Below are 57,163 nucleotides of genomic sequence, written 5' to 3' on the forward strand. Positions count from 1 at the left end.
ACCGCCTGCGCCTGGTCGTGGGCGCTGCCAACCGAAATCCGCCAGGACTGGTTCGGCTATCTGACCCAGCTGCCGGCTTACACAGCGGCCGGCCTCCTCCTCCTGTGCGCCCTGCCCTGGACCGCGCGGGCAGTAGCCCGGGCCGAGGCGCGGCTGGCGTTGGGCCTGCTCGGGCCCAGCCAGGCGCAGCGGCTCCAGGAGCGGGTCGATCAGCTGGCCGTGAGCCGGACCGACTTGATCGAAGCCGTCGACGCGGAGCGCCGCCGGATCGAGCGCGACCTGCACGACGGCACCCAGCAGCGGTTGGTGTCTCTCGCGGTCAATCTGGGTCTGGCCATTGCCACCCGCCCGGACCTGCCGAGTGATGCCCGCGAGGTGATCGAGGGAGCGCACCTGGAGGCGAAGGAGGCGATCGCCGAACTCAATGACCTGGTGCGGGGGCTGCACCCGGCCGTGCTCGAGGACCGAGGTCTGGACGCGGCGTTGTCCGGGCTGGCTGCCCGGACGCCCCTGCCGGTGCGGCTGCGGGTCGATCTGGAGGAGCGGGTGGCGCCCAACGTGGAGTCGGTCGCGTACTTCGTGATCTCCGAGGCGCTGACCAATGCGACGAAACACGCCCACGCGATGCAGGCGGAGGTGATAGTCCGCCAGGTCGGCGAGGTGCTGCGAGTGCGCGTCACCGACGACGGGCTGGGCGGTGCCGACGCCGCCTCCGGCACGGGGCTGACCGGGCTGGCCAAGCGGGTCGGCTCCCTCGACGGGGCCTTCCACGTCAGCAGCCCCGTCGGCGGGCCCACCACCATCACCGCGGAGCTGCCGTGCGCGCGGTGATCGCCGAGGACTCGGTGCTGTTGCGGGTCGGCCTGATCAAGGTGCTGGAGATCGGCGGGTTCCAGGTGACCGCCGAAGCCGGCGATGCGGAAGGGCTGTTGGCGGCGGTGGCGGAGCACCGGCCCGAACTCGCCCTGATCGACGTCCGGATGCCGCCGGACTTCACCGACGAGGGGGTGCGAGCGGCGATGGAGATCCGCCGGCGCTGGCCGGGGACGGCGGTGGTGCTGCTTTCGCAGTACGTGGAGGAGCGGTACGCGGCTGACCTGCTGTCTGCGAACACCAGCGGTGTGGGCTACCTGCTCAAGCAGCGGGTTGCCGATGTCGCCGACTTCGTGGCGGCGGTCCGGCGGGTGGCGGACGGGGGCACGGCCCTGGACCCGCAGGTCGTCGCCCAGTTGCTGCTGCGGCGCGACAGCAACCCGCTCGCGCGGCTGACCCCCCGCGAACGGGAGGTGCTCGGTCTGATGGCCGAGGGGCGTTCCAATGCCGGCATCGCGCAGGCGCTGGTGGTCAGCGAGAGCGCCGTGGCGAAGCACATCAACAACATCTTCGCCAAGCTCGACCTGCCCGTGGTCGACGCGGACCACCGCCGCGTCCTGGCCGTGCTGCGGTTCCTCGGAACGTCCCGGGCCTGACCTTCCCGTCCGTGATCACGGTCTACGGCTGGAGTACTGGAGGATCTTCGGGTCAACGATGTGTGCCGAATGTGTGCCGCAACGCCGGAGGCCCTCCCGCCGGGTGGGCGGAAGGGCCTCTGAACTGCAACTTCTGAGTGGGCGCAGACGGTTTCGAACCGCCGACATCCGCCTTGTAAGGGCGGCGCTCTACCGCTGAGCTATGCGCCCGCGCCGAAGTGGACCGGTGGGCCGGTCGCACGACGAGTGGACAGACTACCTGGTCCCGGGAGTGGTTCGCCGCCCCCTGGGGAGAGGGGGTGTCGTCGGGGGGTGCCGTGCGGGGTGGGTGATCGGGAAGAATGGCGAGTGGAGTGGTGGGACGGGACGGAGCAGGGAGCACGTGGTGAGGGTGGCCGGCGGCGGTGGCGGGGGGCGGGGCGGCTGGTGGGGCGGCGGCCGGCGGGACGGCGCGCGCGCGGATGCCAGGGCGGCCCGGGAGGCGGCGCAGGAGTCGTTCTACGAGCTGGATTCGGCGCAGCGGGACGCGCTGCTCGCGGTGGAGACGGTGAAGTCGGCGGGTGAGCCGTCGACCGCGCGCCGGGTGGAGCGGGAGTACGCCGAGTTGGTGGCCCGGATCGACCAGGTGACGGTGGCGTATCTGGGGGCGCTGGACGCGGTCGATCTGGAGGCGGCCGAGCTGGACCCGTCGGCGGCGTTCCGGGCCAAGCAGCAGTTGGAGCAGGCCAAGCGCGAGCTGGACTCCAAGCGTGCGGAACTGGGTACTTTCGTCAGCCGGTTGCAGCCGCTGGTGGAGCATGCCGAGGCGCAGCTGATCCGGGTGACACCGGCGGTGGAGCGGGCCAGGCAGGCGTTGCTGGCGGCGAGTGTCGCGTTGGATCAGGCGCGGGGCGCGGGGTTGCGGGCGGACGACCTGGCGGCGCGGCTGGCCGAGCTCGCGCCGGAGCTGACCAGGCTGAACCAGGGCGTCTCGCAGCACGGTGTGCCGGCCACGCTGCAGCGCGCGGAGGACGTGGTGCGGCGGGCGGAGGAGGTCCGGGCGGAGGCGGCGAAGCTGCCTGAGCGGGCCGGCGAGATCGACCGCCGGGTGGGCACCCTGCGGACCAGGATCGACGCGCTGGAGAACCGGGCCGGCACGGTGGAGCCCGCGCTGAGCGAGTTGCGGCGGCGGTTCTCGGCGGCCTGCTGGCAGGACCTGCAGCACGTGTCGGCGCAGACCGCGGACGCGGTGCGGACGGCCAGGTCGCGGCTGACGGACGCGGTGCGGGCCCGGGGCGAGCAGCGGTGGGCGGACGCCACGACGGCGATCGGCACCGTGCGGGCGCTGCTGGACACCGCCGAGGGGTCGGTGACGGCCGTCAACGAGCGGCTGCGGCAGCTGAACGAGGTGCAGCACGATCCGCAGCGCGAGATCGAGCGGGCCAGGTTCGCGCTGCGCGACGCCCAGCGGTTGGCGATGGCCGGCCGGCAGGCGCCGGACCCGCGGCACGCCGGCCCGCTGGACGCGGCGGTGGGCCGCCTGGACCGTGCGGTCGCCTCGCTGGAGCAGGCCGGCCGGCACCCCGACTACTGGCAGTTCCTGACCGAACTGGCGGCGGTGCGGGAGACGGCGGCCGAGGTGGTCTCGATGATCCGCGGCCACTGAACGGCCGACACCGGCTGGGCGCCCCGCCGTCCCCGACCGGCCACTGAGCGGACCGACCGGGCACCGACCCGGTCACCCCTCGGTACCCTGCTGACCATGCCTCGCTACGACTTCCGCTGCCGCTCCTGCGGCGCCACGTTCGAACTCAGCCGCCCGATGGCCCAGGCCAACGACCCGGCCGTCTGCCCGGAGGGCCACCCCGACACCGTGAAGCTGCTGTCGACCGTCGCCGTGACCGGCGGCGCGTCCGGCGCTGCCGCCCCGGCCCCGAGCGGCGGGGGCGGCGGCTGCTGCGGGGGCGGCTGCTGCGGCTGACCGGCACCCACCGGCCACGGGTCACGCGTCACGGCCCACGGGCCACGGGCCACGGGTCAGCTCACGACCGCAACCTCCCCCGCGCGGACCCGGGCCAGCATCTGCCGGATGATCTCCTCGCCCGCCGCGACGCCGATCTCGGTGAGCGCGGTGACGCCCTCGGCGCTCCACCCGGTCTCGGCGAGTTCGCCGTGGCCGGGTCGCCAGCCGTGGTCGGCGGTGAGCAGCAGGTCCGCGTCGAGCAGTGAGTCTCCGGCGGCGAGGACGGTCCGCGCGCCGGTGCGGCGGCGGACCTCGGCCAGTGCGGCGCTCTTGGAGAGCGGTGCGGGCACCGCGTAGACCTTGCGGCCCTGGAGGGAGACCGTCCAGCCGCGGTCGGCGCACCAGGCGGTGAGTTCGTCGATCCAGCCGGCGGGGAGTTCGGCGCGTTCGACCACCAGGTAGGCGAACAGGTCGTCGGCGACCCGCCGCTTATGCGTCCACTCGGGGTCGGCGGCGATGGCGAGGTGTTCGACGACCTCGGGCAGCGGGGCGCTGGCGGCGTCCAGCCGGGTGCGGATCTCGTGCTGCCAGTCGGGGTCGGGCACGCCGTCGACCAGTAGGTGGCCGCCGTTGGCACAGACCGCGTACGGGGGGATCCAGCCGGGGGTGGGGCCGGGGAGGTTGATCCGCTCGTACTGGGTACGGGTGCGGGTGGTGATCGGGACGACGGGGGTCTGCTCGGCGAGTTCGGCGAGCAGTTCGGCGGCCGTCTCGGTCATGAAGGAGAGCGCCTTGCCGTCGTGCACCTCCACCGAGAGCAGTCGCGGGGCGAGCCGGTCGGGCACGTCCAGAGCGAGCGCGCGGTTGGAGTAGACGAGGGTGCGGTCGAGGTCGCTGGCGACCAGGAACTGCGGCACGGGCGGGGTCTCCTTCGGTCGGGGGCAGGGTCAGGTGTGGACGGCGGTGCCGTCCGCGCCGGTGGCGCCACGGGTGTAGCGCGGGTGGATGAGACCGACGCAGCTGTACGGCAGGTGGTCGATCTCCTCGACGGGGACGCCGCGTTGGGCGGCGAGCAGCCGGACGTGGTCGAGGTCGGCGCCGGTGCCGCGGCGGGCGAGGATCCGCCAGGGGACGCGGCGCAGCAGCACCCGGGTGGTCTCGCCGACGCCGGGCTTGACCAGGTTGACGCTGTCGATGCCGTACTCGGCGCTTATTCGTTCGACGGCGGCCCAGCCCTCCCAGGTGGGGGTGCGGTCGGCGGTGGCGAGCAGGGCGGTTTCGGCGGCGACGGCGGCGGCGACGGCCGGGAACTCGGCGGCGACGGTGTCGACGAACCGGGCGGAGACGTCGGCCTCGGCCAGGTGCCGGTAGTACTTGGCGCCGTGGAACTCGCCGGGACCGGTCAGGTCGGCGCGCAGCACCGTGCGGGAGACCAGGCCGGAGACGGTGGAGTTGAGGCAGGCGGAGGGGATCAGGAAGTCGTCGCGGGTGCCGTAGGTGCGCACGCAGCTGCCGGGGTCGGCGAGGACGGCGAGGCCGGGGTCGAAGCCGGTGCCGGCCAGTGCCTGGTCGAGTTCGCGGGTGATGGCGCCCTTGCCCGTCCAGCCGTCGACGAAGACCACGTCGGCGGCGCGGTGGTGAGCGGCGAGGTGCTTCAGCGCGACCTGGTCGATGCCGCGGCCGCGGACGATGGAGACGGTGTAGTGCGGCACGTCGAGGCCGTGGGCGTGGGCGAGCCAGCGGCGGATCAGGATGCCGACGGGGGTGCCGGCCCGGGCCAGCGAGGCGAGCACCAGGTGCGGTCCGCGTTCGCGCAGCAGGGTTTCGGCGACGGCGCCGACGGCGGTGGCCAGCCGGGTCGCGGAGGCGGCCAGCGCGGTGTGGAACAGCTGCTGGTACTCGGGGCTGGGCTGGTACTCGACCGGCAGCGACTCAGCGTAGTGGGCGCCGCCGGACTGCACGGCCTCCTCGCGTTCCTCGACGGGTGCTTCGAGGTGGACGTCGGAGAGGTCCTTGAGCAGCCAGGTGACGTCGGTGGCCGGGTAGCTGGAGAAGGCCGGTCCGTGCAGTGGGCGGGCGGTGGGCGGGGAGGGGGCGGTGTGTGCGGTCATGCCGGGCCTTCGGTGGGGTGCGCAGGGGTGATGCTCTGGCAGCGGGTGGTCGGCGGGGCGTCAGGCGTGTGGCGCTGGGCGGTACGACGGGAGAACGGCGAGCACCACGTGGTCGGTGGCGGTGCGCAGGCGGGGCAGCAGGGCGTCGGGGCCGTGGTGCAGGGCGGGGGTGTCGGCGGGGTCGTCGACGACCAGGACGACGGTGTCGAAGCGACGGGCCGGGTCGCTGCCCGGGGCGACGTTGTAGGCGTAGCGCTCGGTGGCGTCGTCGCCGGCCGGGTCGTCGTGGGCGGTGAAGGCGAGCCGGGTGCGGATCGCGTAGCCGGGGTGGTCGTGGGCGAACACCGGGGAGCGGGTGGTGGTGGAGAACCGCACCTCGGCGTCCGGGAGTTGGCGTTGCAGGGCGTCGGCGAGCCGCAGCGGGGCGTACATCAGCTCTTCGCAGCCGAGCACCAGGACCCGGCGGGGCCGGGGGCCGACGGCGGCGGCGAGGGCGGCGCCGAGCGCGGGGAGCGCGTCGTCCAGTCGGCGGCGGTGGGCGGGGGTGAAGCCGTGCCGGCCGCCGTCCGGCAGGCCGTCCGGCCAGGGCAGCCGGAGCTGCGTCAACTCGCCTGCGGGCTCCGCTGGTTGTGGCTGCTCGGGGCTGGCGTCGATGAGTTCCCGGGCGCGGTCCAGGACGCCCTCCGGCAGCTGGACGCCGCCGCCGGCGGTGGCCACCAGGTCGAGCCGGGCGCCGAGTTCGGCGGCGGCGACCTCCAGGCGGGCGCGGTCGGCGGGGGTGCGCAGGTCGACCAGGGCGACCACCACGTACCGCTCCCGGGGGTGGGCGGCGTGCAGGGCGCGGATGGTGTTGAGCACCGTGGTGCCGGTGGAGAACTCGTCGTCGACCAGCACCAGCGGCCCGTCCCCGGCGAGCAGCCCCGGATCCTCGGGCAGCAGCAGGTGGCTGGTGGCGTGCGAGTGCTCCTCCTCGAAGCCGCCGAGCGGGACGAGGCCGGGCACCGGGCGGCGGGTGGAGTGCAGGTAGGGCGCGTCGAGGCCGTCGGCAACGCTGTGGCCGAGGGCGGTGGCGGTCTCCGCGTAGCCGAGCACGACGGCCCGCGCCGCCTCCGCGGGCCCGAGCAACGCGGCCACCCGGCGGCCGAGTTCGAGCCCGGCGCCGTGCACCACCTCGGGCCGCTGCGGGACGTGCTTGCCCAGCACCTGGGAGACCAGCAGGTGCGCGCGCTTGGGGTTGCGGCGCAGCGCGAGGCCGATCAGCGCGGTGAGTTCCGGCCCGCCGGTCAGGCGCAGGCCCAGCCGGTCGGTGACCCACTGGCCGGTCCAGGGGTCGGCCCCGACCGGCCCGGGGGCGGTGGTGTCTACGGTCATCGGGGGCTCCTCTCATCACGACGACGGGTGGTGCGGGTGGTGCTGCTGGTGCCTGGAAGGACGCACGGCTGCACGTCCGGGTTCGAGCGTACGGGGAGCGCAACTGCCCGCGGATCGGCCGACCGGCCAACCTCCGCGCACCGATCGGCGCGAATCGGATGACCGTCCGGTGGACACCGGCATCGTCCGATCGGCTGACACCGGATCAGAAACCGGCCCAGGAACGGGCGCAGGAGGCAGGACGAAGGAGGCAGGGCGCAGGAAGCAGGGCCCGGGACGCCCAGGACTCAGGACACACAGGCCGAGAGCAGTTCGGCGAACGACACGTCGGCCCGCGCGACGCCGAACACCCCGGCGCGCAGCAGCACCCGCTCGGCCCAGGCCCGGTGCGGCTTGGCCTCGTTCATCTTGTTGGTGTACGCGGAGCGGCTCACCCCGCCGCCGCCCCGGTGCTGCTGCAGGATGTCGCTGGCGTCGCACAGCTCCTCGTGGGTGACCACGGACAGCGCGTGCACGGCGGCGACATGGCTGGGGTGGATGCAGGTCTTGCCCAACAGGCCGTTGGCCCGGTCGAGTTCGATCTCCCGGATCAGCCCGTCCAGGTCGTGCTCGATCAGCCGCTGCCGGACCTGGTCGGCGGGCGGGGTGACCTCGGCGAACGGGGTGCGGCGCAGCTGCGGCTTGAACATCCGTTCCTGGAGCGGGAAGTACTCCCAGACCGGACCGGTGACGGTGAACCCGGTGCCGTCGGCGCGGCCGAGCACGTTGACCACGTCGCCGATCACCTGGGCGACCAGCGCCACGTCGTAGGCGGTCAGGTCGGGCGAGCGGCGCAGCCCGTACGCGGAGCACAGGTCGGTGACGCCGAGCCGGACCGCGAGGACCCGGTCGCGGTGCTTGTCGAGCAGCCGGGCGATGCCGAACAGCTGCTCGTGGCGGCTCTCCAGGTGGGCGAGTTCGGGCGACTCCAGCACCGGCATCACGAACAGCCGCTGCCCGCCGGTCTCTTCGGCGCGGGCCAGCGCCTCCAGGAAGGGCCGCCCGCTGTCCTCGGTGAACTTGGGCACCACGAAGCCGCTGAGCAGCCGCAGCGCGGGCCCGAGCCGCCGGGCCAGGTCGGTGATCTGCTCGGGAGCGCGGACCCGGACGAACAGCAGCGGCAGCTGCGAGGCGGCGTCATCAAGGGCAAGCCCGGTGAGTTGGGCGACCAGGTTGTGCTCGGCGTCGTCCACCTCGTGGTCGGCTATCGCGTCCTCCAGGCACAGCACCATGGAGATCACGCCGCGGGCGGCCTGCCGCCGGATGTCGCGGGCCAGGGTGGGACGGGTGGCGGGGCTGTAGAGCGTGGCGCCGAGCGCGGTGGCCAGGACGTCCGCCCCGCTGTCCCGGTCGAAGGCGACGGGCTGCTCGTGAAAGAGCCGGCTGCGGACGTCGTCCGCGAGATGCCCGAAGTGGCGCAAAGTGCTCTCCCGCTCTGATCTGTGGGGCCCGCTCGGGGCCGCGTACGGCTGACGCCTCGACTCATGGACGGTTGGCGTGGCCGGATAGTTCACCGCGGCGGCGGTCGCCGCGGTGGGGTCGGGAGCACCGGGCCGCCGGCCGCCCATCGTACGACCGGGCAACACCGGGGAAGCAGTTCGGAACCCCGAGCCCCACCGGCCGGCCGCCACCGCCCGGACTCGCCGATGCCGCGCCCGCGTTGTCCCGGGCCCCGGGCAGGCGGCAGGATGGTGCGTTATGACGCACGTGATGGCGAAGGGCGCCAACATCCCGCTGACGGCCAACGCCGTCCGTGCCGTCCTGCGTTGGACGGACACCCCGGGCATCCCGGACGTGGACGCCTCGGCCCTGCTGCTGGCCGAGGACGGCAGGGTCCGCGACGACCTGGACTTCGTGTTCTACAACCAGCCCCGGCACCCGTCCGGTCTGGTCCGCCACCTGCCCAAGCAGGCCGCGGACGGCTGGATCTGGGACGCGGTGGAGATCGACCTCGCGAAGCTGCCCGCCGGGGTGGACCGGGTGGTGCTGGCCGGTTCCGCCGAGGGCGGGGCGTTCCCCGCCGTGCCGGGCCTGCGGGTGCTGCTGTTCGACGCCGGCCTGCCCGAAGGGACGCCCGCGCTGGCCGAGTTCGCCGTCGACGAGTACGAGCAGGTGACGGCGCTGGTCGCCGCCGAGCTGTACCGCCGCTCCGGCGGCTGGAAGTTCCGCGCAGTCGGCCAGGGGTACGTGAACGGGCTGATCGCGCTGGCCACCGACTTCGGCATCACCGTCGAGGACTCCACGGGCGACGGCGGCACCCCGCTGTCCGCCGACCCCCGCCTGCCCGACCCGGCCACCGCACCCGCGGCCGCCACCGAGCCGCCGGTGTCCGCGCCCGCCCCGCTCCCGGTGGACGAGGACGACTGGACGATCGCCCCGGCCCTGCCCACCCAGGCCCAGGCCCCCGCCCCGGCACCGGTCGCCGCGCAGCCCGCCCCGATCGTCGCCCCGCCGCCGCCGGCGCTGCCGCCGACCGTCCACCACGCCGCGCAGCCCCCCGTCCCGCAGGCCGCCGGGTACGGCTACCCGCAGCCGCAGCAGCAGGGCTACGGCTACCCGCCGGCTCAGCCCCAGCCGCAGGCAGGCGGCTACGGCTACCCCCACCCGGCCGCCCCCGGCTACGGCCACCCGCAACCGCAGGCGGGCGGCTACGGCTACCCGCAGCAGCCGCCCGCGCCGCCCACCCACCAGCAGCCGGTGCAGCAGCAGCCCGCACCCGTACCGCAGCAGCCCGCCCAACAGCCCCCGGCGCCCCCGCAGCCGGGCGCGCCGTTCGCACTGCCGCCGCAGGGCCCGCAGTTCCAGCCGCGCTGACCGCACCGGCGCACCAAAGCGCCAAAGCACCGCGACGCCAAGCACCAAGGCGCCAAAGCACCGCAACGCCAAGCACCAAGGCGCCAAAGCACCGCAACGCCAAGCACCAGAGCGCCAAGCACCAGAGCGCCAAAGCGCCGCAACACCGCAACGTCACGGCGCCGAAGCGTCAACTCCCGGGCCGGTCGGGGGTCTTGTACCCCCGCTCCCACTGCATGCCGAAGCCGTACAGCCGGTCCAGGTCCGACTGGAAGCCGTGCACGTACTTCACCTCGCGGCGGATCGTCAGCTTGCCCTCGCCGTCGTTCTCGATCAGCACCACCGCGCACGAGCGGGCCGCCGCGGCCCGCTCGTCCAGCTTGATCTCGATCCGCGGGCCGCTCTGCGGAACGATGGTGACCACCGCCTGGGTGCGGTCGAACGCGGGGGTGTCGTCGTAGATGTAGACGAACACCAGCAGCCGCTTGAACTGGTCCTTCTTCTCCAGGTTGATGTGCATGGTCTCGCCTGACGAGGCGCCTGACACGTCGTCACCGGAGAGTTTGATGTACGGCGGCCGGTTCAGGTCGCCGAAGAGCCGGCCGAGCGGCTGCACCACGCCCCGGGTGCCGTCGGCGAGTTCGTACAGGCAGGCCAGGTCGAGGTCGACGTTCAGCGGGGCGGACCCGCCGGCGGTGGGCGCCAGCGGGCGCAGGATCCGCGGGTCGAAGAACCGGCGCAGCGCGTTGCCCGCGGTGGGCCGGTCAGCGCTGCGGGTCGACCAGTGCAGGTTGATGTACAGGTAACCGGTGGTGGCCGCCGAGCCCGTGATCGCGTGTTGTGGCTGCGACTTGGTCAGTGTGACCTTGAACTGCCCTCCGGTGTCGAAGCTGTTGCGGTCCCCTTTCAGGAACTCCCACACCGAGACCATCGTGTCCTCCCCCAGCGCCGGTTCTGTCCTAGCTCTCCAATACCCACCCACGGGGTCCTGAGTCAACGTCAACCCGCTGGTACGGACCGCTGGCAGAGGGTTCGTCACTCCCGTACGATGCCCGCCCCCAGGACGCGATATCGTCTCTCCGCACAGGTGTCCCGTGCGTTGTCCCGTGCGCCACGTCACCTCCAACTTCCCCTGCCCTGCGGAAAGCCGAGGCCCTCCCCGCGATGAACCTCTCCTCCATACAGCTGGTCTGGGCCGTGGTCGGCGGCGCAGCCCTGCTGTTCACCGCCATCCTGGTGGCCTTCCTGCGCTTCAAGAACAACAAGGCCGAGGGGTCCGACGACTCCTGGGAGCGCAGCGAGGAGCGCCGCCGCCGCAAGGAGGCCATCTACGGCGGCGCCTCGTACGTCCTGCTGTTCTGCTGTGCCGGTGTCGCTGCCGCGCTGTCCTTCCACGGTCTGGTCGGTTTCGGCCAGCAGAACCTGAACCTGTCCGGCGGCTGGGAGTACCTGGTTCCGTTCGGCCTGGACGGCGCGGCGATGTTCTGTTCGGTGCTCGCGGTGCGCGAGGCCAGCCACGGTGACGCGGCGCTCGGCTCCCGCATGCTGGTGTGGCTGTTCGCGATCGCCTCGGCCTGGTTCAACTGGGTGCACGCCCCGCGCGGCGGCTCGCACGACGGTGCGCCGCAGTTCTTCGCCGGCATGTCGATCTCGGCGGCCGTGCTGTTCGACCGGGCGCTGAAGCAGACCCGCCGGGCGGCGCTGCGCGAGCAGGGCCTGGTCCCGCGTCCGCTGCCGCAGATCCGCGTGGTCCGCTGGCTGCGCGCCCCGCGCGAGACCTACGCCGCCTGGTCGCTGATGCTGCTGGAGAACGTCCGCAGCCTGGACGAGGCCGTCGAGGAGGTGCGCGAGGAGCGCCAGGCCAAGATGGACGCCAAGATCCGTGCGCGCAGCGCCGACCGCCGCGAGCGGGCCGAGCTGAAGGCGATCTCCCGCCAGAACGGGATGCTGGGCCGCTCCCGGCACGGCCGGCAGGTGCCCGCCCTGGCCGCCGCGGGCGACTCCCCGTCGTCCGCTACGGAGCCTGCCCTAGCCGCCGAGGAATCCGCTCTCGACCGGGTCGGCGCCTCCGCCCTGGAGCCCGCCGCCCTGAACGCCGGCCGTCGCCCCCGCGCCGCCGTCGAGTCGCCCACCACCGGCAGCGGCTCGTACTCGTCCAGCAGCTCGTACTCGTCGAGCATCGACCTGACGATGGACGAGGACACCCTGTCGATGCCGAAGCTGGACTCGCTGGAGCGCAAGCTCCGGGCGATCGAGCAGCAGCTCGGCTGAGGCCCGGCAGCTCGGTCTGAACCCCGCAGCGCGACCGGGACCCGCCACAAACGAGAGCCGCCCACCGGGAAGTTTCCCGGTGGGCGGCTCTCTGCGTGCGGTGCGCCGGCTAGCTCTCGGCCGGCGAGGCGCCCTCCAGCGCCTGTTCCCGCTTGTTGCGGACCATCGAGCTGGCCAGTGCCGCGCCGATGAAGGCGACGCCGACCAGGCCGGTGACGAGCTCCGGGATGTGGTACTTGATCGAGGCGAGCAGGATCAGCGCCAGCGCGCCGATCGCGTAGTGCGCGCCGTGCTCCAGGTACACGTAGTCGTCCAGGGTGCCCTTGCGGACCAGGTAGACGGTCAGCGAACGGATGTACATCGCGCCGATGCCGAGGCCCAGGGTGATCTGGAAGATGTCCTGCGAGATGGCGAACGCGCCGACCACGCCGTCGAAGGAGAAGGACGCGTCCAGCACCTCCAGGTAGAGGAAGAGGAAGAACGCGGCCTTGCCGCCGACCTGGACGATCGACTTGCCCTTGCGCTCGGCCTCGTGCTCGGCCTCCTCCTGCTCCTCCAGGCCGGCCTCGAAGACCCCGGAGAGGCCGTTGACGGCGAGGTAGGTGGCCAGACCGCAGACACCGGCCAGCAGGACCGTTTCGGCGCGGTCACCGGCGAACAGCCGGGCCGACACGGCGAGCAGCACCAGCGCGATGACCGAGGAGAGGGCTTCCAGCTTGCCGATCTTCTCCAGCGGCTTCTCGATCCAGCGCAGCCAGTTGAACTCCTTCTCCTCCAGGATGAAGTCGAGGAAGATCATCAGCAGGAAGATGCCACCGAACGCGGCGATCGCCGGGTTGGCCATCTCCAGGTACTGCGCGTAGGTGTGCCCGTCGTGGGTCTTGCTGGAGTCGAGCGCCAGCTGCACCACGGTCGCCGGGTTGAGGTGCGCGGTCAGGGCCACCACCAGCAGCGGGAAGACCAGCCGCATGCCGAAGACCGCGATCAGCACACCGACCGTCAGGAAGATCTTCTGCCAGAAGGCGTTCATCCGCTTGAGAACGGTGGCGTTGACGACGGCGTTGTCGAAGGACAGGGAGATCTCGAGGATCGAGAGGATCAGGACGACGCCGAATCCTTCGGCCCCCCAGATCAGGCCGGCGGCAATCAGGCCGGCGATCGTGATGGCGAAGGACCATCCGAACGTACGGAGGAACACGGGGTCAGTTACCTTTCTGGCTACCGGAATTGACCGATTCCGGGCTGCTTACTGAACGTTGACGCCAAAATCGAGCGCGATGCCGCGCAGGCCGGAGGCGTAGCCCTGGCCGACGGCACGGAACTTCCACTCGCCCTGGTAGCGGTACAGCTCGCCGAAGATCATCGCGGTCTCGCCGGACGCGTCCTCGGAGAGGTCGTAGCGGGCGATCTCGCTGCCGTCGCCCACGTTGGCCACACGGATGTAGGCGTTGGAGACCTGGCCGAAGCTCTGCAGCCGGGCGTCGGCGTCGTAGATGGACACCGCGAAGACGACCTTGTCGATCTGCACCGGCACCAGGTCGAGGTGGACGTCGACCACCTCGTCGTCGCCGTCACCGTCGCCGGTGAGGTTGTCGCCCTGGTGCTCGACCGAGCCCTCGGGGCTGCGCAGGTTGTTGTAGAAGACGAAGTACTCGTCGCCGAGGACCCGGCCGCCGGAGCACAGCAGTGCACTGGCGTCCAGGTCGAACGGCGCGCCGGTGGTGGACCGGGCGTCCCAGCCGAGGCCGATCCGAACCTGCGTCAGGTTCGGCGCGGCCTTGGTCAGCGAGACGTTTCCGCCCTTGGCAAGGGTGACGGTCATCGGACTTTCCTCCCAGCTCCCGTCTCCGGGGCTCCCGGGGTGTACAGCGGCGGTCTGCCGTCGAAGCCGCCCGGGAGGGCCGGTCCGACGGGGCGCGCCCGAAGGACGCACTCCAAGAGATCTACGCCCCTCGACGGCCGTACAGTGCTGCACACCCGACTGAACTTCCTGAACTCCGCTCTCTCCGCCCGGCCCGGCCGCCGCACCCCGCGGGCCCGAAATCGCCCGCGCGCACCCCGGCCGGGGGCGGATCGCGGCCGAATCTATCAAGCCCCCGCCCCGGTTCCGCTCCGACCGGGACCGGCCGGAACCCGCCCAGTACGCTGCCGGGACCGCCGGACGAACCGTCGCGCGGGCACGGACTCACCAGGACGGACAGCGGGAGCATCGCAACGATGCCGTTCGAACCGCTCGACCGCACCGACCCCGAATCCGTAGGCCCCTACCGGCTGTTGGCGCGCCTCGGCGTCGGCGATGGGTCCCTCCTGCCCGGCGGCGGGCAAGGAGGGAGGGACGGATCCACCCGGCCCGTTCGGCCCGCGGCCGGACCGTCGCGGTCAAGGTGGTGCGCGCCGAACTCGCCGGCAACGCCGAGTTCCGCGAGCGCTTCCGCCGCGAGGTGACGGCCGCCCGGCCCGCCGGCGGCACCTTCACCGCCCCGGTGGTGGACGCCGAACGGCCTGCAGGGCGTGCGGATCGCCGACGGCAAGCAGGTGTAGGCGAAGACCTCCGACCGCTCCACCCGCATGTGGTACTCGGCTCCCGCGGCCGGCAAGCACGCCGTCTACTCGATACTCGGCGGCCTGACCATGACCTGCCGGGGCACCAGCGACACCCCTGCCGCCCCGAGCCGGGTGGTGGCCTTCAACGCGGCAGCGGCACCGAACTGTGGCACCTGGAGCTGCCGTCCGAGGTGCCCACCGCGGACCGCGGACCGGCGCCTCGATCGACCTGCCCTGGCACCTGGCCGGCAACGACGACCTGCTGATCGCCGTCCAGGGCGACCGCGTGATGGCGCTCCCCGCGGAGCAGCGACGGCGACGGGCCGGGCCCGCGAACGGACCCGGCCCGCACTGCGCCCGGCGCAGCCTCAGACGTTGACGCCGAAGTCCTGCGCGATGCCGCGCAGGCCGGAGGCGTAGCCCTGGCCGATGGCGCGGAACTTCCACTCGTCGCCGTTGCGGTACAGCTCGCCGAAGACCATCGCGGTCTCGGTCGAGGCGTCCTCCGACAGGTCGTAGCGGGCGATCTCGGCGCCGCCGGCCTGGTTCACCACCCGGATGAAGGCATTGCGGACCTGGCCGAAGCTCTGCTGCCGGTTCTCCGCGTCGTAGATCGACACCGGGAAGACGATCTTGGCCACGTCGGCCGGGACGCCGGCCAGGTTGACCTTGATCGCCTCGTCGTCGCCCTCGCCCTCGCCGGTGAGGTTGTCGCCGGTGTGCTCGACCGAGCCGTCGGCGCTCTTCAGGTTGTTGAAGAAGATGAAGTCGGCGTCGGAGCGGACCCGGCCCTGCTCGGTGCAGAGCAGCGCGCTGGCATCCAGGTCGAAGTCCGTGCCGGTGGTGGTGCGTACGTCCCACCCGAGGCCGACAACCACGGCGGTCAGGCCGGGCGCCTCCTTGGTGAGCGAGACATTGCCGCCCTTGCTCAGGCTGACACCCACGTGGTCCTCCAAGAAGTCGGGTTCCCGATCCGTCAACGGCCCGATCGTAGTGCGGGGTTCCCGGCCGGGGGTGGCGACTCGGCCCGGCGCCGCGCCGAAAGTCGGCCCGGCGCCCGGCCGAGGGCGGTGTCAGAGCGCGCCGAGGGCGGCCAGGTACTCCTGGGTGTCACGGGCGTCCGGGAGGCCGTTGACGACGCTCCAGCGGACCACGCCCTCCTTGTCGATGACGAAGGTGCCGCGGACGGCGCAGCCCTTCTCCTCGTTGAAGACGCCGTAGGCGCGGGAGACCTCGCCGTGCGGCCAGAAGTCCGACAGCAGCGGGTACTCGAGGCCCTGCTGGTCGGCGAAGACCCGCAGCGAGAACGGCGAGTCGACGGAGACGGCGAGCACCTGCACCTCGTCGTTCTGCAGGCGCGGCAGCTCCTTCTGGATCTCGCAGACCTCGCCGGTGCAGACACCGGTGAAGGCGAACGGGTAGAAGACCAGGACGACGTTCTGCTCGCCGCGGAAGTCGGACAGCTTCACCGACTCGCCGTGCTGGTTCTTCAGCTCGAAGTCGGGGGCCTGGGCGCCGATCTCGATGGCCATGAGGGGACCTTCCTGCCGGGTCTTGGTGGTGCGGGCAGGGAAATCCTCCCACTCGCACATCCCCGTTCGGCCGTTCGGGTGAGGCGGTGGGGCCGTTCGAGGCGTCGTTCAGCCCTGAGCGAACAAGGTGGCGGTGGCAACGAAACGCGGGCCCCGGCGGAGTCTCCTCCGCCGGGGCCCGCGTTTCGGTCGCGGTCCGAAGCTCAGCGCTTGCCGGTCTTCGAGGCCTTCGGGGTGGCCAGGCGGGTACCCGCCCAGTCCTTGGCGATCGCCACCGAGCTGGTCTGCGACAGGCCGGCGGTCTTGGCGGCATCGGCGATCTCGTGCGCCTCGACGTGCCCGTCACGGCCGGTCTTCGGCGTCAGCAGCCAGATCAGGCCGCCCTCCGCCAGGTACTCCAGGGCGTCGACCAGGGCGTCGGTGAGATCCCCGTCCTCGTCGCGGTGCCACAGCAGGACGCCGTCTGCGACGTCGTCGTAGTCCTCGTCGACGAGTTCGGAGCCAGTGATGTCCTCGATCCCCTCGCGGAGGTCCTGGTCACTGTCTTCGTCGTACCCGATCTCCTGAATGATCTGGCCCTGTTCGAAGCCGAGACGAAGAGCCGGGTTGGACTTGTCCGCGGGGTCCGCGGTCGCGCTCACGGGAATAACCTCCAGTATTCGGCTCGGCATCCATGCCGAGGCTGTGGCCGTAGTCCACACGGGAGCGGCGGTTCGCGCAAGTACCCGACCCCCGATCCCACCCAAAGGTTGACGCGTCGGGGGCCGACACGCCGCCCTCCGTGTGGCCAATTGCGCCGAAATGTCCGTATCCGTACCGGACCGGGACGCTTCGTCGCCCACCCACACGCAGACCGTACGCCTGCCCGAGATACGAACGGCATTCGGGCCAGCCGTGTGTGCGGGCGTAAAGTCTCCTGTTGGCCCTCATCCCGGCCGGCCGCCATCGTCCGGCCGGGGTCCCAGGTCGGACCACCTCCTGACCGTACCGCCCAACCGGCGGAACGGTTACCGATCGGTAGAGATGACGGATCTCCGAACGCGGTAGCACGATGGAGGCGGCGCGACAACTCAGTTTCGACCGACAGTGAAGGAACAGCGTGGCTTCCGGATCCGATCGCAACCCGATCATCATTGGCGGCCTCCCGAGCCAGGTCCCGGACTTCGATCCCGAGGAGACCGCGGAATGGCTGGAGTCGCTTGACGCTGCCATCGACGAGCGCGGGCGCGAGCGTGCCCGCTACCTGATGCTGCGGCTGATCGAGCGCGCCCGTGAAAAGCGTGTCGCCGTGCCCGAGATGCGCAGCACGGACTACGTCAACACCATCGCCACCAAGGACGAGCCGTTCTTCCCCGGCAACGAGGAGATCGAGCGCAAGATCCTCAACGCGACGCGGTGGAACGCGGCCGTCATGGTCTCCCGCGCCCAGCGTCCCGGCATCGGCGTCGGCGGCCACATCGCCACCTTCGCCTCGTCCGCGTCGCTGTACGACGTGGGCTTCAACTACTTCTTCCGCGGCAAGGACGCCGACGGCGAGTCCGGCGACCAGGTGTTCTTCCAGGGCCACGCCTCGCCGGGCATCTACGCCCGCGCCTTCCTGCTGGACCGACTGACCGAGCAGCAGCTCGACGCGTTCCGCCAGGAGAAGTCCAAGGCGCCGTACGGCCTGTCCAGCTACCCGCACCCGCGGCTGATGCCGGACTTCTGGGAGTTCCCGACCGTCTCGATGGGCCTCGGCCCGCTCGGCGCGATCTACCAGGCCCGGATGAACCGCTACCTTGAGCACCGCGGCATCAAGGACACCTCCGACTCGCAGGTGTACGCCTTCCTCGGCGACGGCGAGATGGACGAGCCCGAGTCGCTCGGCCAGCTGTCCCTGGCCGCCCGCGAGGGCCTGGACAACCTGACCTTCGTGGTCAACTGCAACCTGCAGCGCCTGGACGGCCCGGTCCGCGGCAACGGCAAGATCATCCAGGAGCTGGAGTCGCAGTTCCGCGGCGCCGGCTGGAACGTCATCAAGCTGGTCTGGGACCGCACCTGGGACCCGCTGCTGGCCCAGGACCGCGACGGCGTCCTGGTCAACAAGCTGAACACCACCCCGGACGGCCAGTTCCAGACCTACGCCACCGAGACCGGCTCGTACATCCGCGAGCACTTCTTCGGCGGCGACCTGCGCCTGCGCGCCATGGTCGAGAACATGACCGACCAGCAGATCCAGCACCTGGGCCGCGGCGGTCACGACCACCGCAAGGTGTACGCCGCGTTCAAGGCCGCCCGCGAGCACAAGGGCCAGCCGACCGTCATCCTGGCGCAGACCGTCAAGGGCTGGACGCTGGGCCCCAACTTCGAGGGCCGCAACGCCACCCACCAGATGAAGAAGCTGACGGTCGAGGACCTGAAGCGCTTCCGCGACCGGCTGCGCCTGCCGATCACCGACAAGCAGCTCGACGAGGGCTACCCGCCCTACTACCACCCGGGCCGCAACTCGGAAGAGATCCAGTACATGCACGACCGCCGCAAGGAGCTCGGCGGCTACGTGCCCACCCGCAAGGTCCGCCCGCGCAAGCTCGAACTCCCGGGCGACGACGCGTACAAGGCGGTCAAGAAGGGCTCCGGCAACCAGACCATCGCCACCACCATGGCGTTCGTCCGGGTGCTCAAGGACCTGATGCGGGACAAGGGCATCGGCAACCGCTTCGTGCCGATCGCGCCGGACGAGTACCGCACCTTCGGCATGGACTCGCTCTTCCCGTCCGCCAAGATCTACAACCCGCTCGGCCAGACCTACGAGTCGGTCGACCGCGAGCTGCTGCTGGCGTACAAGGAGTCCCCGTCCGGCCAGATGCTGCACGACGGCATCTCCGAGGCCGGCTGCACCGCCTCGCTGATCGCCGCCGGCTCGTCCTACGCGACGCACGGCGAGCCGCTGATCCCGGTCTACGTCTTCTACTCGATGTTCGGGTTCCAGCGCACCGGCGACCAGTTCTGGCAGATGGCCGACCAGCTGGCCCGCGGCTTCGTGATCGGCGCCACCGCCGGCCGCACCACGCTGACCGGCGAGGGCCTGCAGCACGCCGACGGCCACTCCCAGCTGCTGGCCTCCACCAACCCCGGTGTGGTCGCCTACGACCCGGCCTACGGGTACGAGATCGCCCACATCGTCCAGGACGGCCTGCGCCGCATGTACGGCTCCTCCGCCGAGCACCCGCACGGCGAGGACGTCTTCTACTACATGACCGTCTACAACGAGCCCATCAAGATGCCGGCCGAGCCGGAGGGCGTGGACGTCGACGGCATCCTCAAGGGCCTCTACAAGCTCGCCGAGGGCGGCGCCGGCCAGATCCCCGCGCAGCTGCTCGCCTCCGGCGTGGCGGTGCCGTGGGCGCTCGAGGCGCAGCGCATCCTCGCCGAGGAGTGGAACGTCAAGGCGGACGTCTGGTCGGCCACCTCCTGGAACGAGCTCCGCCGCGACGCCGTCGAGGCCGAGGAGTTCAACCTGCTGCACCCGGAGGAGCCGCAGCGCGTCCCGTACGTGACGTCGAAGCTCTCCGGGGCCGAGGGCCCGTTCGTGGCCGTCTCCGACTGGATGCGGGCCGTCCCGGACCAGATCTCCCGCTGGGTGCCCGGCCAGTACCAGTCCCTGGGCGCCGACGGCTTCGGCTTCGCCGACACCCGCGGCGCGGCCCGGCGCTTCTTCCACATCGACGCCCAGTCGATCGTCCTGGCCACCCTCACGGAGCTGGCCAAGCAGGGCAAGATCGACCGCTCGGCGCTGAAGTCCGCGATCGACCGCTACCAGCTGCTCGACGTGGCCGCGGCCGAGCCGGGTGCCGCGGGCGGCGACGCCTGATCGCTCTGACGTAGAGATCCGCCCGAGGAGGGAACTCCCCTTCTCGGGCGGATCTTTGCGTTGCGGCCCTCCGCTTCGCGCGGTGGACGTCGCGTCAGACGTGGGCCAGCGGCCTGCTCTCGCTCGCGTCGCGCTCCGCGGGCTTCGTCGCCGGGGCGGCGAGTAGCGCTGCCGGGGCCAGGACGAAGGCCAGGCCGGTGGCGAAGATGCCGTAGATCAGGTGCTTGGTGTTCTCGATCGCCTCGCCGTACATCGCGGTGACGAACTGCGTCAGGGTCACCCCGGCGAGGCAGATCATCAGCGCCAGGAACGCCCGGCGTCGCGGGTTGCCCGCGCTGCGGCGCAGCCACCACGCGCCGGCCGCGGCGAGGGCGAGCTGGAGGCCGAGGACGAAGCCGCCGCCGAAGGTCCGCAGGAAGCCGGTGTAGAGGGAGAGGCGGTGTTCCTGCGCGCCGGCCGGCTTTCCGGCGCCGACCGGGTAGGTGCCGAGGTTCTCGGGGCGGGAGGTGGCGAAGTCGTCCAGTCCGCCGTCGGCGATCCGGAGTGCGACGCCGGGGTGGCGCAGCAGGTAGCCGCCGATGTTGCCGTAGGTGATCCTGTCCTTGACCTCCGGCCAGCGCGGGTCCTTCTGCGGGGCCTTCTCGCCCCACCAGTTGAGTCCGGCGTACTGGCCGAAGTCGGCGGGGAGGCCGAGCGCGACGGCGTCCTTCTCGGGGTGGGGGCTCTTGCCCATGATCCCGACGAAGATCATCTCGGTCCGGTTGATCTCCTTGAACGAGTCCATCTGGAACATCAGCGTGTGCAGCCCGGCCGCGCCGACGACCGCCGCCGCGGCCAGCGGCAGGGCCCGGGAGCCGAGGCGGCCGGTCCACCGCCCGATCGGGACGCGGGAGGTCAGCAGCAGTATCAGGAACGGGACGGCCATCGTCAGCGCCTGCATCTTGGACGCGCACACCGTCACCGCGCCGACGGTGAACACCGCGAGGCCCAGTACCCGGGCCCGGCGCGAGCCGCCGAGGTGCATCGCTCCGGCGGTGGCGAACAGCAGGCCGGTCAGCCCGGCCAGCTCGCTGAACGGCGAGGCGGCGTAGTCCGCGACCACCGAGTCGCCGACCACCACGAACAGCGCCGCGCAGACCAGCAGGCGCAGCGTCAGGCGGCCGCGCAGGGCGACCGCGAAGACCGCGAACGCCAGGCCCACCAGGGCGCACCAGAGCAGTGCCTGTGCCCGCAGGTCCAGGTAGCCGTGGTAGCCGAGCAGTCGGCTGATCGGCCGGGCCAGTTCCGGCATCCACTGGCCGCTGCCGGGGTAGCGGCTGCCGGGGGGGCATTCGCCGGGCAGTGCGTGGTCGTAACGGAAGTTGGCCCACTTGAACCACCACCAGGAGCCCTCGTCGAGGTGCACCTTGGCGTCCAGGGCGCACATCCGGCTCGGGCCGTCGCCGTTGTCGGCGAGGCCGATCGGCCCGTTGTGGAAGATCCGGACGACCATCGCCGCGGCGGCGGCCAGCCCCACCAGCGGGCCGAACACCCACCAGCGCCCGAGGAACGCCGCCACTCGTTCCGTTCTTCGGCGCCGCCGCACCGCCTGGCGCCCCTGCGTTCTCTGCTCAGTCACGGACCGCACCTTAGTGCAGTAATCGACTATCGAATCGAGTGTCAGGAGGGGGGCAAAAAGATCGCAAAACCGCGCGGGAAACCCCGGAAAACGGAGCGGCCCGTCCGCGGGAAGAACCTCCTTCCCCCGGACGGGCCTTGGCGGTGCGTCAGATGTGCACGGCCGGACCGGCGTCGTTCGCGCCGCGCTTGGTGAGCAGGCCGAGGGCCGCCGCGACGGCGGCGACGATCGCGGCGACGGTGAAGGCCAGGCCCATGCCGCTGACGAAGGACGAGTGGACGGCGTCGGCGATGCCCTGGGTGACCTCGGCGGGGACGCCGGGCTGGGCCGGCGGGGCGATGCCCAGCTGGGCGAGCTGCTTGAGACCCTCGCCCTGCTCACCGCCGGGCAGCGGCTGGCCGGTGGCGGCGGTCCACTTGTCGGGGAGCACGCTGGTGACCTTGGAGGCCATCACCGCGCCGAGCACGGCGGTGCCGAGGCTGCCGCCGACCTGCATCGCGGCCTGCTGGAGGCCGCCGGCCACACCGGACAGCTCCAGCGGGGCGTTGCCGACGATGACCTCGGTGGCGCCGACCATGACGGGGCTGAGGCCGAGGCCCATCAGCAGGAACCAGAGCGACATCACGCCGTTGCCGGAGTGGATGTCCAGGGTGGACATGCCGAGCATCGCGCCGGTGGTGAGCAGCATGCCCACCATGATCGGGATGCGCGGGCCGATCTTGCCGATCAGGAAACCGGCCACCGGAGCGCCGACGATCATCATGCCGGTCATCGGCAGCAGGTGGACGCCCGCGTCGACCGGCGCCATGCCGTGCACGTTCTGCAGGTAGAAGGTGACGAAGAAGATGCCGCCGAAGAACGCGAAGGCCATCAGCACCATCAGCAGGGTGCCGGCCGACAGCGGCACCGAGCGGAACAGCGACAGCGGGATCAGCGGCTCCTTGGCGAAGTTCTGCCAGACCGCGAACACCACCAGCGCGAGCACCGCGCCGCCGAGGAAGAGCAGCGTGGCGGGGTCGCCCCAGCCCCAGGTCGGGGCCTTGATGATGCCCCAGACCAGCATGAACATCGCACCGGAGAGCAGCACGATGCCGGGGATGTCGAAGGACTTGGCGGCGTTCTCGGCGCGGACGTCCTTGAGGATCAGCAGGCCCAGGACCAGCGCGACGATGCCGACCGGGATGTTGATGAAGAACACCGACTCCCAGTTGACGTGCTCGACCAGCAGACCGCCGACGATCGGACCGGCCGCGGTGGAGGCACCGATGACGCCGCCCCAGATGCCGATCGCCATGTTGAGCTTCTCGGCGGGGAACGCCCCGCGCAGCAGGCCGAGCGCGGCGGGCTGGAGCAGCGCGCCGAACAGGCCCTGCAGCACCCGGAAGAAGATCACCTGCTGGATCGAACCGGCGAAGCCGATCGCGGCGGAGGTGGCGGCGAAGCCGACCGCGCCGACCAGGAAGGTCGACTTGTGGCCGAACCGGTCGCCGATCTTGCCGGCGGTGATCAGGAAGACCGCCAGGGCCAGCAGGTAGCCCGAGGTGACCCACTGGATGTCGGCGGGGCTGGCCTTCAGGTCGGTCTGGATCGCCGGGTTGGCGATGGCGACGACGGTGCCGTCGAGGGCCACCATCATGACGCCGACGGCGACGGTGAGGAGGGTCAGCCAGGGGTGCCCCCGCAGCTTCCCTCCGGCGGCCGGGGCCGCCTCCTTGTCGAGTACGACGGACTGGCTCATGGCTCGGGACTTCCCCGTTCGTGTGGTGTGGCGAGAGAGCGGCTCCGCCATTATGTCAGTCGCTGACAATCGACATGTCGTGACTTGTGCCACTTGATGACAAGTGGCAGAGCGCTATCGTTGAGCCATGGCCACCCCCACCTCCGCCGTCGACCCGCTCCCCGCTGGCCTGCGCGAACGCAAGAAGCAGCGCACCCGCGGCGCACTGGTCGATGCCGCCAACCAGCTGTTCCTGCAGCAGGGTTACGCGAGGACCACGGTCGACGAGATCGCGGCCTCGGTGGAGGTCTCCCAGCGCACCTTCTTCCGGTACTTCGCCAACAAGGAGGAGGTCGCCCTGGCGGTACTGGCTGACGCCGAGGAGACCTTCCTCGGCCTGCTGCGCGAGCGGCCCGCCGTGGAGAACCCGCTGGAGGCGCTGCACGGCGCGATCCGGCAGGCCTGGCAGACCCTCGACCAGGGCCGGGTCGCCGAGCGCGGCTCCGTCGCGGGCGCGCTGGAACTGTTCGAACTGATCGAATCCACCCCCACCCTGCTCGCCGCCCACCTGCGGCACACCCTCCAGCAGGAGGACGAGGTGACCCGGATCCTCGCCGAACGCGAGGGCCTCGACCCGGCGACCGACCTGCGCCCCCGGCTGCTCGCCGCCGTGTTCGGCACCGTGGTCCGGCTCTCACACCTGTCGTACGCCGCCGAACCCGGCCAGCGCGGCCACTGCATGGACGACATGCTGGCCGTGATCGACCGCCACATGCGCCAGCTCGGACCGGCGTTGGCCGGCTCCTGGCGCTGACCCGGGGCCCGGGTAGTACTGCGGTATCAGGGCCGCGCCCGACCGGAGTATGAGGACACCGGCCCCGCCCCGCCATACCCTCGGCCCGGTGACCACCTGGAAGACCTTCCTCAGCGCCCTCGTCGAACCCGTCCCGAACCACCGGCCGCCGCTGGCCAACGCCCGCAAAGCATGGATGCGGGCGCTGCCCTTCGTGGTGGTGCTGGCCATGATCGGTGCGCTGCTGCCCACCGGCATCGTCGCGCTGACGCAGTTCTACGGGGTGAACGGGGGCCTCGCCGCCGCACTGGCCACGGTCCAGGCCGGGGCGCTGGCACTGGCCCTGGTCCGGCCGCTGACCGCCTGGCAGCTGGTGGCACCGTCGGTGCTGGTCGGCGCGGTCGTCACCCACGGCGAGGCCGCCACCCAGGCCTGGCCGTGGCCGGTCCCCACCCTGCTGAGTTACCTGTTCCTGATGGTGTTCCTGGCGATCCGGGAAAGCGGACGCACCCTGCTCGCCGTCTGGGCGGTCACGTTCGTCGGCAACAGCCTCAGCTGGTCCGTCTTCGCCGAGCACTTCGACGGCACCTCGGTGGTGGTCACCGCACTCTCCGGGGTGATCCTGCTGCTCGGCTGGAGCCTGCGCAGCCGCGACGAGGCGAAGCGGCTGCTCGCCGCCCAGGAGCAGATCTCCGAGACCGAACGCGCCCGGCGCACCTTGCTGGAGGAACGCGCCCGGATCGCCCGCGAGTTGCACGACGTGGTCGCCCACCACATGTCGGTGATCGCCGTCCAGGCCGACAGCGCCCCGTACCGCATCGAGGGCCTGCCCGAGCCCGCCGTCGCCGAATTCGGGCAGATCGCCTCCGCCGCCCGCGGCTCGCTCGCCGAGATGCGGCGCCTGCTCGGCGTGCTGCGGGCCGCCGACACCGCGGCCGACAAGGCCCCGCAGCCGGGCCTCGACGACCTGCCGGGCCTGCTCGCCACCGTGGCCCAGGCCGGCGTCCGGGCCGAACTCGACCTCGCCGACGACGTCCGGGCCCTCGGCCCCGTCCCCGAGGCGGTCGGCCTGTCCGCGTACCGGATCGTCCAGGAAGCCCTGGCCAACGTCGTCCGGCACGCCCCCGGCGCCACCGCCCGGGTCCGGGTCGCGGCGGCCGACGGCGCCCTCACCGTGGACGTGCACAACGACCCGGCCCCCGGCAAGGCCACCGCCGTCGAAGTCTCCGCCTCCACCGGACACGGCCTGACCGGAATGCGGGAACGCGTACGTCTGCTGGATGGCACCCTGGACACCGGCCCGACCGCCGACGGCGGCTACCGGGTCGCCGCCGTCCTGCCGATCGACCGCCCCGCAACGGCGGTCGGCACCGCCCCAGGGGAGAACACCGCATGACCATCCGCGTCCTCATCGTCGACGACCAGGCGATGGTCCGCGCGGGCTTCGCCGCCCTGCTCGGCGCCCAGAGCGACATCGAGGTGGTCGGCGACGCCGCGAACGGCCTCCAAGCCCTGGAGGTCAGCCGGCACACCCACCCCGACGTGGTCCTGATGGACGTCCGCATGCCCGAGATGGATGGCCTCGAAGCCGCCCGCCACCTCCTCGACCCCCCGCCCGGCGTGATCCACCGCCCCCGCGTCCTGATGCTCACCACCTTCGACGTCGACGACTACGTGTACGAGGCCCTCCGCGCCGGCGCCTCCGGCTTCCTCCTCAAGGACGCCCCACCCGCCGACCTGATCAACGCCGTCCGCGTGGTCGCCGCCGGCGACGCCCTCCTCGCCCCCTCCGTCACCCGCCGCCTGATCGCCGACTTCACCCAGAACCGCCCCACCCCCCGCCGCGACCCCCGCCTCCGCCTCAACGGGCTCACCCCCCGCGAGACCGAAGTCCTCGAACTCATCGCCCGCGGCCTCTCCAACCAGGAAATCGCCGCCCACCTGATCCTCGCCGAACAGACCGTCAAGACCCACATAGGCCGCATCCTCGCCAAGCTCAACCTGCGCGACCGCGCGCAGGCCGTCGTCCTCGCCTACGAGAGCGGGCTGGTCCAGCCCGGCGGGTGAGGACAATCAGGGGCGCGAGCGGCTGCGAAACCAGGGGCGCGGGGAACTGCGCGAAGCGGAAGACCCCAGCCGCAAGATCGCGACGCAGGACAATGACCTGCACTTGATCGCGACCTTACGGACAAGCCTTGCGCTTGTCGCGCAGTTCCCCGCGCCCCTGTTTTCGCGCCCGCCTGCCCTCCATCCCACCTCGGTATGACACCCGCCTTGGCTCCGCAGGGTGACGCCCCGCCACGCACCTCGTTCCTACCTTCCTCCTCGTCACCGAACGGGAGGAGGAAGCGATGCTGGGGCGTCTGCGTCGAGGGACGGCCGTCGCGGGGTTGGTGCTGGCGGCGGTGCTGGGGGTGGGGTCGTGGACCTCGGCGGATGCGCAGACGCCGCTGACGGGGCCGCCGCCGGGGTCCGCGGAGTGGGTGGCGGACACCGCGCTGGGGGTGCGGCTGCCCGATCCGACGAATGCCTCCCCGGCCGAAGTGGCGGCGTTCTTCGACGCGTTGGCCCCGGACCAGCAGCGGCAGCTCGCGTTCCGGCACCCGCAGGTTCTCGGCAATCTGGACGGCGCGCCGGTCCCCCTCCGCTACTTGGCGAACTCCCTGGCCCTCGCCCAGGAACGCGCCCGTGAGCAGGCCCGCGCCACCGACGCCTCGCTCCTGCCGGAAGAGCGCGAGCAGGCCGCCCGGAAGGCCGCCCGCTACGCCGAACTGACCGGCCGCCAACTTCTCGTCTTCGATCCTCGCGGCCGCGGCCAACTCGCCGAGGTGTTCGGCGATCTGGCCCACGCCGCCCGCACCGCCGTCCTCGTGCCCGGATCGGACGTCGATCTGGCCTCGTCCGACCGCCTCGCCGCCATGGCGAAGGAACTGCGCGCCGCTGCCAAGGACCAGGTCGCCGTGGTGGCGTGGGTCGGCTACACCACGCCCGTCGGCGTGGGGCTGGACGCCGCCCGGGAGGAGCTCGCCCGGGCGGGGGCCCCGCGGCTGGAGCGTCTGGTCGCCGGCCTGGCCCCGCTGACCGGGCCCGTCACTCTCTTCTGCCACAGCTACGGCTCGGTGGTGTGCGGGCAGTCCGCGCCGGATCCGGCGCGGGTCTCGGGGCTGGTGGTGTTCGCCTCGCCGGGGCTGGGCCTGGAGCGGGCGGACGAGTTGAAGGTGCCGGTGTGGGCGGTGGCCCGTAATCCGGAGGACTGGATCTCGAACATCCCGAACGTCTCGGTGCTCGGTTTCGGGCACGGCGCCGACCCGACCTCCCCGGGCTTCCACGCCCGCCTGCTGCCGTCGACGGGTTCGCACGGCCACAGCGACTACTTCGCCCCCGGTTCGGCCTCGCTCGCGGCCTTCGCCGCGCTCGCCGCGACCGGCTCCCCCGCCACCGCCTGACGACTGTCGAGGAGACGTCCGATGCTGCCTGTTTCCGTTCGCCGCGCCGCGGCGACCGTCGATGCCAAGACCCCCACCACCCGTGACCGCGCACTGGACGGCCTGCGCGCCGTCGCACTGCTCTCGGTGCCGCTCGGGCACTGGCTGCTCGGCGGGTTCACCCTCTCCGACGGCGTGCTGCACAACGCGAGTCCGCTGACGGCGCTGTCGTTCATGGCGCCGCTGAGCTGGGTGCTGCAGATGCTGGGGGTGTTCTTCCTGGTCGGCGGCCGGGCGTCGGCGCTGTCGCTGCGCCGGGCGGCCGACCGCGGGGTGGGTATCGGGGAGTGGTTGCGCGGCCGGGTGCTGCGGCTGGCCCGGCCGGTGCTGGGGGTGGCCGCGGTGTGGGCGGCGCTGATCCCGGTGCTGCGCGGGCTGGGGGTGCCGGCCGACACGGTGCGCACGGGGGCGGTGCTGATGGTGCAGCCGCTCTGGTACATCGCGATGTACCTGGTGCTGACGGCACTCACCCCGCTGTGCGTCAAGTTCGGTGCGCGGATGAAGGGTTGGGCCTCGGCGGCGCTGCTGGCGGCCGTCGCGGCGGTGGACCTGCTGCGGTACGGGCCGTGGGGCGCGTCGATGCCGGGGTGGCTGAGCCTGCTGAACCTGCTGCCGGGCTGGCTGTTCGCCTACCAGCTGGGTGTGGACTGGGCGCACGGCCGGATCTCCCGGGCCGGGGCGCGGCTGACGGCCTTCGGCGGGGCGGCGCTGTTCGCGGTGCTGCTGCTGGTGTTCCACTACCCGGCGAGCATGGTCGGCGTACCGGGCGCGGCCCGCACCAACTCGCACCCGCCGTCCCTGCTGGTGCTGGCGCTGGCCTCGGTGCAGGGCGGTGCGGCGATGCTGCTGAAGGACCGGCTGGGCCGGGCGCTGCGCCGGCCGCTGCTGTGGCTGCCGGTGGTGGTGGTCAACCTGGGCGCGATGACGATCTTCTGCTGGCACCAGACCGCGATGTTCCTGACCGCGCTGGCCGGTTCGCGACTGGGCACGCTGCCGGGCCTGACCGCCGCCCCCGATTCCGGCCTGTGGGCGCTGGCCCGACTGGCCTGGCTGCCGTTGTTCGCGGTGGTGCTGGCGCTGATCGGCCGCTGGGCGCGGCGTTTCGACGCCCCGTGGCCGTCCCGCGCCTGGCGGGCGGTGGCGGCGGCGGGCGCGGCACTGTTCGCGGTGTACGCGCTCGGCGCAGTCTGACGTTGCGTCAATTCCCTTCGCTTGTCGGAGCCTGGCCGTACCCTGGCGGCCATGGCGACCTTCGACGAACTGATCGCGCTGGCACTGGAGCTGCCGCAGGCGCACCAGGAAACCACCTGGGAGCAGGAGACGTTCCGGGTCGGCCGGAAGATCTTCGCGATGGGGCACCCGGAGTCGGGGGCGGTCTCGGTGAAGGCCACGGTGTCCGATCAGGCCGAACTGATCGCCGCCGCGCCCGAGGTGTACTCGATGGCGCCGTACACCGGCCGGTTCGGCTGGGTGCGGGTGCAACTGGCCCTGGTCGAGCCGGAGGAGCTGCGTGAACTGCTCACCGAGGCCTGGCGTTCGATCGCTCCGAAGCGCGTCCGGGACGGATACGACAGGTAGCGTCCGGGCGAATGTGACACGGAACACTGTTTGCTCCCTGCCCGGCGCGTCTGCCGCCCTCTAGTCTGGCTGACTAGTAGTTGGCAGTCGTAGCACCATCGGGCCCGGCCCGCTGCGATGTACCGGCCCGAGGGAGTGGACGCCATGCAGCGCAGGCGGGTCAAGCGGATCCTGATCGGCGTGTTCGCGGGCTGTGCGGCCCTGGTGGACGCTGGGGCGGCGGTCGCCCAGGCCACCGCGTCCAGCGAGCAGCTGGCCATCACCACGCCGCCGGCCGGCAGCGCCGCCTGGGTCGCCGACAACACCTTCGGCCGCGCCCTGCCGGACCCGGCCACCGCCGACCCGGCCGCCGTCGCCGCCTTCTTCGCCTCGCTGACGAACGCCGAACTCGACCGGCTGATCCTCGAATACCCGCTGGTGGTGGGCAACTTGGACGGCGCGCCGCCGGCCGTCCGGTACCGGGCCAACCGGGAGGCGATCGCCGCCGAACGCGACCGGGCCCGGCAGCGTTCCGAGGACCGCGCCCTGGACCCGACCGCCCGCGCGCTGGCCGCCTCCCGCGCCAACGACTCCGAGGCGCTGCTGGCCGGCGGCCGGCAGATCCTCGCCTTCGACCCGCGCGGCCGCGGTCTGGTCACCGAGGTGTACGGCGACCTGGCCGCCGCCCGGCGGGTCGCCGTCCTGGTGCCCGGCTCGGACGCCGACCTCGCCCACTTCGACCAGGCCGTCGAGCCGCTGCGCTCCCCCGCCGGCATGGCCCGCGCCCTGTTCGCCGAGGAGCACGCCCAGTCCCCGAACACCCGCACCGCGGTGATCGCCTGGACCGGCTACGTGACCCCGCAGGGCCTCGGCCCGGACGCGGCCACCTCCCGGCTCGCCGAGGCCGCCGCGCCCCGCCTGGAACGGCTGCTCGCCGGACTGAAGCAGACCAGCCACCCGGAGGCGCCGCCGACGCTGCTGTGCCACTCGTACGGCTCGGTGGTGTGCGGCACCGCCGCGCCGACCGTGCACGGCACGCAGCCCACCGACCTGGTGGCGTTCGGCAGCCCCGGGATGGGCGTCGACTCGGCCGCCGAGCTCGGCACCGGCGTCCAGGTGTGGGCGGCCCGCAACCCCGCCGACTGGATCGGCAACGTCCCCTACCTGGAGGTCGGCGGCCTCGGGCACGGCGCCGACCCGACCACCCAGGCGTTCGGCGCGATGACCGTCTCCTCGGTCGGCGCCAGCGGCCACAACGGCTACCTGGCCGAGGGCACCGCCAGCCGGCACAACTTCGCCGCGATCGCCCTCGGCCACTACGGCGACGTCAGCCACCCGACCAACTCCGGCAATTGACCGGACGTCACACCTCGCGGGCGTCCGAGGTGGCGCTCATGTCCGCGTAGCGGGGGCCCTGCACCCGGCCGCCGATCGGTTCCAGCTCGGCCAGCTCCGCCGCCGTCAGCTTCAGCGCGGTCGCGGCGGCGTTCTCCTCCAGCCGGCTGCGCTTGCGGGTGCCCGGGATCGGCACCACCGTCAGGCCGTGCACCTCGGCCCGCTGCTGCAGCCAGGCCAGCGCGACCTGGGCGGCCGTCACACCGCGCTCCGCGGCGACCTTCCGGATCGGCTCGACCAGCTCCGCGTTGTCCGCCGCGTTCGCACCGGTGAACTGCGGCAGGTGACGGCGGAAGTCGTCCGCGCCCAGCTGCTCGGCGTTGGCGAACGCCCCGGTCAGGAAGCCCCGGCCGAGCGGCGAGTACGGCACCAGCGCGACGCCCAGCTCGGCCGCCACGGGCACCGCGGTGCGCTCCGGGCCGCGGGCGAACAGCGACCACTCGGACTGCAGCGCCGCGATCGGATGCACCGCGTACGCCTCCCGCAGCTCCGGACCGGTCACCTCGGACAGACCCAGGTGCTTCACCTTGCCGGCCGCGACCAGCTCCGCCATCGCCCCGACCGACTCGGCCAGCGGCACCTCCGGGTTGCGGCGGTGCATGTAGTACAGGTCGATCTCGTCCACCCCGAGCCGCCGCAGCGAGGCGTCCACCGCCTGCCGGATGTACGCCGGCTCGTTGTTGACGGCCCGGTAGCTGGGGTCGTCGGCGCGCCGCTCGATCCCGAACTTGGTGGCCAGCACCACCTGTTCGCGGTGCGCCCGGACGAACGGGCCGATCAGCTCCTCGTTGGCGCCCGAACCGTAGATGTCGGCGGTGTCGAACAGGGTCACCCCGAGCTCCAGCGCCCGGCCGAGGGTGGCCAGCGCCTCCTCGGTGTCGGTCGGCCCGTAGAACTCGCTCATCCCCATGCAGCCCAGGCCCTGCACACCCACGACGGGGCCGTTGCTGCCGAGCCGGGTGGTCTCGATGCTGCTCATGCGCTCTTCCTGTCCTCGATCGGATAGTCCGCCGTCGTCTCAGTCGCGTCGTCGCCCGGGACCGGTGCGGCAGGCTCGCCGTAGAGATCGATCTTCCGGTCGATCACGGCGAGCGTGGCGTGCAGGTCCGCGAGCCGCTGCCGGACCTCCGCCCGGTGGTCCACCAGCAGCTGCCGGCGCTCGGCCCGGGTGGCGTCCCCGTCCCGCACCAGCTCGACGTACCGGACCATGTCGGCCACCGGCATCCCGGTCAGCCGGAGCTTCGTCAGGAACGCCAGCCGCGCCAGGTCCGCGTCGCTGTACCTGCGCTGGCCGGCGTGCGAACGGTCCACCGGGTCCAGCAGCCCGATCCGCTCGTACCAGCGCAGCGTGTGCGCAGTGAGCCCGCTGATCGCGGACACCTCGCTGATCGGATGCCGCGGCGTCCGGTCCGGCACCGCACTCGGCGCACCGAACGCCCGCTCGCAACCCGCCAGTTGAGCACTCTGCTGGACGAACTCCGCCATCCTGCCCGACCCTCGCTCTCGACGACGGCTCCGACGCTACTCAGTTGGAGCGCACTCCAAGCAAGCCTGGCACACCGGATCTCCCGGACCGTCGTTTAGAGTTCGGCCCATGCAGAGCTTGCGGATGATCGAGGACTGGCCCGTACCGAACGCCGCTGCGGCGGTCGTACGCGGAAGCGACGGCGCCCTGCTCGGCGCACACGGCCCGCAGGACCACCTGTTCCCGCTCGCCTCCGTCACCAAGCTGCTCAGCGCGTACGCCGCACTGATCGCCGTCGAGGAAGGCGTCTTCGAACTCGACGACCCGGCCGGCCCCGACGGCTCCACCGTCCGCCACCTGCTGGCCCACACCTCCGGCCTGGCCTTCGACGAACACCGCGTGATGGCCGCCCCCGGCAACCGCCGCCTCTACTCCAACGCCGGCTTCGACGTCCTCGCCGCCACCCTGGAACACGCCTCCGGCATCCCGTTCGCCCAGTACGCGGCCGAAGCCGTCTTCCAGCCGCTCGGCATGCACGCCACCCTGATCAACACCGCCCACCGCGCGCCCGCCGGCGCGGGCGGCCTCTCCACCGCCGCCGACCTCGCCCGCTTCGCGGCCGAACTCCAGTCCCCCAAGCTGCTCGACCCCGCCACCCTGCACACCGCCACCCGCGAGGTCGCGTTCCCCGGCACCAGCGGCGTCCTGCCCGGCTTCGGCCACCGCCGCCCCAACGACTGGGGCCTCGGCTTCGAAATCCGCGACCACAAGACCCCGCACTGGACCGGCACCACCAACTCCCCCGCCACCTTCGGCCACTTCGGCCAGTCCGGCACCTTCCTCTGGGTCGACCCCACCGCCGACCTCGCCTGCCTCGCCCTCACCGACCGCGACTTCGGCCCCTGGGCAGCAGAGGTCTGGCCCCAGCTCAGCGACGCGATTCTCTCCGAACAGGAGTGAACGTCCAGGGGCGCGGGGAACTGCGCGAAGCGGGAGGCACTCAGCTGCAAGATCGCGACGCAGAACAATGACCTGCACTTGATCGCGACCTTACGGACGTGGTGTGCGCTTGTCGCGCAGTTCCCCGCGCCCCTGTTTTCGCGCCCACGCGCTGTCTCACCCGTACTGCAACGGGCTGTGCATCTCCCAGAGCAGCAGTTCCACCCCGTCCTCCCCCGCCGTCGGGTCCGCGAACGCGTCCCCCGTGATCCGGATCGCGTCGCCGGCGCTCGCCGACCGCCCGCCACCCTGCGGGCCGGGGACGGTCCGGTAGCCGACCGATCCGGCCACCACGTGCACGTATCGGAAAGGGGCGGCGGGGAGTTCCGGCAACGCCGCCCACGCACCGGCCCGCACCAGCCAGAGCGCCGCGTCGGCCCGTCGCAGGCGCAGCGCGTCGTCCGCGGGCCGCCCGGAAGCGAGCAACGTCAGCCCGTCCTCAATCGCAACCGACCGCAGCCCGAACCCCGGTTCCGAACCGAACTGATCGGGCTGGAGCCACATCTGAAGAAACGTCACGGACGAGTCCGCCCCGCCGAGGTTCCGCTCGGTGTGGTTGATGCCCGCCCCCGCGGACTGCACCTGGAGCATGCCGGGCCGGACCACGCTCGCGTGGCCCGCGTCGTCGCGGTGGGCGAGCGCGCCGTCGATCACCCAGGTGACGATCTCGGTGTCGGTGTGCCGGTGCGTGTCGTAGCCGGCGCCGGGGGCGAGTGTCTCCTCGTTGCAGGCGAGCAGCGCCCCGAAAGATGTGTTCTTCGGGTCGTAGTGCCCGGCGAAGGAGAACGCGTGAAGGGTGGTGATGCCTTCGGCGGGTTCCGACAGGTAGCGCTCGCCGGCCCGGCGCAGGTCGGCGCGGCCGCGTTCCTTCCGTCCGGCCCCGGACGCGGGTGCGGCGGTTTCGAGGGGGTGCCCGTCCTGGGGCGAGGAATCCACGCTCACGGGCACCACGGTAGCCGGTGTGACGGGTGCCACCGGTCTTCTCGGCGCGGGGTGTGCACGAGCACCCGTCCGCGTGAGGCAGGCTAGTGCCGTGCCATCCGCTTCAGCGAAACCCGACAAAGCATCCGACCGGACGTCCGGCGAGCCGCCCGCCCAGGAGCGGCCCGCCGACCGGGGCCCGGAGAAGAAGTCCGCGAAACGTCCGGCGCGGCCGAACGGTACCTCGGCGGTCCCCGGCCGTGGCCGGATGACCGCCGAGGAGCGCCGACTCGCGTCGGAGCGCGCCGAGTTGCGGGCGGCGACGCTGAAGCGGCTGGAGAAGTCGGCGGGCAAGCTGGCGTCCGCGGCGATTGCCCGGATGGACGATCAGCTGGCCTGGTACCGGCGGATGCCACCGGAGCACCGTTCGTGGATCGGCCTGGTCGCGCAGGCGGGTATCGCGGCGTTCACCGAGTGGTACCGGCACCCGGAGGCGCCGCAGGCGATCTCCACCGACGTGTTCGGCACCGCCCCGCGGGAGTTGACCCGGGCGATCACGCTGCGGCAGACGGTGGAGCTGATCCGCACCACGATCGAGGTGATGGAGGAGGCCATCGAGGAGGTGGCCGCGCCCGGCGACGAGGCGGGCATGCGCGAGTCGGTGCTGGTCTACGCCCGGGAGATCGCCTTCGCCACCGCCCAGGTGTACGCGCAGGCCGCGGAGGCGCGCGGCGCGTGGGACGCCCGGCTGGAAGCGCTGGTCGTCAACTCGCTGCTGTCCGGGGACGCCGACGAGGGCGTGCTGTCCCGGGCGGCGGCACTGGGCTGGGGTCAGCCGAGCCAGGTGCGGGTCGTGATGGGCAGTGCCCCGGACGGCGACAGCGAGCTGGTGGTGGAGGCCATCCGGCGGGCCGCCCGGTACGCCAAGCTGCACGTGCTGACGGGGGTGTTGGGCCGCCGCCTGGTGGTGGTGGTCGGCGGCGACAAGGAGCCGGTGCACGCCGCGCGGGCGCTGATCGGTCAGTTCGCGCCGGGCCCGGTGGTGGTCGGTCCGACGGTCGGTGACCTGCTGTCGGCGACCCGCTCGGCGCATGCCGCCGCGCAGGGCCTGAAGGCGTGTTCGGCGTGGCCGGACGCGCCACGCCCGGTGCTGGCCGACGATCTGCTGCCCGAACGCTCGCTGGCGGGCGACGAGGTGGCGCGCCGTCAGCTGGTGGAGGAGATCTACACACCATTGGAGGAGGCCGGTTCGGCACTCCTGGAGACGCTGAGTGTCTATCTGGAGCAGGCGTCCTCGCTGGAAGGTGCTGCCCGGATGCTCTTCGTCCATCCGAACACCGTGCGCTACCGGCTGCGTCGTGTGACAGATGTCACCGGCTATGCTCCATCGGACGTGCGTTCGGCGTTCACCCTGCGCATCGCCCTTGCCCTGGGGCGTCTCGGCTCCGGGCCTGACCAGGGCTGATCGCACTGTAGGGAATCCACAATCCGACGTGCTTTTCTTCGTCATCGTCGCCTACCCGCCCCACGGCGTCCGGCGAGAGAGGGTTGAACCGTGCTCGTTATCGTCGCCCCTGGACAGGGTGCCCAGACTCCCGGCTTCCTCAACCCCTGGCTCGAACTGGACGGCGTCGCCGACCGGCTGCGCCAGTGGTCGGAGGTGGCCGGCCTCGACCTGGTGCACGCCGGAACCGAGGCCTCCGAGGAGGAGATCAAGGACACCGCCGTCGCCCAGCCGCTGCTGGTGGCCGCCGGCCTGGTGACCGCTCAGGCGCTGCTGCCGCAGGGCGTTTCCGCGTCGGTCGGCGCGCTGGCCGGCCACAGCGTCGGTGAGATCACCGCCGCGGCGCTGGCCGGCGTGCTGTCCGAGCAGGACGCGCTGGCCTTCGTCCGCGAGCGCAGCCTCGGCATGGCGGAGGCCGCCGCGGCCACCGCGACCGGCATGGCGGCGGTGCTCGGCGGCGACCCGGAGGCGGTCGCCGAGAAGCTCGCCGCACACGGGGTCACCGCGGCGAACAACAACGGCGGCGGCCAGATCGTCGCGGCCGGCACGCTGGAGCAGCTGGCCGCGCTGAAGGCGGACCCGCCGGCCGGCGCGCGGCTGATCGCGCTGAAGGTCGCGGGCGCGTTCCACACCGCGCACATGGCCCCGGGCGTGGCCCGGCTGGAGAAGCTGGCGCCGACGCTGACGGCGGCCGACCCGGCGGTGGCGTACGTGTCCAACAAGGACGGCGAGGTGGTCGGCGACGGTGCCGAGGTGCTGTCCCGTCTGGTCTCGCAGGTGTCCAACCCGGTCCGCTGGGACCTGTGCATGGAGACCCTGCAGCAGTTGGGCGCGACCGCCGTGATCGAGCTGTCCCCGGCCGGAACCCTCACCAACCTGGTCAAGCGCAACGTCAAGGGTGTCGCCACGCTGGCCCTGAAGTCCCCCGCCGATCTCGACCGGGCCCGTGAGCTCGTGGCCGAGCACGGCAAGCAGGAGAAGTCCGCATGACTGCCACCATCAAGCCGGCCACCGGCGCCCAGTTCTCGCGCATCCTCGGGGTCGGCGGCTACCGCCCGACCCGGGTGATCCCGAACTCCGAGGTGCTGAACTGGATCGACTCCTCGGACGAGTGGATCCGCTCGCGTTCCGGTATCGCGGAGCGCCGCTGGGCCGGCCCGGAGGAGACCGTCGCCGAGATGTCGGTGCAGGCGGCGGAGCGGGCCATCGCGATGTCCGGGATCGCTCCGGAGCAGATCGGCGGCGTCATCGTCGCCACCGTCTCGCACCTGAAGCAGACCCCGGCGATCGCCACCGAGATCGCCCAGCGGCTCGGCTGCGGCACCGCCCCCGCGTTCGACATCTCCGCCGCCTGCGCGGGCTTCGGCTACGGCCTGAGCCTGGCCGACGGCATGGTGCGCGGCGGCAGCGCCGAATACGTGCTGGTGATCGGCGTGGAGCGGCTGTCCGACCTGACCGACAAGTCGGACCGCTCGACCGCGTTCATCTTCGGCGACGGCGCGGGCGCCGCGATCGTCGGCCCGTCCGACACCCCCGGCATCGGCAAGGTGGTCTGGGGTTCGGACGGCTCGCAGTCCGAGGTGATTTCGCAGACCAAGGCCTGGGACACCGCCTTCGCCAAGCCCGACGCCGTCAACGGCGCGGGCGAGGAGATCAAGTGGCCCGCGCTCCGGATGGAGGGCCAGACGGTCTTCCGCTGGGCCGTGTACGACATGGCGAAGGTCGCGCAGCAGGCGCTGGACGCCGCCGGGATCACCGCCGACCAGCTCGGCGCGTTCATCCCGCACCAGGCCAACATGCGCATCATCGACGCCATGATCAAGACGCTGAAGCTGCCCGCCGAGATCCCGGTGGCCCGCGACATCGTCGAGACCGGCAACACCTCCGCCGCCTCCATTCCGCTCGCCATGGAGCGGATGCTGGAGCGCGGCGAGGCCAAGAGCGGCGACCTGGCGCTGATCATCGGCTTCGGGGCCGGCCTGGTCTACGCCGCAGCAGTCGTTACTCTCCCCTAGGCGTTTTTCTCCGCACCACATGAAACCCGCGGCGGTCCGTCGGACCGTCCGCCGTCACCACCGAAGAGGAGCAGCCGATATGGCTACCCAGACCGAGGTTCTCGAAGGTCTCGCCGAGATCGTCAACGAGATCGCCGGCATTCCGGTCGAGGACGTCGAGCTCGACAAGTCCTTCACCGACGACCTGGACGTCGACTCGCTGTCCATGGTCGAGGTCGTCGTCGCCGCCGAGGAGCGCTTCGGCGCGAAGATCCCGGACGACGAGGTCAAGAACCTGAAGACCGTCGGCGACGCGGTGAACTTCATCGTCGCCAACGTCTGACCAGTCGTCAGGCTGCCGGTCGGGGCGCGCCAGCCGCGCCCCGACCGTCCCCCTTTCCGTCCGGCTCGTCCGGCCCCCCGCTCTACGTGAGAGAAGAAGAAACCAGTGACTGCTGAAAACCGCACCGTGGTCGTCACGGGTATCGGCGCCTTCACGCCGCTGGGCGGCGACGCCGCCACATTCTGGGAGGGCCTGCTGGCCGGCCGGTCCGGGGTCCGCGCGCTCACCGAGGAGTGGGCCGCCGACCTGCCGGTCCGGATCGCCGCCCGGGTCGCCGTCGAGCCGTCCGAAATCCTGCCCCGCCCGGTGGCCCGCAAGCTGGACCGCTCGGCCCAGTTCGCGCTGATCGCCGCCCGCGAGGCCTGGAAGGACGCCGGCTTCGAGGGCCCGGCCACCGCCGACTCCAACGAGCTGACCCCCGAGCGTCTGGGCGCGGTCATCGCCTCCGGCATCGGTGGCGTCACCACCCTGCTCGACCAGTACGACGTGCTCAAGGAGCAGGGCGTCCGCAAGGTCTCCCCGCACACCGTCCCGATGCTGATGCCCAACTCCCCGGCCGCCAACGTCGGCCTGGAGGTCGGCGCCCGGGCCGGCGTGCACACCCCTGTCTCCGCCTGCGCCTCCGGTGCCGAGGCGATCGGCTACGCGATCGAGATGATCCGCAGTGGCCGCGCCGACATCGTGGTGGCCGGCGGCACCGAGGCGGCGATCCACCCGCTGCCCATCGTCGCCTTCTCCAACATGATGGCGATGTCCAAGAACAACGACGACCCCGAGCACGCCTCCCGGCCGTACGACAAGGCCCGTGACGGCTTCGTCCTCGGCGAGGGCGCCGGCGTCGTGGTGCTGGAGTCCGCCGAGCACGCCGCCGCCCGCGGTGCCCGCGTGTACTGCGAGGCGATCGGCCAGGGCCTGTCCTCGGACGCCCACCACATCGCCCAGCCGGAGCCGACCGGCGCCGGCGTGGCCCGCGCCATCGCCGACCTGTTCGACCGCAACGAGCTGGACAAGGCCGAGGTCGTGCACGTCAACGCGCACGCCACCTCCACCCCGCAGGGTGACACCGCGGAGGTCAAGGCGCTCAGCCGCGAACTCGGCGAGCACCTCGAGCACGTGGCGATCTCCGCCACCAAGTCGATGACCGGCCACCTGCTCGGCGGCGCCGGCGGCATCGAGACGGTCGCCACCGTCCTCGCCCTGCACCACCGGATCGCCCCGCCGACCATCAACGTGGTCGACCTGGACGACGACATCGAGGCCGACATCGTCCGCGACGAGCCCCGCAAGCTCCCGGTCGAGGGCCGCATCGCCGCCCTCAACAACTCCTTCGGCTTCGGCGGCCACAACGTGGTCCTGGCCTTCCGCACCGTCTGAGACGCCACCGTCTGAGACACCACCCTCTGAGGCGCGCGCGAACAACTGCGCGACCGGCCCAGCACTCCGATCGAGTGCCGGGCCGGTCCCGTCTCCGCGCCGCTACGGGTCACACCACCTGGTGCAGCCACCTCACCGGCGCGCCCTCACCCGCGTACCGGAACGGCTCCAGCTCGTCGTCCCACGGCTTTCCGAGCAGCCGGCCGATCTCCGTCTCCAGGTCGCTGCCCTCGCTGCGGGAGCGCAGCAGCACGGCCCGCAGCCGGTCCTCGGGGATCAGGATGTCGCCGTGAATGCCGGTGACGGCGTGGAAGATGCCGAGGCTGGGCGTGGAGGAGTACCGCTCGCCCTCGGCCGTGGCGCAGGGCTCGCCGGTCACCTCGTAGCGCATCATCTGCCAGCCGCGCAGCGCGGAGGCGAGCCTGGAGGCGGTGCCGGGCTCTCCCTGCCAGGAGAGTTCGGACCGCCAGTGGCCGGGCGCGGCGGGCTGCCGGATCCAGTCGAGGTTGACCCGCACCCCGAGGGCGCCCGCCACCGCCCACTCGACGTGCGGGCACAGCGCGCGTGGCGCGGAGTGGATGTAGAGCACACCACGTGTCGTCACCGGGACCTCCTGGCTGTGGACGAGGGTCGCCTTCCCCAGCTGCCTCGCGCCGTCGCCGGTCGGTACGGACCAGTGGCTACCCCGTGACGCTCAACTTATTCGACATTAGGTCATCAAATCGAGCAAAACGGACAAGCTTTCCCTCCATGCTAGTCGGTTCCCCCGGGAGGTCTACCCCCACAGCGCCCACCTCCCCCGAACGGACCTAAACGCGCGCCCCCACCGGATCGCGCATCCGGTGGGGGCGGGTTGACGCAGCAAAAGCTGTCACACCATCAGCTCTTGTGCCGTTCAGACCTGTACGACCATCTTTCCGATGTTGGCGCCGTGCAGCATGCCGAGGAAGGCCTCCACGGCGTTCTCCACGCCCTCGACCACGGTCTCGTCGTAGCGCAGCGAGCCGTCCCGCAGCCAGCCGCCGACCTCCTCGAGGAACTGGCCGCGCAGCGCACTGTGGTCGCTGACCAGCATGCCCTGCAGGCGAAGGCGCTTTCCGATGGCCAGCGCCAGGTTGCGCGGCCCCGCCGGGGCGGAGGTGTCGTTGTACTGGGCGATCGCCCCGCACAGGGTGGCCCGGCCGTGCACCCGCAGGGCGCCGATCGCGGCCTCCAGGTGCTCGCCGCCGACGTTGTCGAAGTAGACGTCGATGCCGTCGGGGGCGGCCCGGCCGAGCAGCTCGGCGACCGGGCCCTCCTTGTAGTTGAAGGCGGCGTCGAAGCCGTAGTCGTCGACCAGGGTGGCGACCTTCTCGGCGGAACCGGCCGAGCCGATGACCCGCTTCGCGCCCTTGAGCCGGGCGATCTGGCCGACCAGCGAACCGACGGCGCCGGCCGCACCGGAGACGAACACGGTGTCGCCGGAGCGGAACGAGGCGACCTCCAGCAGCCCCGCGTACGCGGTGAGGCCGGGCATCCCGAGCACGCCCAGATAGGCGGAGAGCGGGGCGAGTTCGGGGTCGACCTTGACGGTGCGCGCCGCGTCCACGGTGGCGTACTCGCGCCAGCCGAGCCCGTGCAGCACGGCGTCGCCGACCTGGAAGCCCTCGGCGTTGCTGGCGACCACGTGGCCCACCGCACCGCCGTCCATCGGCGCGCCCAGCGCGTACGGCGGGACGTAGGACTTCACGTCGTTCATCCGCCCGCGCATGTACGGGTCGACGGACAGGTAGGCGTTGCGCACGGTGATCTCGCCCGGGCCGGGCTGCCGGACGGGGGCCTCGACCAGGGCGAAGTCGCCGGGAACCGGCCAGCCCTGCGGGCGGGCGGCCAGGTGCCACTCGCGGCCGGTGGCGGGAAGGTCCTGCTGTGCCATCACACGCTCCTCATCAACCTGAAACATTCAGTGGCTCAAGTAATCCTGTGGATGAAAGGTTCATGTTGTCAACTGTTCAGCTAGACTCGGCGCCATGGAGAAGGAGCAGGTCATGGAGCAGGCACCGATTCCGACCGCCGACCCGATCACCGTGGAGGTCGTCGACCTCATGGCACGCCTGGTCGGACTCTTCCACCGCGAGTACGAGGAGGCCGCCGCCGCCCGCTCGCTGACCGGCGCGCAGGCCAAAGTGCTGGCGCTGCTGCGGCGCGGGCCGATGCCGATGCGGCACATCGCACAGACCCTCTCCTGCGAGCCGTCCAACGTCACCGGCATCGTCGACCGGCTGGAGGGCCGCGGCTTCGTCACCCGCGAGTCCGACCCGCAGGACCGCCGGGTCAAGCTGGTCGTCGCCACCGACTCGGGGCTCACCGCCTCCTCCGAACTGCGCGAATCGCTGAACTTCGCCCGCGAGCCGCTGGCCGCGCTGGACGCCCCCGAACGGGCCCAACTGCGGGACCTGCTGCGGCGGATGCTCGACTCCTCGGCTCGCGACTGACCCTCCGCCGGACCGCCCCCCGGACTCCGCGTCGGACGGTTCGGGGGTACCCCGGTTCGAGGGTCGAAAAATCTCTCCGAAATGATGGTTCGCGTGTAACCATTCCCGTCACCGCACCGTCTAAGTGGTGACGAACGCCCCGCCGTCCGCAGTGTCGCGGAGGCGGCAACTGCCTGCCCTCGGGCACCAGTTCCCGTTGCGCGCAGAGAGATCCCGGATCGATGACCGACGCCACCCAGAGCACTGCCGCGGCCTCGCCACGACGCCGCAGAGGCCGCCGAATAGCCCAGGGTCTCGGGGCGACCGCCGCCGTCATGGTGGTCGTCGCCGCGGGACTCGGCGCCTGGTACTACCAGCGGCTCGACCACAACATCACGACCTTCGCCCCGGAAGGCATCGCCTCCACCCGCCCGCCGGCCGGGCCTCCCGCGCCCACCGGTGGACACCCCGTCAACATCCTGCTGCTCGGCTCCGACACCCGGAGCGACGGCAACGGCGACCTCGGCGGCGGTGACGTGGGAGTCGGGCACTCCGACACCGCGATCCTGCTGCACGTCTACGCCGATCACAAACACGCCGTCGGCGTGTCGATCCCCCGGGACACCCTGGTCACCATCCCGCCGTGCCGGCTCGCGGACGGCCGGTGGACCACCGCCCGGGCCAACCAGATGTTCAACTTGGCTTTCACCATCGGCGAGTTCAAGGACGGCAACCCCGCCTGCACGCAGAACACCGTGGAGGAGCTGACCGGCCTGCGGGTGGACCACACCCTGGTCGTCGACTTCAAGGGCTTCGCCTCCATCACCGAGGCCGTCGGCGGCGTGGACGTGTGCGTGCCCAACGACGTCAACTCCTACGGCATCCAGCTGGCCAAGGGCCGGCAGACCGTCGCCGGGCAGCAGGCCGTCGACTACGTCCGCGCCCGGCACGGCCTCGGCGACAGCTCCGACATCGGCCGGATGCGCCGTCAGCAGGCGTTCATGTCCTCGCTGATCAAGAAGGTGCAGGGCGAGGGCTTCGACCTGACCACCCTGCTGCCGCTGGCCGACGCCGCCACCAAGTCGCTCACCGTCGACCCCGACCTCGGATCGCCCTACAAGCTCGCCGAGTTCGCCCAGTCGCTGCAGAACATCAAGCTCGCCGACATCCAGTTCGTCACCCTGCCCTGGCGCTTCCAGGGCGCCCGGGTCGCCATCGTGCAGCCGGACGCCGGCATCCTGTGGGACCTGCTCCGCCAGGACCGCACCCTGGACGGCCGCCTCACCGGCGACACCGCGAGCCCGTCCGCCGGCGCCTCCGCGTCGGCCGACCCCTCGACCTCGGCCAGCCCGTCCGCCACCGGCAGCCCCGACAGCACGAACCTGGACGTGCCGATCACGGTCCACAACGCCGCCAAGTCGCCCGGGCTGGCCGGACGCACCGCGACCGCGCTGCGCGGCAACGGGTACCGCAACGTCACCATCGCCGAGAACACGCCCGCCCGGAACACCACGCTGATCGAGTACGCGCCCGACCAGCGCCCCGCCGCCGAACGCCTGGCCCGGCTCTACCCCGGCGCGGAACTCCGCGCCGCCTCCGGCAGCGATGGCCTCACCCTGACCGTCGGCCAGGACCGGGCCGGCGCCGACACCCCCGGCATCCCCGACGCCGGGGCCTCCGCCGGCACCATCCCGTCCACCATCCCGAACGGCATCACGGACAACACTCGGCCCGCCGACAGCGACCTCTGCGCCGACCTCAGCTTCGGCTGACCCCCGGCCGCCGGGCCCCCGGGCCCGGCGGCGCCTACGCCTCCTGGGGCGCGGCCGGGTCCGGGTCCGGAAGGCCGGTCACCACGAGGGTGACCCGCCGGTCCGCCAACTCGCCCGCCCGGACCAGGCCGTAGACCGCGGACAGCGCCTTCGCCACGTACCGGCGCTCCACCGGCACCCCGTGCCGGTGCTCGAACCCGGCGGCGAAGCGTTCCAATTCCTGCGGCACCCGCCCGTACCCGCCGCCGTGCCAGCCGTGCTCCAGCCGCCAGTTGTCGAACTCCCGGCCGTACGCGGCCAGTTGCAGCGCCGCAACCTCGCGCTCCAGGTAGCCCTCGCCGCGCAGCACCGCCACGCCGAGCGCTTGCGCGTCCGGCGGCAGACCGGCGGCGATCCCGGCCAGCGTTCCACCCGTGCCGACCGCGCAGCAGACCACGTCCCGCGCGCCCAAGTCCGGCAGTTGGTCGGCCAGTTCCGCGGCGACCACCGCGGCCCCGCGCACAGCCGCCGCGTTCGACCCGCCCTCGGGCAGGACGAAGTGCCCCGCCCGCCGCTCCTGCCGCCCGGAGGCGATCTCGCGGTAGACGGAACGCTCGACGAACTCCAGCACCATGCCGTCCCGTTCGGCCCGGGCCAGCGACCAGTTCCGCGGCATTCCCGCCAGCTCGGCCCCGCGGATCACCCCGACGCTCTCCAGCCCGAGCGCCCGCGCCGCCGCGGCCACCGCCCGCACATGCGTGGAGTACGCCCCGCCGTAGGTGAGCAGCGCCCCGCAGCCGTCCGCGACAGCCCGCTCCAGGTTCGGCGCGAGCTTGCGCCACTTGTTGCCGGGCACCGTCGGATGCGCCAGGTCGTCCCGCTTCAGCCGCAGCTCGACCCCCGCGGCGGCGAGCTCCGGGTCGTCGACCACCGTCAACGGCGTGGGCAGGTCAGCGGGCACGAGCATCCACTCACCCTAACCGGGGGCCGGCAGCACCCCGCCGGCCCCTGTACGCCGGCACCCCGACAGCGCCAGGCCGCCGCGCGATGGCCCGCTGATCGGCTACGGCACCCCGCCCGACCATGCCTTCCCCGCCGCGCTGGACGCCCCTGCCAGGCCCCCACCGCGCTGCCTCGCTCGTGGCTCCGCTCCGGCCCGAAGCGCGGCCGGCGCGGACACGACGGCCATCAGCAGCGGCACGTGGCGCTGTCGACGGATGGTCATTCGGCAACTTCCTTCCTCGGATCGGATACGGCCTCGCGAAGCACGGCCGCAATGCCGCCGAAGCCGCGCCGTTCGGCGTGCTGGAGCGCGGTCACGCCGTCGGCGTCGGCGAGCTGCGGGTCGGCGCCCGCGGCGAGCAGCAGGCGGACGATCTCGGTGTGCGCGCGGCCGCCGTCGCCGAGGATCACGGCCTCCAGCAGGGCCGTCCAGCCCAGTCGGTTGACGTGGTCGACGTCGAGGTCGGTCTCCTCCAACACCGCCTGCACGTAGGCCACATGGCCGCGCTCGGCGGCCGGTATCAGGCTGACGCCGCCGAACCGGTTGGTCAGCCCGAAATCCGGCCCGGCGACCAGCATGGCCCGCATCATGGCGACGCTGCCGGTGACGCCGGTGACCAGCCATGGGCTGTCCTCCCGGTGGTCCTGCGCATCCGGATCCGCTCCCGCCGCGACCAGGAACTCGGCGACGGCCACCTGGTCGGCGAGCGCGGCCGCCAGCAGCGCCGTCCGCCCCTGCGGATCGCGCGCCTCCAGGTTCGCGCCAGCCGCCAGGGCAGCCCTGGCGGCGGCGAGGTCGCCGGTGTGCGCGGCACCGAGCAGGCGTTGGTCGATCGCGGTCGTCATCACGGTCCTCCTCCTGAAGGGACGGCAGGTACGGCACGGGCGGTCCTCGGCACATGCGAGCTCGGGCCGGGCCGAACGGTGGGCCCGCCGGCTGCCTCCAGCGAACCTCTCACCTCCATATTTGCCCCGCCCCCGGGCTCGATTCGTCGTCGAACCGGCCAGTCCCCGCGAGCCTTCCGGCCGATACCGACGTCATCCGATCAGTCGATGCGCGACATCCGCAGGGGCCGGCTCCGGCACCCGACGCAGAGTCGACGATGCTGACGATCCGCTACAAGAGGCCGACACCGGCCGGGCGTTGAGAAGTCGACGCAAGCGAGGCGGCCGAGGAAGCCGGGCAGGGCCGCGAACGTGGAGATTCGATCACCATGGCGATCTCCCTCTTCCGCCCGCCGGGATTATGTGCAATTTTACATGTCACACGTCAGATGGTCGGCGCCCCCCTCGGCTCGGCCACTACCGCTCGGAGTCCCCCACCGTGCGTCATATCCGGATATCTGCCGCCCAGTTGGGCCGGCTGTTCGCGCTCGCTTTCGCGCTGGTCCTCACCGTCGGGCTGTTCGCCCCACAGGGCCGCGCCTTCGCCGCCCCCACCCAGCCCGCCACCGGCGCCACTCCCGCCGACACGGCCACCGCCCCCGCCTCACACCCCGTCCCGAAGTCGGCCGACGAGCCGAAGGACGCCCGCCCGACCCCGGGTCAGGTCAGGACCGGTACCAAGTCCGCACCGCGGCCGGCCACCCAGGCCCCCGCCGTCGAGTCGGTCAAGAAGCTCGGCGCGCTCGCCGCCGACGCCACCGGCTGCGACACCTCGTTGTTCGGCTCCACCGGCGGCACCACCCTGGTCAACACGGTCAAGTCGGCCGGCCTGGACTGCCTGGGCAAGCTCTATTCGATCACCGGCACCGACGCGAAGAACACCTTCCGCGAGCCGCAGATGGTCGCCGTCGCCGACGCCCTGCGCACCGCCTCGGCGAGCTACGACGGCACCGACTCGGCGTCCGCCGCCCAACTGATCGCCTTCCTGCGGGCCGGCTACTACGTCCAGTGGAACCACGCCGACGCGGTCGGCCCGTACGGCACCGCGCTGCAGACCTCGATCCGCGGCGCGCTGGACGCGTTCTACGCCGCCCCGCACGCCAAGGACGTCACCGAGGCCAACGGCCAGATCCTCTCCGAGGCGGTCATCCTGATCGACTCCGCTCAGGAGAACGCCCGCTACACCGGCGTGGTCAAGGACCTGCTGGACCGCTACACCAGCTCCTGGACCGGCGGCATGTGGACCGCCGTCTCCAACACCAAGCTGGTGCTGGAGAACGGCCTCGGCACCGACTCCTTCAACGCCGCGCTGGCCGCCGACCCGTCCGTAGCCGCCTCGATCTCCGCCTTCGTCAAGCGCAACAGCTCGATGCTCAACGGCAGCGACCTGGCCACCGGCCTGGGCATCGACCTCGGCTCCTTTCTGGAGCAGCCGGTGCTGCAGGCCCAGGCCCGCCCGCTGGTCAAGGATCTGGTCAACGCCTTCCCGCTGATCGGCGCCACCGGCCCGCTCACGATGAACCTCGCCTGGTTCACCGAAAAGAAGGACGAAGGCCACTGCTCCTACTACGGGCTGTGCGACCTGCCGACCCGGCTCGCCCCGCTGGTCCTGACCGTCGACCGAATCTGCAGCCCGACCCTGCACATCCGCGCCCAGGCGCTGACCGCCGCCGAACTGGACAGCACCTGCTCCAGCCTGGCCAACGAGGACGCCCTGTTCCACAGCGTGGTCAAGGACAACGGCCCCGTCCCCGGTGACCTCAACACCCAGTTGGAGGTCGTGGTCTACGACTCCTCCTACGACTACCGCCTGTACGCGTGGTCGATGTTCGACATCGACGTGGACAACGGCGGCATGTACCTGGAGGGCAAGCCCAACGAGCCCGGCAACCAGGCCCGCTTCATCGCCCACGAGGCGGAGTGGCTGCGCCCGGCGTTCTCGATCTGGAACCTCAACCACGAGTACGCGCACTACCTCGACGGCCGCTTCGACTTCTACGGCGACTACGACGCCGGACAGACCGTCCCCAACATCTGGTGGATCGAGGGCTTCGCCGAGTACATGTCCTACACCTACCGGGACGTGCGCTACGACGACGCGATCGCGCAGGCCGCCAAGGGCACCTACAAGCTGAGCACGCTGTTCGACACCACCTACCAGAACACCGACTCCACCCGAACCTACAACTGGGGCTACCTGGCCGTCCGCTACATGCTGCAGTCGCACCCGCAGGACGTCGCCGCCTACCTGGCCAAGACCCGTACCGGCGACTTCACCGGCGCCCGCGCCGTCATCACCCGCATCGGCACCTCGTACGACGCCGACTTCGCCACCTACCTGGCCGCCTGCGGCGCCGGCAACTGCGGCACCCGGCCGCCCGCCGCCCCGCTCTGCGCCAGCCAGGACACCCGCTCGTACGGGCAGAACTGCCGCCGCGACAACGTCGCGGCCACCACTGGCAACTACAGCTACAGCTTCCTCAACCTGCCGGCCGGCGTGAAGCAGCTCACCATCACCACCACCGGCGGCACCGGCAACGCGGACCTCTACTGGAACCCCGCCGGCTGGGCCACCACCAGCTCCTACGCCGCCAAGTCCACCAACAGCGGCAACGGTGAGACCCTGACCATCACGAACCCGCCCGCAGGCTGGGTGTACTTCAGCCTCTACGCCCAGAACTCCTTCTCCGGAGTCACCGTCACCACGCAGTACTGACCCGCCCGGTGACACCCGAGGCCCGCGGATCCCAGGACCGCGGGCCTCGCGCCGTATCCGGCTCGGCCGCCGGACTCCCCGGCCCTCCGCGCCCGGCGATCGCGGTCCCTGCCCCCGGAGCACCCGCACCGAATCATGCGTGCCCAAACGGTCACCGCGCAGCAATTCCCGATGGGGTGAATCTCCCGGCCGCGGCCAACCACCGGACCGTTTCGACGTCCAGGGGGAACCACGGGCCCCGGCAAGGGCGGACAGCGATGCGGCCCAGGTCGCCGGGGCCACCCGGAAGCGCCGCCCGGGGTTCGGATCCTGCCCGAGTTCCCCGGAATTCCTCGGCGCGCGCTCGCGGCGCTGCGCACAGGAGCTGCCGGGGACGCTAATCTACGCTCAGGGGTCGACAAGTCCGGCATTTCGCCTGGCCAGGGAGCTCCATCGGCTGACGGTCGGTCAGCGGCCGAGGTAGGGCGGGTGGGACTCGAACCCACGACCAAGGGATTATGAGTCCCCTGCTCTAACCGGCTGAGCTACCGCCCCCCGACTCGACCCGCCGGGGCCGACACGCGGCCCTGGCAGCAGTGGACGGCCCCTCAGGGACGCCCCCGGCAGCATAGCCGGTCGGTCACCCCTGGTGCGCGCCGGGGGCGCATCCGGGCCCGCCCGTTCCCGTCCCGTCCGCGCCGCCCATTCGTGGCCCCGGCCACCGCCGTCCGGCGGACACCCCGACGGGCGAACCGCTCCGGAGCGACGGTGGCACCGCGCCGCACCGCGGGTGACGCTTGATCATCGGATCATCGGATCGGCGGCGAGTGGCGAGCGGGAGCGGGTGGCCGGGATGAAGCGGTCGGCGGGCGCGAGGGCCTTGCTGGCAACGGCGGTCCTGGCGGCGGCCTGCGGCCCGTCCGGCCCCACCGGAGGGGAGAGCACCACACAGCCGCCGGCGTCGCTGCCGTCGGGCGCCCTCGCCTCGCAGACCGGCGAGCACGGCTGGAACCGGGACCGGCTGCGGGCGGCGCTCGGCAGGCGTGCCGGGACGACTCACACCGCCCTGCCGACGCCGTTGAACAGCCGGGTGGGCGCGGTGTTCACGCACGCCGCGGACGGCGACCACTTCTGCACCGCCAGCGTGGTCGGCAGCCCGGCCCGGAACCTGATCGTGACGGCGGCGCACTGCCTGGTCGATCCCGGAATCGGCGCCTCCCGCACGGACCTGGTGTTCGTACCGGGCTACCGCTCCGGTGACGCGCCGTCGGGTGTCTGGCCGCTCGGCACCGTCACCGTCGACCCGAGCTGGCGCACCCGCGGCGATCAGGACCTGGACGTGGCGTTCGCCACCGTGCAGCCGCAGAACGGGCGGCAGGTGCAGCAGGTGCTGGGCGCCAACCGGCTCGGCACCAACCGCGGCTACACCCTGCCGGTGAAGGTGACCGGCTACCCCAGCAGTTCCGACGAGCCGATCACCTGCAGCAACACCACCGTCCGGCAGAGCCCGACCCAGCTGCGGATCGACTGCCCGGACTACACCGGCGGAACCAGCGGCAGCCCCTGGGTGACCGAGCTGGATCCGAGCACGCACACCGGCACCGTGGTCGGCGTGATCGGCGGTTACCAGCGGGGCGGCGACACCGCCGACATCTCGTACAGCAGTTACTTCGGCGACCGGGTGCGGATGCTCTACACGCAAGCGTCCCAGGCTTCCTGACACCCAGTCGGGCGGGCCCCACGCCGAGGCGTTTGCCGCTGCCGTGCGGGCCCTGGTAGATCTTGCTGCATCCTCCGCCCGGCACCCCGGGCGGGCCCGTCGAGCGGAAGCGAGTGACGGTGCCGCGCACCTCTCCCCGAATCGGCAGCGGCCCGGCCGCCGCGGCCTGCGCGCTGCTGCTCCTGCTGGGGGCGGCCGCGACCGGTTGCGACTCCGCCGAGCCGACCAACAGCGGCCCCACCGCCCGGCCCGCCCCCGCGGGTCCGCTGGGCAACCGGATCGGGCCGCTGTTCGTGGACGACACCGACGGCATGCGGGCCTGCACGGCCGCCGTGGTGCACAGCCGGGGCCACAATCTGCTGATCACCGCCGCCCACTGCGCGGCCCCGCGCGGCGTCCCGCTGGACGGTCTGGTGTTCGCCCCCGGCTACCGCGACCAGCGCGCCCCGTACGGGAGTTGGCCGGTCAACGCGGTGCTGGTGGATCCGCGCTGGGGGCCGGACGAGAACGAGGGGTACGACGTGGCGTTCCTCACTGTCGGCACGGTGCGCGGCCGGCAGATCGAGGACGCGATGGGCGCCTTCACGCTCGCCACCGGACTCGGCTTCGGGCTGGACGTCACCGTCACCGGCTATCCCAACAACGCCGTGTCCCCGATCACCTGCGAGGGCCTCACCACCTCGCGCAGCAATACCCAGCAGCGCTTCGACTGCGCCGGATTCACCGACGGCACCAGCGGCAGCCCCTGGGTGACCGAGCAGGGTCAGGTGGTCGGCGTAATAGGGGGTTACCAGCAGGGCGGGAACAGCCCGGAGGTCTCCTACAGCGTCGCTTTCGGCGACCGCCTCGCCGACCTCTACCGGCAGGCCGGCGGCTGAGCACCCCGCCGTAAGCCTCCGGGGTGCGGGCCCCGGCGGTACCGGGCGTGCGGAAAACACGAAGGCCCCTCGGCTTCACCGAAGGGCCTTCGCTCTGTACTGATCACCGTAATTACCGGTGAAGCTCCCCCAATTGGACTCGAACCAATAACCTGCCGATTAACAGTCGGCTGCTCTGCCAATTGAGCTATGGGGGACCGCGCTCCTCCAATTGGACTCGAACCAATAACCTGCCGATTAACAGTCGGCTGCTCTGCCAATTGAGCTATGGAGGATAGTGCTTCGCTTCGACCACCCCGGTCTCCGGATCTCTCCGGGCCCACGGTGCTCGCTGCGGGACATACATTAGCGCACTCAGGGGGGTGTTCCGCCAATCGCTTTCGGCAGCGGCCTCCCCCACCTCGGCCGCGGGCCGGTCCGGCGTGCCCCGCGCGCGCCGTACGGTGCGGACGGGGATGCTGGTGCACGGTGGCTCCGGCTGGCCCGGACCCGCCACCGGCAGGGCGGTTCACGGCCCGGCCGGACGGGTAGACGCGGCAGACAATCGCGCGGCAACGAAGGGTGGAACCAGGGCATGTGGAAGGTGTCGTTGATCGTGGGCATCGGGATCGGGTACGTCCTCGGTACCCGGGCCGGGCGGGAACGGTACGACCAGCTGGCCGGTGCGGCCCGACAGCTGCGGGAGAACCCGCGGGTGCAGGACGCGGCCGGCAAGGCCAAGCAGCAGGCGGGCGCGGTGGCCGGGAAGGCCGCGGGGGCGGTGGCCGACAAGGTCGGCGAGAAGCTGCCGAACTCGCTGACCGAGCGTGTCCCGTACTTCGCGAAGCACCAGGGCGAGGACGACGGCTGGGGCACCGTCCGCCCCTGATCGCACGGAACGTCACCGGTCGGCACGGACCGCCTCCGACCAGGCACGGAGGGTCGGAGGCGGGGCTGGTTCCGGTACCGACTGGGCAACACTTGCGGCAGTCGGGCCCGCCCCGGCCGCCGACTGCGGCATGATCTCGGCATGGCCATCGTCGCGGGCATCGACAGCTCCACCACTCGCACCCGGATCGTCGCGTGCGACGCCGACACCGGCGCCGTGCTGCGGCAGGGCCGGGCCCCCCATCCGCTGCCCGAGGGCGACGACGCCCGCTCCACCGAGGTCGACCCGCAGAACTGGCTGCACTCGCTCGGCGACGCCGCCGCCGGGGGCCTACTGGAGGGCGTCCGGGCGATCGGGGTGTCCGCCCAGCAGCACGGGCTGATCGGCCTGGACGCCGGCGGCGTCCTGGTGCGGCCCGCGCTGCTGTGGAACGACCCCCGCTCGGCGGGCTCGGCGGCCGCGCTGTTGGACGCGCTCGGCGGTGCGCAGCCCTGGGTGGAGGCGATCGGCGCGGTGCCGGGCCCCACGTACACCATCGCCAAGCTGCGCTGGCTGGCCGAGTTCGAGCCGGTGTCGGCGCAGCGGATCGCCGAGGTGCTGCTGCCGCACGACTGGCTGGTCTCCCAACTGTTGGGCGGCGCCCGGCGGCGCACCACGGACCGCGGCGACGCCTCCGGCACCGGCTACTGGTCGCCGATCACCGGCGAGTACCGGCAGGACCTGATCAAGCTGGCGTTCGGCCACGAACTGAAGGTCCCGGACGTGCTCGGCCCGGCCGAGCCCGCCGGGCACACCCCCGAGGGGCTGCTGATCTCGGCCGGCACCGGCGAGAACATGGCGGCCTCGCTGGGCCTGGGGCTGGTCCCGGGCGACGCGGTGGTGTCGCTGGGCGGCAACGGCACGATCTTCGCGGTGCACGAGCGGGCGGTGGTCGACCCGTCCGGCCTGGTGTCCTCGTTCGCGGACGCCACCGGCCGGCACCTGCCGATGGTGGCGACGCTGAACGCCGCCCAGGTGCTGCGCTCCACCGCCGCGATGCTCGGCACCGACCTGGAGGGCCTGTCGGAGCTGGCCCTGCAGTCCTCGCCGGGCGCGTACGGGATGGTCTTCCTGCCCTACCTGGACGGCGAGCGCACCCCGAAGCTGCCGCAGGCGGCGGGCACCCTGACCGGGCTGCGGGCCGAGTCGATGGCGCCGCAGCACGTGGCGCGGGCCGCCGTCGAGGGCATGCTGTGCAACCTGGCGGAGGCGCTGGACGTGCTGCGCGGGCACGGCGTCGCGGTGAACCGGGTGTTCCTGCTGGGGACGGCGGGCCGGCTGCCCGCCGTCCAGCAGATAGCCCCCCTGGTGTTCGGGCTGCCCGTGGTGGTGCCGCCGCGCGGCGACCACGCGGCGCGCGGCGCGGCCCGCCAGGCCGCCTGGGCGCTCGCCGGAACGGCCGAGCCCCCGCACTGGGAACTTCCGGACATCACCCTGCTCAACCCGGACCAGGAGCACGACCTGGCGGTCGGCAACGCGGTGCGCCAGCAGTACGCGGCGGTGCGCGAGCAGTTCCACCCGGAGACCGCCGCGAGCTCCTGACGGGCCGTCCGCAACCTTTCCGGCGAGACGACGCTGAAGATGCGTCAGGCGGTCCGGGGTGGCAACGTTGGAGGCTCCACCACTGGAGGGACGGTTCGTCATGGCGTTGCACAAGGGGCAGGCGCACGGGGACAACCGCCGGCTGCCGTTCAGCCCGATGCACGTACTGACCGACCCGCTGGGCGCGATGCAGGTGGCCCCGCCGCTGCACCAGCTGCCCAAGATGGCGATCCCGCCCTCGGTCGCGTACGAGCTGATCCACAACGAGCTGATGCTGGACGGCAACGCCAAGCTCAACCTGGCGACCTTCGTCACCACGCAGATGGACGAGTACGCGGACCGGCTGATGAGCGAGTGCCGCGACAAGAACATGATCGACAAGGACGAGTACCCGCAGACCGCGGAACTCGAGCGGCGCTGCGTGGCGATCCTCGCCGACCTGTGGCACGCGCCCGATCCCGGGGCGGCGGTGGGCTGTTCCACCACCGGCTCCAGCGAGGCCTGCATGCTCGCCGGGATGGCGCTCAAGCGGCGCTGGATGCGGCGCAACGCCGACCGGTACGCGGCCGGGGCGCGGCCCAACCTGGTGATGGGCATCAACGTGCAGGTCTGCTGGGAGAAGTTCTGCAACTTCTGGGAGGTCGAGGCGCGGCTGGTCCCGATGGAGGGCGACCGCTTCCACCTGACCGCCGATCAGGCCGTCGCGCACTGCGACGAGAACACCATCGGCGTGGTCGGCATCCTCGGCTCCACCTTCGACGGCTCGTACGAACCGATCGCCGAGATCTGCACCGCACTGGACGGCCTCCAGCAACGCTCCGGGCTCGACATTCCGGTGCACGTGGACGCCGCGTCCGGCGGCATGGTCGCGCCGTTCCTCGACCCGGACCTGAAGTGGGACTTCCGGCTGCCCCGGGTGGCCTCGATCAACACCTCGGGCCACAAGTACGGGCTGGTGTACCCCGGGGTCGGCTGGGCGCTGTGGCGGGACGAGGAGGCGTTGCCCGAGGAGCTGGTGTTCAAGGTCAACTACCTGGGCGGCGACATGCCGACCTTCGCGCTGAACTTCTCCCGGCCGGGCTCGGAGGTGGTCGCCCAGTACTACACGTTCCTGCGGCTCGGGCGGGCCGGGTTCCACGCGGTGCAGCAGGCCTGCCGGGACGTCGCCGAGTACCTGGCCGGGCAGATCGAGAAGCTCGGCCCGTTCCGGCTGATCACCCGGGGCGACCAGCTGCCGGTGTTCGCCTTCACCACGGCCGAGGGTGCCTCCTTCGACGTGTTCGACGTGTCCCGGCGGCTGCGCGAACGCGGCTGGCAGGTACCCGCGTACACCTTCCCGGAGGGGCGGACCGACCTGGCGGTGCTGCGCGTGGTGTGCCGCAACGGGTTCACCCGGGACTTGGCGGACCTGCTGCTCGGCGACCTGCGGCGGCTGCTGCCCGAGCTTGAGCGCCAGCCCGCGCCGCTCAGCGAGCTGGGCATGCCGCAGCGCAGCGGGTTCCACCACTGACGGGCCGCCGGGGGTCCGGTCAGTCCAGGTAGCCGCGGAGCTGGTCGGCGGAGGCGTGTTCGCGGAGCTTGCGGAGGGTCTTCGCCTCGATCTGCCGGATCCGTTCCCTGGTCACGCCGAACAGCTGGCCGATCTCCTCCAGGGTGCGGGGGCGGCCGTCGTCGAGGCCGTAGCGGAGCTGGACCACCTGGCGTTCGCGTTCGCCGAGGATGGCCAGCACCGCCTCCAGGTGCTCGCGCAGCAGCAGGAACGCGGCGCTCTCCGGCGGGGAGGCGGCGTCGGCGTCCTCGATCAGGTCGCCGAGGGCCACGTCGTCCTCCTCGCCGACCGGGGTGTGCAGCGAGACCGGTTCCTGGGCCAGTTTGAGGATCTCCCGGACCCGCTCCGGCGGCAGTTGGAGCACCAGTCCGACCTCGGCGGCGGTCGGTTCCACACCGCGCTCCTGCAGCAGGGAGCGCTGCACCCGCAGCACCCGGTTGATCAGCTCGACCACGTGCACCGGCACCCGGATGGTGCGGGCCTGGTCGGCCAGGGCGCGGCTCATCGCCTGGCGTATCCACCAGGTCGCGTAGGTGGAGAACTTGTAGCCGCGCGCGTAGTCGAACTTCTCGACCGCCCGGATCAGCCCGAGGTTGCCCTCCTGGACCAGGTCGAGCAGGGTCAGGCCGCGGCCGACGTAGCGTTTGGCGACCGAGACCACCAGCCGCAGGTTGGCCTCGATCAGGCGGCGCTTGGCGATCCGGCCGAGCACGACCAGCCGGTCGAGGTCGTCGGTGAGCCGCTCGTCCCCGTCCGGGGCGCGGTCGAGCGCCTCCTCGGCGAACAGGCCCGCCTCGATCTGGCAGGCCAGCTCGACCTCCTCGGCGGCGGTCAGCAGCCGGATCCGGCCGATCTCGCGCAGGTACTGCCGCAGCAGGTCGGCGGCCGGGCCGGCGCCCTCGTCCAGGGCGGCTTCCGGGGGCTCGTCGGCGAGGTCCTCGGCGGTGGGCTCGGTCTCGGCCTCCTGGGCCCCCTCGGATCCGGGGACCGTCCCGGCTTCGGCTTCGGGGTCCGTCGGGCCGGACTGCGGCTCGCCGGTGGGGAGTTGCGGGCCGGCCGGGCCGGGCTGGCGTGGGATCGCGGCGCCCCGGGCGGGGGCGGTCCGGTGCGGGCGGGCGACTGAGAGCTCCACGGGCATCCCTCCAGGGGCCGCGCGCGGCCTGGGGGTGCCGCGCCACACCGGAGGGGATACCCAGCCCGGCGGGCCCGGGCACCTGTGGGAGGCCGCGATCCGGACAAACGGCACCCGGCGCACGCCCGGGTGCCGCCGGGCGGGCGGGGGCGGTCAAGGGAGCGGCGGGGCGGGCGGGCGCCGGTCAGAGGGCGGCGACGCCGCGCGAGCGCAGCTGCTGGCCGTACTGCTGCAGGGCCCACAACTCGCTCTGCACCGGGTGCAGTTCCTCGGCGGTGGCCCGGTCGCCCAGTCGGCGCAGGTGGGCGCGCACCTCGTCGACCCGCCGGTCCACGGCCTGCAGGCGGAGCTTGACCAGGAACTCCCCCGCGTACACCTCGTCGGCCTTGCGGCGGGAGCGGATCGGCTCCACGGTCAGTTCGGTGACCAGGCCGCGGACCTGGTCGTCCGGGCTGGCCTCGCGGACGGCGGCGGTGAAGTCCGGCAGGTTCGCGCCGTACGCGGTGCCGCCGACCTGGCCGATGGCGCGGCGGACGGCTTGGTACGGCGGGGTGGGGAACTCGTCCTCGCCGTACTGGTCGAAGGCCGGGCTGACCAGATCGGGGTGCTGGAGCGCGAGCTTGAGCAGCTCGCGCTCGACGAACTGCGCCGGGTCGCGCGGGTTGAGCCGGAACGCCGGGCGCTCCGGACGGGCCGGCTGCTGCCCTGCGGGGTCGGGTCGGTGCAGCGGCCGGCGCTGGCCGTTCTGCTGGTTCTCCCGCTGCCAGCGCGCGAGTTGGGAGATCCGGCGGACCACGAACTGCTCGTCCAGGATGCCGACCATGCCGGCCAGCTGGACCGCGTACTCGTGCTGGATCGAGCGGTCCTTGATCTTGACGATGATGCCGGCGGCCTCTTCGAGCGCGGCGGCGCGGCCCTCCGCGGTGTCCACCCGGTGCCGGGCGACCGCCGAGCGGAGCGCGAACTCGAACAGCGGGACCGGGTTCTCGACCAGGGTGCGGACCGCATCGTCGCCCTGGGCGAGGCGCAGATCGCACGGGTCCATGCCGCCCGGGGTGATGGCGATGGAGGTACGGGCGGCGAACTTCTGGTCGTCCTCGAAGGCCCGCAGGGCGGCCTTCTGCCCGGCGGCGTCACCGTCGAAGGTGAAGACCGTCTCACCGCGGTAGGTGGAGGTGTCCATCAGCAGCCGACGGATGATCTTGATGTGGTCTTCGCCGAACGCGGTGCCGCAGGTGGCCACCGCCGTGGTGACGCCCGCCAGGTGACAGGCCATCACGTCGGTGTAGCCCTCGACCACCACTGCCCGGCCGGACTTGGCGATCTCCTTGCGGGCCAGGTCGATGCCGTACAGGACGTTCGACTTCTTGTAGATCGGCGTCTCGGGGGTGTTCAGGTACTTCGGGCCGTTGTCGTCCTCGCGCAGCCGTCGCGCACCGAAACCGACCACGTCGCCCGAGCTGTCCCGGATCGGCCAGACCAGGCGGCCCCGGAAGCGGTCGATCAGGCCGCCGCGCTGGCCCTGCGAGGCCAGACCCCCGACCGAGATCTCCTTGTCGGTG

The 57,163-nt window shown here is 72.1% G+C and carries 47 protein-coding genes, 4 tRNA genes and 1 pseudogene (2 of these 52 running past the window's edge); 28 read left to right on the forward strand and 24 right to left on the reverse strand.

All coding sequences use genetic code 11. The annotated features are described in order from the left end of the window. Together ACIHEI_RS10435 and ACIHEI_RS10440 are read left to right on the forward strand one after the other, a co-directional pair. Positions 1-831: the 3' portion of a sensor histidine kinase gene (locus tag ACIHEI_RS10435; RefSeq protein WP_396606343.1), read on the forward strand. It extends 417 nt beyond the left edge of the window; only the last 831 of its 1,248 coding nucleotides appear in the window; the start codon falls outside the window, past its left edge; the stop codon is at positions 829-831. Then, on the forward strand, positions 819-1,469 hold the full coding sequence (locus tag ACIHEI_RS10440) for a response regulator (RefSeq protein ID WP_396606344.1): 651 nt from the start codon (positions 819-821) through the stop codon (positions 1,467-1,469). The genes ACIHEI_RS10435 and ACIHEI_RS10440 overlap by 13 nt, the downstream gene beginning before the upstream one ends. 138 nt (positions 1,470-1,607) lie before the next feature. Here ACIHEI_RS10440 and ACIHEI_RS10445 read toward each other — a convergent pair. After that, a tRNA-Val gene (locus ACIHEI_RS10445) sits at positions 1,608-1,679 on the reverse strand. A gap of 175 nt (positions 1,680-1,854) precedes the next feature. Between ACIHEI_RS10445 and ACIHEI_RS10450 the strand changes: the two genes are divergently transcribed. Together ACIHEI_RS10450 and ACIHEI_RS10455 are read left to right on the forward strand one after the other, a co-directional pair. Beyond that, the gene (locus ACIHEI_RS10450) at positions 1,855-3,114 is read left to right on the forward strand and encodes a hypothetical protein (protein WP_392947495.1); all 1,260 of its coding nucleotides are present in this window, start codon (positions 1,855-1,857) and stop codon (positions 3,112-3,114) included. 96 nt (positions 3,115-3,210) lie between these two features. Further along, positions 3,211-3,429, forward strand: a complete 219-nt coding sequence (locus ACIHEI_RS10455; RefSeq protein WP_387643234.1) for a zinc ribbon domain-containing protein — start codon at positions 3,211-3,213, stop codon at positions 3,427-3,429. Between the two features lie 56 nt (positions 3,430-3,485). Here ACIHEI_RS10455 and ACIHEI_RS10460 read toward each other — a convergent pair whose 3' ends face one another. The 3 genes and pseudogenes from ACIHEI_RS10460 to ACIHEI_RS10470 form a co-directional block, all read right to left on the reverse strand. After that, entirely contained in the window at positions 3,486-4,328 is an 843-nt protein-coding gene (locus ACIHEI_RS10460) for an HAD family hydrolase (protein WP_387643232.1), read from the reverse strand. A 30-nt stretch (positions 4,329-4,358) separates the two neighbouring features. After that, positions 4,359-6,893, reverse strand: a pseudogene (locus ACIHEI_RS10465) (phosphoribosyltransferase). 287 nt (positions 6,894-7,180) lie between these two features. After that, the gene (locus tag ACIHEI_RS10470; RefSeq protein ID WP_396606345.1) at positions 7,181-8,353 is read right to left on the reverse strand and encodes an HpcH/HpaI aldolase/citrate lyase family protein; all 1,173 of its coding nucleotides are present in this window, start codon (positions 8,351-8,353) and stop codon (positions 7,181-7,183) included. Between the two features lie 277 nt (positions 8,354-8,630). Here ACIHEI_RS10470 and ACIHEI_RS10475 point away from each other — a divergent pair, with 277 nt between their 5' ends. Beyond that, positions 8,631-9,746 carry a TerD family protein gene (locus tag ACIHEI_RS10475; protein ID WP_396606346.1) on the forward strand — a complete coding sequence of 372 codons (1,116 nt, stop codon included), beginning with the start codon at positions 8,631-8,633 and terminating at the stop codon, positions 9,744-9,746. A 169-nt stretch (positions 9,747-9,915) separates the two neighbouring features. On the opposite strand, the gene ACIHEI_RS10480 is transcribed toward ACIHEI_RS10475, so the two are convergent. Beyond that, on the reverse strand, positions 9,916-10,656 hold the full coding sequence (locus tag ACIHEI_RS10480; protein ID WP_387643227.1) for a Tellurium resistance: 741 nt from the start codon (positions 10,654-10,656) through the stop codon (positions 9,916-9,918). 233 nt (positions 10,657-10,889) lie between these two features. Here ACIHEI_RS10480 and ACIHEI_RS10485 point away from each other — a divergent pair, with 233 nt between their 5' ends. Continuing rightward, positions 10,890-11,996, forward strand: coding sequence for a DUF2637 domain-containing protein (locus ACIHEI_RS10485; protein WP_392947484.1), 1,107 nt, complete (start codon positions 10,890-10,892; stop codon positions 11,994-11,996). Positions 11,997-12,105: 109 nt separating this feature from the next. On the opposite strand, the gene ACIHEI_RS10490 is transcribed toward ACIHEI_RS10485, so the two are convergent. The 5 genes from ACIHEI_RS10490 to ACIHEI_RS10510 form a co-directional block, all read right to left on the reverse strand. Then, on the reverse strand, positions 12,106-13,194 hold the full coding sequence (locus ACIHEI_RS10490) for a DUF475 domain-containing protein (RefSeq protein ID WP_387643224.1): 1,089 nt from the start codon (positions 13,192-13,194) through the stop codon (positions 12,106-12,108). A 48-nt stretch (positions 13,195-13,242) separates the two neighbouring features. Then, complete coding sequence (locus ACIHEI_RS10495) at positions 13,243-13,818, reverse strand: TerD family protein (protein ID WP_392947481.1); 576 nt, start codon at positions 13,816-13,818, stop codon at positions 13,243-13,245. Between the two features lie 1,090 nt (positions 13,819-14,908). After that, positions 14,909-15,484 carry a TerD family protein gene (locus ACIHEI_RS10500; RefSeq protein ID WP_392947977.1) on the reverse strand — a complete coding sequence of 192 codons (576 nt, stop codon included), beginning with the start codon at positions 15,482-15,484 and terminating at the stop codon, positions 14,909-14,911. 129 nt (positions 15,485-15,613) lie between these two features. Then, entirely contained in the window at positions 15,614-16,072 is a 459-nt protein-coding gene (locus ACIHEI_RS10505; RefSeq protein ID WP_392947476.1) for a peroxiredoxin, read from the reverse strand. A 203-nt stretch (positions 16,073-16,275) separates the two neighbouring features. Then, positions 16,276-16,713: a DUF3052 domain-containing protein gene (locus ACIHEI_RS10510; protein ID WP_387643217.1), complete on the reverse strand. Its 438-nt coding sequence runs from the start codon at positions 16,711-16,713 to the stop codon at positions 16,276-16,278. Between the two features lie 458 nt (positions 16,714-17,171). Between ACIHEI_RS10510 and aceE the strand changes: the two genes are divergently transcribed. Continuing rightward, positions 17,172-19,922, forward strand: a complete 2,751-nt coding sequence (gene aceE / locus ACIHEI_RS10515; protein ID WP_387643215.1) for a pyruvate dehydrogenase (acetyl-transferring), homodimeric type — start codon at positions 17,172-17,174, stop codon at positions 19,920-19,922. A gap of 94 nt (positions 19,923-20,016) precedes the next feature. On the opposite strand, the gene ACIHEI_RS10520 is transcribed toward aceE, so the two are convergent. Both ACIHEI_RS10520 and ACIHEI_RS10525 read right to left on the reverse strand, forming a co-directional pair. Beyond that, positions 20,017-21,540, reverse strand: coding sequence for a hypothetical protein (locus ACIHEI_RS10520; RefSeq protein ID WP_396606347.1), 1,524 nt, complete (start codon positions 21,538-21,540; stop codon positions 20,017-20,019). A gap of 148 nt (positions 21,541-21,688) precedes the next feature. Then, positions 21,689-23,278, reverse strand: coding sequence for an MFS transporter (locus tag ACIHEI_RS10525; protein ID WP_392947470.1), 1,590 nt, complete (start codon positions 23,276-23,278; stop codon positions 21,689-21,691). Between the two features lie 127 nt (positions 23,279-23,405). Between ACIHEI_RS10525 and ACIHEI_RS10530 the strand changes: the two genes are divergently transcribed. The 7 genes from ACIHEI_RS10530 (at position 23,406) to ACIHEI_RS10560 (ending at position 30,448) form a co-directional block, all read left to right on the forward strand. Further along, the gene (locus ACIHEI_RS10530) at positions 23,406-24,071 is read left to right on the forward strand and encodes a TetR/AcrR family transcriptional regulator (RefSeq protein WP_396606348.1); all 666 of its coding nucleotides are present in this window, start codon (positions 23,406-23,408) and stop codon (positions 24,069-24,071) included. A gap of 88 nt (positions 24,072-24,159) precedes the next feature. After that, positions 24,160-25,446, forward strand: a complete 1,287-nt coding sequence (locus tag ACIHEI_RS10535; RefSeq protein WP_396606349.1) for a sensor histidine kinase — start codon at positions 24,160-24,162, stop codon at positions 25,444-25,446. Further along, complete coding sequence (locus ACIHEI_RS10540; protein WP_396606350.1) at positions 25,443-26,117, forward strand: response regulator; 675 nt, start codon at positions 25,443-25,445, stop codon at positions 26,115-26,117. The genes ACIHEI_RS10535 and ACIHEI_RS10540 overlap by 4 nt, the downstream gene beginning before the upstream one ends. Before the next feature lie 284 nt (positions 26,118-26,401). Then, a complete protein-coding gene (locus ACIHEI_RS10545) occupies positions 26,402-27,496 on the forward strand; it encodes an alpha/beta hydrolase (RefSeq protein ID WP_396606351.1) in 1,095 nt (364 codons plus the stop codon). Positions 27,497-27,517: 21 nt separating this feature from the next. After that, entirely contained in the window at positions 27,518-28,726 is a 1,209-nt protein-coding gene (locus tag ACIHEI_RS10550; protein WP_396606352.1) for an acyltransferase, read from the forward strand. Positions 28,727-28,777: 51 nt separating this feature from the next. Further along, positions 28,778-29,113 carry an MmcQ/YjbR family DNA-binding protein gene (locus ACIHEI_RS10555; RefSeq protein ID WP_387643206.1) on the forward strand — a complete coding sequence of 112 codons (336 nt, stop codon included), beginning with the start codon at positions 28,778-28,780 and terminating at the stop codon, positions 29,111-29,113. Positions 29,114-29,257: 144 nt separating this feature from the next. Then, positions 29,258-30,448 (forward strand): alpha/beta hydrolase, encoded by a 1,191-nt coding sequence (locus ACIHEI_RS10560; RefSeq protein WP_392947453.1) that lies wholly within the window; start codon positions 29,258-29,260, stop codon positions 30,446-30,448. 7 nt (positions 30,449-30,455) lie between these two features. Here ACIHEI_RS10560 and ACIHEI_RS10565 read toward each other — a convergent pair whose 3' ends face one another. Together ACIHEI_RS10565 and ACIHEI_RS10570 are read right to left on the reverse strand one after the other, a co-directional pair. Next, positions 30,456-31,466 (reverse strand): aldo/keto reductase, encoded by a 1,011-nt coding sequence (locus ACIHEI_RS10565; RefSeq protein ID WP_392947451.1) that lies wholly within the window; start codon positions 31,464-31,466, stop codon positions 30,456-30,458. Then, positions 31,463-31,972, reverse strand: coding sequence for a MerR family transcriptional regulator (locus ACIHEI_RS10570; protein WP_396606353.1), 510 nt, complete (start codon positions 31,970-31,972; stop codon positions 31,463-31,465). The genes ACIHEI_RS10565 and ACIHEI_RS10570 overlap by 4 nt, the downstream gene beginning before the upstream one ends. Positions 31,973-32,081: 109 nt before the next feature. Here ACIHEI_RS10570 and ACIHEI_RS10575 point away from each other — a divergent pair, with 109 nt between their 5' ends. Further along, positions 32,082-32,912 carry a serine hydrolase domain-containing protein gene (locus ACIHEI_RS10575; protein WP_396606354.1) on the forward strand — a complete coding sequence of 277 codons (831 nt, stop codon included), beginning with the start codon at positions 32,082-32,084 and terminating at the stop codon, positions 32,910-32,912. 156 nt (positions 32,913-33,068) lie between these two features. On the opposite strand, the gene ACIHEI_RS10580 is transcribed toward ACIHEI_RS10575, so the two are convergent. Continuing rightward, complete coding sequence (locus ACIHEI_RS10580; protein ID WP_392947443.1) at positions 33,069-33,893, reverse strand: pirin family protein; 825 nt, start codon at positions 33,891-33,893, stop codon at positions 33,069-33,071. A 247-nt stretch (positions 33,894-34,140) separates the two neighbouring features. On the opposite strand from ACIHEI_RS10580, the gene ACIHEI_RS10585 reads away from it, so the two are divergent. From ACIHEI_RS10585 to fabF, 5 genes are all read left to right on the forward strand, one after another. Further along, positions 34,141-35,337, forward strand: a complete 1,197-nt coding sequence (locus tag ACIHEI_RS10585; RefSeq protein WP_387643200.1) for a PucR family transcriptional regulator — start codon at positions 34,141-34,143, stop codon at positions 35,335-35,337. A 90-nt stretch (positions 35,338-35,427) separates the two neighbouring features. After that, on the forward strand, positions 35,428-36,366 hold the full coding sequence (locus ACIHEI_RS10590; protein WP_387643199.1) for an ACP S-malonyltransferase: 939 nt from the start codon (positions 35,428-35,430) through the stop codon (positions 36,364-36,366). Further along, entirely contained in the window at positions 36,363-37,391 is a 1,029-nt protein-coding gene (locus ACIHEI_RS10595) for a beta-ketoacyl-ACP synthase III (protein WP_387643198.1), read from the forward strand. Before ACIHEI_RS10590 ends, ACIHEI_RS10595 begins: the two co-directional genes overlap by 4 nt. Before the next feature lie 79 nt (positions 37,392-37,470). Then, the gene (locus ACIHEI_RS10600) at positions 37,471-37,713 is read left to right on the forward strand and encodes an acyl carrier protein (protein ID WP_073812203.1); all 243 of its coding nucleotides are present in this window, start codon (positions 37,471-37,473) and stop codon (positions 37,711-37,713) included. A 105-nt stretch (positions 37,714-37,818) separates the two neighbouring features. Then, the gene (fabF, locus tag ACIHEI_RS10605; protein WP_396606355.1) at positions 37,819-39,087 is read left to right on the forward strand and encodes a beta-ketoacyl-ACP synthase II; all 1,269 of its coding nucleotides are present in this window, start codon (positions 37,819-37,821) and stop codon (positions 39,085-39,087) included. A 109-nt stretch (positions 39,088-39,196) separates the two neighbouring features. Here the strand turns inward: fabF and ACIHEI_RS10610 are convergent, their stop codons facing one another. Continuing rightward, positions 39,197-39,691, reverse strand: coding sequence for a DUF3145 domain-containing protein (locus ACIHEI_RS10610; protein ID WP_387643196.1), 495 nt, complete (start codon positions 39,689-39,691; stop codon positions 39,197-39,199). 291 nt (positions 39,692-39,982) lie between these two features. Continuing rightward, positions 39,983-41,002: an NADP-dependent oxidoreductase gene (locus ACIHEI_RS10615; RefSeq protein ID WP_396606356.1), complete on the reverse strand. Its 1,020-nt coding sequence runs from the start codon at positions 41,000-41,002 to the stop codon at positions 39,983-39,985. Between the two features lie 94 nt (positions 41,003-41,096). On the opposite strand from ACIHEI_RS10615, the gene ACIHEI_RS10620 reads away from it, so the two are divergent. Both ACIHEI_RS10620 and ACIHEI_RS10625 read left to right on the forward strand, forming a co-directional pair. After that, complete coding sequence (locus ACIHEI_RS10620; protein ID WP_387643194.1) at positions 41,097-41,561, forward strand: MarR family winged helix-turn-helix transcriptional regulator; 465 nt, start codon at positions 41,097-41,099, stop codon at positions 41,559-41,561. A 221-nt stretch (positions 41,562-41,782) separates the two neighbouring features. Then, positions 41,783-43,312 (forward strand): LCP family protein, encoded by a 1,530-nt coding sequence (locus tag ACIHEI_RS10625; protein ID WP_396606357.1) that lies wholly within the window; start codon positions 41,783-41,785, stop codon positions 43,310-43,312. A gap of 34 nt (positions 43,313-43,346) precedes the next feature. Here the strand turns inward: ACIHEI_RS10625 and ACIHEI_RS10630 are convergent, their stop codons facing one another. Both ACIHEI_RS10630 and ACIHEI_RS10635 read right to left on the reverse strand, forming a co-directional pair. Then, positions 43,347-44,258: a 1-aminocyclopropane-1-carboxylate deaminase/D-cysteine desulfhydrase gene (locus tag ACIHEI_RS10630; RefSeq protein WP_396606358.1), complete on the reverse strand. Its 912-nt coding sequence runs from the start codon at positions 44,256-44,258 to the stop codon at positions 43,347-43,349. 254 nt (positions 44,259-44,512) lie between these two features. After that, positions 44,513-45,139 carry an ankyrin repeat domain-containing protein gene (locus ACIHEI_RS10635; protein WP_396606359.1) on the reverse strand — a complete coding sequence of 209 codons (627 nt, stop codon included), beginning with the start codon at positions 45,137-45,139 and terminating at the stop codon, positions 44,513-44,515. Positions 45,140-45,617: 478 nt separating this feature from the next. Between ACIHEI_RS10635 and ACIHEI_RS10640 the strand changes: the two genes are divergently transcribed. Next, the gene (locus ACIHEI_RS10640; protein WP_396606360.1) at positions 45,618-47,894 is read left to right on the forward strand and encodes a collagenase; all 2,277 of its coding nucleotides are present in this window, start codon (positions 45,618-45,620) and stop codon (positions 47,892-47,894) included. A 460-nt stretch (positions 47,895-48,354) separates the two neighbouring features. On the opposite strand, the gene ACIHEI_RS10645 is transcribed toward ACIHEI_RS10640, so the two are convergent. Continuing rightward, positions 48,355-48,428: transfer RNA gene (locus ACIHEI_RS10645), tRNA-Ile, on the reverse strand. A gap of 235 nt (positions 48,429-48,663) precedes the next feature. On the opposite strand from ACIHEI_RS10645, the gene ACIHEI_RS10650 reads away from it, so the two are divergent. Continuing rightward, on the forward strand, positions 48,664-49,593 hold the full coding sequence (locus tag ACIHEI_RS10650) for a trypsin-like serine peptidase (RefSeq protein WP_396606361.1): 930 nt from the start codon (positions 48,664-48,666) through the stop codon (positions 49,591-49,593). Between the two features lie 119 nt (positions 49,594-49,712). Next, positions 49,713-50,471: a trypsin-like serine peptidase gene (locus ACIHEI_RS10655; RefSeq protein WP_387643186.1), complete on the forward strand. Its 759-nt coding sequence runs from the start codon at positions 49,713-49,715 to the stop codon at positions 50,469-50,471. Positions 50,472-50,595: 124 nt separating this feature from the next. Here the strand turns inward: ACIHEI_RS10655 and ACIHEI_RS10660 are convergent. Together ACIHEI_RS10660 and ACIHEI_RS10665 are read right to left on the reverse strand one after the other, a co-directional pair. Beyond that, positions 50,596-50,668, reverse strand: a tRNA-Asn gene (locus ACIHEI_RS10660). A 5-nt stretch (positions 50,669-50,673) separates the two neighbouring features. Continuing rightward, positions 50,674-50,746, reverse strand: a tRNA-Asn gene (locus ACIHEI_RS10665). A 299-nt stretch (positions 50,747-51,045) separates the two neighbouring features. Between ACIHEI_RS10665 and ACIHEI_RS10670 the strand changes: the two genes are divergently transcribed. From ACIHEI_RS10670 to ACIHEI_RS10680, 3 genes are all read left to right on the forward strand, one after another. After that, positions 51,046-51,339 carry a hypothetical protein gene (locus ACIHEI_RS10670; RefSeq protein ID WP_387643185.1) on the forward strand — a complete coding sequence of 98 codons (294 nt, stop codon included), beginning with the start codon at positions 51,046-51,048 and terminating at the stop codon, positions 51,337-51,339. A 141-nt stretch (positions 51,340-51,480) separates the two neighbouring features. After that, a complete protein-coding gene (locus ACIHEI_RS10675; RefSeq protein WP_396606362.1) occupies positions 51,481-52,920 on the forward strand; it encodes an FGGY family carbohydrate kinase in 1,440 nt (479 codons plus the stop codon). Between the two features lie 100 nt (positions 52,921-53,020). Then, positions 53,021-54,430 (forward strand): glutamate decarboxylase, encoded by a 1,410-nt coding sequence (locus tag ACIHEI_RS10680; RefSeq protein WP_396606363.1) that lies wholly within the window; start codon positions 53,021-53,023, stop codon positions 54,428-54,430. A 19-nt stretch (positions 54,431-54,449) separates the two neighbouring features. Here ACIHEI_RS10680 and ACIHEI_RS10685 read toward each other — a convergent pair whose 3' ends face one another. Together ACIHEI_RS10685 and dnaG are read right to left on the reverse strand one after the other, a co-directional pair. Further along, positions 54,450-55,607, reverse strand: a complete 1,158-nt coding sequence (locus ACIHEI_RS10685; RefSeq protein ID WP_396606364.1) for a sigma-70 family RNA polymerase sigma factor — start codon at positions 55,605-55,607, stop codon at positions 54,450-54,452. Positions 55,608-55,785: 178 nt separating this feature from the next. Beyond that, on the reverse strand, positions 55,786-57,163 hold the 3' portion of the coding sequence (gene dnaG, locus ACIHEI_RS10690) for a DNA primase (RefSeq protein ID WP_396606365.1). The gene runs 533 nt beyond the window's last position; the window shows 1,378 of its 1,911 coding nt (coding positions 534-1,911); the start codon falls outside the window, past its right edge — the gene reads right to left on this strand; its stop codon occupies positions 55,786-55,788.

Source organism: Kitasatospora sp. NPDC051984, from assembly GCF_044593455.1.
GTDB lineage: Bacteria > Actinomycetota > Actinomycetes > Streptomycetales > Streptomycetaceae > Kitasatospora.

Bases quoted from the DNA above. Each gene is read 5' to 3' on its own strand.
- ACIHEI_RS10455 (WP_387643234.1), top strand. From the start codon at position 3,211: ATGCCTCGCTACGACTTCCGCTGCCGCTCCTGCGGCGCCACGTTCGAA.
- ACIHEI_RS10475 (WP_396606346.1), top strand. From the start codon at position 8,631: ATGACGCACGTGATGGCGAAGGGCGCCAACATCCCGCTGACGGCCAAC.
- ACIHEI_RS10480 (WP_387643227.1), bottom strand. From the start codon at position 10,656: ATGGTCTCGGTGTGGGAGTTCCTGAAAGGGGACCGCAACAGCTTCGAC.
- ACIHEI_RS10485 (WP_392947484.1), top strand. From the start codon at position 10,890: ATGAACCTCTCCTCCATACAGCTGGTCTGGGCCGTGGTCGGCGGCGCA.
- ACIHEI_RS10495 (WP_392947481.1), bottom strand. From the start codon at position 13,818: ATGACCGTCACCCTTGCCAAGGGCGGAAACGTCTCGCTGACCAAGGCC.
- ACIHEI_RS10505 (WP_392947476.1), bottom strand. From the start codon at position 16,072: ATGGCCATCGAGATCGGCGCCCAGGCCCCCGACTTCGAGCTGAAGAAC.
- ACIHEI_RS10525 (WP_392947470.1), bottom strand. From the start codon at position 23,278: ATGAGCCAGTCCGTCGTACTCGACAAGGAGGCGGCCCCGGCCGCCGGA.
- ACIHEI_RS10530 (WP_396606348.1), top strand. From the start codon at position 23,406: ATGGCCACCCCCACCTCCGCCGTCGACCCGCTCCCCGCTGGCCTGCGC.
- ACIHEI_RS10540 (WP_396606350.1), top strand. From the start codon at position 25,443: ATGACCATCCGCGTCCTCATCGTCGACGACCAGGCGATGGTCCGCGCG.
- ACIHEI_RS10545 (WP_396606351.1), top strand. From the start codon at position 26,402: ATGCTGGGGCGTCTGCGTCGAGGGACGGCCGTCGCGGGGTTGGTGCTG.
- ACIHEI_RS10550 (WP_396606352.1), top strand. From the start codon at position 27,518: ATGCTGCCTGTTTCCGTTCGCCGCGCCGCGGCGACCGTCGATGCCAAG.
- ACIHEI_RS10555 (WP_387643206.1), top strand. From the start codon at position 28,778: ATGGCGACCTTCGACGAACTGATCGCGCTGGCACTGGAGCTGCCGCAG.
- ACIHEI_RS10560 (WP_392947453.1), top strand. From the start codon at position 29,258: ATGCAGCGCAGGCGGGTCAAGCGGATCCTGATCGGCGTGTTCGCGGGC.
- ACIHEI_RS10565 (WP_392947451.1), bottom strand. From the start codon at position 31,466: ATGAGCAGCATCGAGACCACCCGGCTCGGCAGCAACGGCCCCGTCGTG.
- ACIHEI_RS10570 (WP_396606353.1), bottom strand. From the start codon at position 31,972: ATGGCGGAGTTCGTCCAGCAGAGTGCTCAACTGGCGGGTTGCGAGCGG.
- ACIHEI_RS10575 (WP_396606354.1), top strand. From the start codon at position 32,082: ATGCAGAGCTTGCGGATGATCGAGGACTGGCCCGTACCGAACGCCGCT.
- ACIHEI_RS10585 (WP_387643200.1), top strand. From the start codon at position 34,141: ATGACCGCCGAGGAGCGCCGACTCGCGTCGGAGCGCGCCGAGTTGCGG.
- ACIHEI_RS10595 (WP_387643198.1), top strand. From the start codon at position 36,363: ATGACTGCCACCATCAAGCCGGCCACCGGCGCCCAGTTCTCGCGCATC.
- ACIHEI_RS10600 (WP_073812203.1), top strand. From the start codon at position 37,471: ATGGCTACCCAGACCGAGGTTCTCGAAGGTCTCGCCGAGATCGTCAAC.
- ACIHEI_RS10615 (WP_396606356.1), bottom strand. From the start codon at position 41,002: ATGGCACAGCAGGACCTTCCCGCCACCGGCCGCGAGTGGCACCTGGCC.
- ACIHEI_RS10620 (WP_387643194.1), top strand. From the start codon at position 41,097: ATGGAGAAGGAGCAGGTCATGGAGCAGGCACCGATTCCGACCGCCGAC.
- ACIHEI_RS10625 (WP_396606357.1), top strand. From the start codon at position 41,783: ATGACCGACGCCACCCAGAGCACTGCCGCGGCCTCGCCACGACGCCGC.
- ACIHEI_RS10630 (WP_396606358.1), bottom strand. From the start codon at position 44,258: ATGCTCGTGCCCGCTGACCTGCCCACGCCGTTGACGGTGGTCGACGAC.
- ACIHEI_RS10635 (WP_396606359.1), bottom strand. From the start codon at position 45,139: ATGACGACCGCGATCGACCAACGCCTGCTCGGTGCCGCGCACACCGGC.
- ACIHEI_RS10670 (WP_387643185.1), top strand. From the start codon at position 51,046: ATGTGGAAGGTGTCGTTGATCGTGGGCATCGGGATCGGGTACGTCCTC.
- ACIHEI_RS10675 (WP_396606362.1), top strand. From the start codon at position 51,481: ATGGCCATCGTCGCGGGCATCGACAGCTCCACCACTCGCACCCGGATC.
- ACIHEI_RS10680 (WP_396606363.1), top strand. From the start codon at position 53,021: ATGGCGTTGCACAAGGGGCAGGCGCACGGGGACAACCGCCGGCTGCCG.
- ACIHEI_RS10685 (WP_396606364.1), bottom strand. From the start codon at position 55,607: ATGCCCGTGGAGCTCTCAGTCGCCCGCCCGCACCGGACCGCCCCCGCC.